Consider the following 56,647-nt stretch of genomic DNA (forward strand, 5'->3'; position numbering starts at 1 on the left):
GGCCGCCGGCCCCGCTTCGATCTGGGTGATATTCATCAGCTCGATCTGGCCGATCATCCTCAACACTGCCGCCGGCGTGGCCAGCGTGCCGCAGGACTACCTCAACGTGGCCCGCGTGCTCAAGCTGTCGGAGTTCAAGGTGCTGACGCGCATCCTGTTCCCCGCCGTGCTGCCGCACCTGATGACCGGCATCCGCCTGGCCATCGGCGTGGCCTGGCTGGTGATCGTCGCCGCGGAAATGCTCACCGGCGGCATCGGCCTGGGCTTCTGGGTGTGGGACGAGTGGAACAACCTCAACGTCGAACACATCCTCATCGCCATCATCATCGTCGGCCTGGTCGGCCTGGCCCTGGAGCAGGCGCTCCTGCTGCTGGCCAAGCGCTTCGACTACGCGAATTAAGGAGCCGTGCATGGACAAGTTCGTCGAGCTGACCGCCGTCAGCAAACACTTCGACACCAAGAAGGGGCGCTTCCAGGCCCTCAGTGACGTCAACCTGAGCATCGCCAAGGGCGAGTTCGTCTCGCTGATCGGCCACTCCGGCTGCGGCAAATCCACCGTGCTCAACCTGATCGCCGGCCTGCTGGAAGCCAGCGAGGGCGGGCTGATCTGCAACGGCCGCGAGATCGACGGCCCCGGCCCGGAGCGCGCCGTAGTGTTCCAGAACCACAGCCTGCTGCCCTGGATGACCTGCTTCGGTAACGTCCACTTGGCGGTAGAACGAGTATTCGGCGGCAAGGAAAGCAAGGCGCAGCTGAAGGAACGCACCCTGCAGGCGCTCAATATGGTGGGCCTGAGCCACGCTACTCACAAGCACCCCAACGAGATCTCCGGCGGCATGAAGCAGCGCGTCGGCATCGCCCGCGCGCTGGCCATGGAGCCCAAGGTGCTGCTGATGGACGAGCCCTTTGGCGCCCTCGATGCCCTGACCCGCGCCCACCTGCAGGACGAGCTGCTGCGCATCGTCGGCCAGACCCACAGCACCGTGGTGATGGTGACCCATGACGTGGACGAGGCAGTGCTGCTGTCGGATCGCATCGTGATGATGACCAACGGCCCGGCGGCGACCATCGGCGACATCGTCCGCGTCGAGCTGGCGCGCCCACGCGACCGCCTGGCCCTGGCCAACGACAGCCAGTACCACGAGTACCGCACGGCCGTGCTGGAGTTCCTCTACCAGCGCCAGCAACGCCCCGCGGCTTGAGCACGAAGGCATGATCAGCCCGGCCAGGTGCCGGGCTTTTTCTCGCCGCACGGCTATCAGGGCTGCGCCAAAGCCATCTCGCGCGGACTGCCTGTCGAGGTCGCCAGCCACTGACCGATGCAGTCGACCACAGACTGTGGGGCACGCAGCCAGGCGCTGTGCGGGTTCTCCTGCGGCGGGCGCGGCGAAGCCAGATAGAGCAGCTGCGGCTCGACCTGGATCAGTTCGGCCAGGCCCTGCGTGGAGGCGGGCGGGGCAAACTTGTCGCCCTCGATCTGGATGTACAGCGAGGCCACCCGGTTGCGCGCCGCCGGCGCCAGGGTCAGGTCCAGATGGCGATAATGACCAGTGAAAGCCACCCGCCCCCAGTCGCGCATCAGCGAGCGCGCCTCACGGCCACCAAAGCCAAGGCGCTGTCCGGGCAGATGACCGAGCAGGCTGGCGAGCAGCCCGAACAGCAGCGCCACACTCGGGGTCAGCAAGCGACTCGGCCCCTGCCAGTGGCGGTAGTGGATATTGCCGCAGGCCACACCGATCACCGCCACCGGGCTGTCCGGGTTGGCGGCAGCATAGAGGGTGGCGATATGGCCGCCGAGGCTGTGCCCCAGCAGCACGGGGACGGCCTGGGGAAAATGCCGTCGCGCCAGCTGCAACAGCTTGGGCAGGAATTCCTCGACCAGCTGGCGGTAGCCGTAATTGAAGCGCCAGCCAGGCCGCGGCAGACTCTCGCCCTGCCCCGGCCAGTCGGCTACCAGCACGTTGTGACCGGCCGCCACCAGGCGCTGGGCCAGGCCCGCATACTTGCGCGCCGTGACGCCCAGGGCCGGCAGGATCACCAGAGTTCTGCTCGCTTCGGGGTGCGCCGCATAAAGCGTGACCGGGCAATGGAACTTGCCACCGGCGAACTGTAGGGCATCGACCATGGCACTCACTCCTGTTGCTGTTGCGGCGAATCTAGGGCAAATGCTCTAGCAATTCCACCGCGCGCAGAGCGGACATCTCCGTCTGAAGTCCCCCGGAAAAGAGGCAAAAAAATGCCGCGATGTTCGCGGCGGGAGAGGTGAGCCAGAGTCGGCCTGTATCAACCGTGATGCTCCACTTCCTGTGTGACAGGAAGATGAACGGCCGGCACGGGCAGGTCATGCAGGGCATCCAGGCGTTGCTGCAGGCGCTCGACGAACCGCCCGGCGTCCGCCTGGCTGCGGAATGGCACAGCGCAGCCGTCCAGCCTGACGATCCAGCCACCCGGGGCCGCTTCGGTCACGCTAATGTCCATGATGTTCTCCCCTCTGGGTAATGGCCAAGGCCAGGCGAGCATAGGCCAGCGTCGTGGCCGCTCGAAAGTTCGATTTCGTCTAGGCCCATAACCGATCATGCTGAACCAGATGAAGGCATGCGCCGCTCTAAGTCGCACGTCCAGGGACCTTTTGCTGCGCCAGATTGAAGCAGCGCCAGGTTGCCGGGAGATGACAGCGGGCGCTATCGTGGGGCATTGACCTCAAAGGAGCGCCCCATGCCCTGGTATGCCTGGCTGATCATTACCCTGGCCCTCGGTTCGATCCTTGGCAGCCTGCTCCTGCTGCGCGACAGCGCGCGCCGGCTACCGCTCACGGAGGAGCAGCTCAAGCGCATCCGCGAGCGCAATGCCGAGGCGGACGCGCAGGACGCCAAGGACAGCTGAACCGCCCTGCCGCACAAGGACGCTGCATGCCGCCGCTGTACCTGCACCTGCTGCCCATGCCTGTGCTCGGCCTGGGGCTGTACCTCGGCTACATCGATGGGCTGGGAGCGGTATGCGCCTTCTGCTACCTGGCCTGGGTCTTTCTGGGTGAGGCCCTGCTGCCACGCTGGCTGTGGTGGAGTGGCGGTCTGCTCGGCGGTATTGCCCTCGCCGCCCACCTGCTGCCGGGCTTCCAGCCCATGCTGCTGTGGCCCGCCCGGCAGCTCAGCAGCGATGCCCCGCCCTTCACCCTGCGCCTGTCCTGGGACAAACTGCTGCTCGGTCTGATACTGCTGGCCTGGTGGCTGTCCCGAGCAAGGCCGCTGGCACGGCACGGGAGTCTGGCGGCGCTGATCGGCGTCGCCACCCTGCTGCTGGTGCCGCTGCTGGCCATGGCCCTGGGCGTGGTGGGCTGGCAGCCGAAATGGCCGCAGCAGCTGTGGCTATGGCTGGCAGTAAACCTGGGAGTGGCGGTGCTGGCAGAGGAACTGCTGTTCCGTGCCTGGCTGCAGCCCGTGATGGTGGCACGCCTGGGTGTGGCACCCGGGATAGCGCTGACCGCCCTGCTGTTCGGCGCTGCGCATCTGCCCTTCAGCCCACTGTTCGCCCTGGTGGCCGGCGTGGCCGGGCTGGGTTATGGCCTGGTATTCCATCTCCGCGGCCGGCTATGGCCGGCGCTGTTGCTGCATGCTGCGGTCAATCTGACGCACTTGCTGTTGCTGAGCTACCCGCTACGTTCGGCCTGACGTCGATGCCATAGGGCGCGAAAATACGCTTCATCTCGCCATTGTCGCGCAGCAGCTGCAGGGTATTGCGCAAGTCTTCGGCGCTGATCGGTGCCTGCGGGCTGAGGATGGCATAGTGGCGGTAGCGCTGGTCCTCCCAGTCCGACACCAGCAGCTGCTCGCGCAACTGAGGCTGCTCGCGCAGGCGCGCACCGAGCCAGGAGCGGGTGATCGGCGCCATGTCGACGCGCCCCAGCAGCACCAGCCTGAGGTTGCTCTCGTGGGAGTAGGTCAGCACCGCGTTGAAATTCTGTTCCAGCCACTTGGGATCGTTGTTGAAGCCGGCGAACCCATAGTGATAACCGTTGAACAGCGCCATGCGCTTGTTCATCAGGTTGTCGAAATAGTGCTGGTCGCGCCCCGGCTCACGACGAGCCACCAGCACTTCGGCATCTTCCAGCCCCATGTCGATACGGGTGCCGGCAATACCCTGCCAATTCCAGTCAGGATTCTCGAAGATGGCGACATGCACGCGCCCCTGGCGAAAATCATCGAAACGGCGGTTGAGCGAGGTGGCACGCAGGCCAAAGCGATGCTGGCTCTGCACCTTGTTGAGGGCAGCGACCAGCTCACCGAGCAGGCCGCGGTGCGCATCCTGCTCGGGTTTGATCACGTAAGGCGGGAAATGCACAGCGGCGATCAGAACCTCTTCCGCAGCACCAGCAGCCGTGCTGAACAGCGCTGCCAGCAGCAGAGCGCCAAGCATTCCCTGTCGACGCCGAGACATATTGACCTCGTGGACAACTGAGCTGAGCGAAGACTAGCCCAGCGATCTAGCGGCGTAAATGGACAAAGCAACGCCCTCAGCGCGGCATGGGGTCGGCATGCTCGGCTACGGCATCCCCCGCCGTCCTTAAATGATAACGACTCACCAGCTCACCGAGCCGGCCGCTGTGTTGCAGGTCCTGCAGCAAGCTGGCCAGTTGCGGGGCATTCAGCGGCCCTTGCGGGCGCAGCAGGGCATGGTGGTGGTAAACCTGATCGACACGTTCGGACACCAGCAGGCGCGCGCTCTGCTGCGGGTTTTCGCTCTGGTACAGGCGCAGGTAGGAACGGGTTACCACACTGATATCGGCCCGACCGTGCAGCAGCATCAACAGGTTGCTGTCGTGGGAATAGGTAAGTACCGCGTTGAACTGCCGCCCCAGGTACTCCTGGTCGGCATTGAAACCGGCGAAACCATAGTGATAGCCGCTGTACAGGGCCATGCGCTTGTTATCCAGGCGGTCGAAGTAATGCTGGTCACGCCCCTCTTCGGCGCGCGCGACATAGACTTCGGCGTCGGTGATCTGCAGATCGAGCTTTTGCAGGGGAATGTTCTGCCAGCCCCAGTCTGGCGACTCGAACAGGATCATGTCGTAGCGCGCCTGCTGCAGATCGCGGTAGCGGCGGGTCACCGACGTCGGCACCAGATCGAAACGGTAGTCCTGCTGGGACTGGTTGAGCGCTGCCAGCAGTTCCGGGAGCAGCCCGCCGGGCGCTGTGCTCTCGGGCTTCACCACGTAAGGCGGGAAATGGTAGGCGCCAACCCGCACCCGTTGCTCGGCATGGGCCAATGGCATGCACAACACGAAAGCCAACAGCAGCAGACAATGGGAGGGGCGCAATGCCGTGACCTCGATCGGGAAAGAGCCAGAAAATCCGGCACATCCCTGTAGCCAGCCCTGCCTGCAGCTTAGCCTATCCGTCAGCTTTCCTTGAAGACCAGGGCCAGGGCCTCCTCGGCCAGCTGATCAAGCGTCATCTTGCCGCCCGGGCGGAACCAGGTGGTGGTCCAGCTCAGTGCGCCGGTCAGGAAACGCCGCAGGACGAAAGGATCGGCCTTGAAGAAGCCGGCGGCACGCGCCTCGCCGAGCACGTCGAGCCAGATCTGCTCGTAGCTGTCACGCAGGCTGAGGATATAGGCCTGGCTCTCCTCGGAGAGCGAACGCCATTCGTACACCAGCACGCCCATGGCCTCGCCGGTGCCGCCCATGATCGACTGCAGCTCGCAGCGAATCAGCCCCAGCACGCGCTCGCGCGGGCCGCGAGCCTCGTCCAGGGCGGCGCGCATCAACGCAGTGTTATAGAGGATGGTCTCCTCCATCACCGCCTTGAGGATTTCGTCCTTGCTCTTGAAGTGGTGAAAGATGCTGCCGGACTGGATACCCACGGCGCTGGCCAGGTCGCGGACCGTGGTGCGCTCGTAGCCCTTGCTGCGGAACAGGTGGGCGGCGGTCTGCAGCAGCTTGCCGCGGGCGCTGTCCGGGTCGGTCAGCTCGCCATTGGCGACCAGCTTCTGCATCACTTTTCGGGCTTTCTGTTCGTCCAGGCTCATCGCTCCCCCAGGTTGCGCTCGCGTACAGCGCTGATTGTACGCGAGCTTCATGTATACCGAGCAAGCGCTTGGGTAAAAAGAAGCACATAAAGGCTTTTCAACCAAGCGCTTGCTTGGTAGCCTTCGCAACATCTGCTCCCGCACGGACCCACAACCATGACCAAGACCGTACGCATCGGCTGCGCCTCCGCCTTCTGGGGCGACACCTCCACCGCCGCCGCCCAGCTGGTTCGCGGCGCCGAACTGGACTACCTGGTGTTCGACTACCTGGCCGAGGTGACCATGTCGATCATGGCCGGCGCACGCATGAAGAAGCCGGACGAAGGCTATGCCACCGACTTCGTCGAGGTAATGGCGCCGCTGCTCGGCGAGATCGCGCAGAAGAAGATTCGCGTGGTGAGCAACGCCGGCGGGGTCAACCCGAGCGCCTGCGCCGCCGCCCTGGCCGCCGCCTGCGACAAGGCCGGGGTGAGCCTGAAGATCGCAGTGCTGCATGGCGACAACCTGCAACCCAAGCTGGGCGAACTGGCCAAGGCCGGAACCACCGAAATGTTCAGCGGCACCCCGCTGCCGCCGATGTGCGTGTCGGTCAACGCTTACCTGGGCGCGCCGGGCATCGTCGCGGCGCTTGAAGCGGGGGCGGATATCGTCATCACCGGCCGCGTGGTCGACAGTGCCGTGGTCAGCGCCGCCCTGGTGCACGAGTTCGGCTGGGCCTGGAGCGACTACGACAAGCTGGCTCAGGCCGCGCTGGCCGGCCACATCATCGAATGCGGCGCACAGTGCACCGGCGGCAACTTCACCGACTGGCGCGACGTGCCGGACTACGAACATATCGGCTTCCCGATCGTCGAGGTGCAGGCCGATGGCAGCTTCGTGGTCGCCAAGCCGGAAGGCACCGGCGGCCTGATCTCCACCCTGTCGGTCGGCGAGCAGATGCTCTACGAGATCGGCGATCCGCGTGCCTACTACCTGCCCGATGTGGTCTGCGATTTCACCCAGGTGCAGCTGCGCCAGGTCGGTGACAACCGCGTCGAGCTGAAAGGTGCACGTGGCCTGGCACCCACCGCGCAATACAAGGTCAGCGCCACCCACCCGGATGGCTTCCGCTGCACCGCCAGCTGCCTGCTGGCCGGTATCGACGCCGTGGCCAAGGCCGAGCGGGTCAGCCAGGCGATCATCGCCAAGACCGAGGAAATGTTCGCCGCGCGCGGCTGGGGCCCCTACAAGGAGGTGTGCATCGAGCTGCTCGGCTCGGAAGCCACCTATGGCCCGCACGGCCAGCGCCGTGATACCCGCGAAGTGGTGGTGAAGATCGGCGTGCGCCACGCGAAGAAAGAAGCCTTGATCCTGTTCTCCCGCGAGATCGCCCAGGCCGCGACCGGCATGGCGCCGGGCCTGACCGGCATCGTCGGCGGCCGCCCCACCGTGTACCCGGTGATCCGCCTGTTCAGCTTCCTGGTGGACAAGAGCGCCTGCCAGCTGGAAGTGGAATTGAACGGCGAGCGCCACCCGCTCGCCCTGCCCCAGCTGGACGCCTTCAGCACGACGCAAATTGCCGCCGACGTCGCCGTGCCGGCCGCCAGCGGCCAGGCCGATGCCAGCGTGCCGCTGATCAAGCTGGCCGTGGCCCGCTCCGGCGACAAGGGCAACCACAGCAACATCGGCGTGATGGCGAGAAAGCCCGAATATCTGGCGTGGATCGCCGCTGCGCTAAGCGAGGCTGCCGTGGCCGAATGGATGCAGCATGTACTCGACGGCCAGACCGGCAAGGTCAGCCGCTGGTACCTGCCCGGCAGCCACAGCCTCAACTTCCTGCTGGAGAACGCCCTGGGTGGCGGCGGCGTGGCCAGCCTGCGCATCGACCCGCAGGGCAAGGCCTTCGCCCAGCAGTTGCTGGAGTTCCCGGTACCGGTGCCCAAGGCCCTGGCCGAGCAGCTGTAACGCACAGATTTCCGGTGACAGCGGACAGGGGCCGCTGCCCACCCTACGACGAGGACGATAACAACAATGGCATACGACTCAGTCTTCAAACCCGGCCTGTTCGCCGGCCAGACCATTCTGGTCACCGGCGGCGGCAGCGGCATCGGCCGCTGCGTGGCGCATGAGCTGGCCTACCTGGGGGCCCATGTGGTGCTGGTCGGGCGCAAGCTGGAGAAGCTTGAAAGCACCTGCGCCGAGATTGTCGAGGACGGCGGCAGCGCCAGCTTCAAGGTCTGCGACATCCGCGAGGAAGATGCGGTCAAGGCGATGGTCGCCCAGGTGCTGGCCGAGCGCGAGCGCATCCACCACCTGGTCAACAACGCCGGCGGCCAGTTCCCGGCACCACTGATCAGCATCAACCAGAAAGGCTTCGAGACCGTCGTTCGCACCAACCTGGTGGGCGGCTTCCTGGTCGCTCGCGAAGTCTTCACCCAGAGCCTGTGCAAGCACGGCGGCAGCATCGTCAACATGCTCGCCGACATGTGGGGCGGCATGCCCGGCATGGGCCACTCCGGCGCCGCCCGCGCCGGCATGGAGAACTTCACCAAGACTGCGGCCTTCGAGTGGGGCCACTGCAACGTGCGGGTCAATGCGGTGGCACCGGGCTGGATCGCCTCCAGCGGCATGGACACCTACCCCGAGTCGATGAAGAGCCTGATCCGCAATCTCAAGGAGCACGTGCCGCTGCAGCGCATCGGCACCGAGTCGGAAGTGGCCGCGGCGATTGTCTTCCTGCTGTCGCCGGGTGCCAACTTCATCAACGGCAACACCATCCGCATCGACGGCGCCGCCAGCCTCGGCACCCGCGCCTGGCCGCTGGCCAAGGCGAAGAAGAGCGAGTCCTACAACGGCTTCCACCGGGCCTACATGCCCGACGTGTTCAAGGAGTAAGTCATGCCGGTCATCCAGAGCGACATCGACGTCCATGGCGACACCTTCGCGCAGAATCGTCAGGCCATGCTGACCGCCATCGCCAGCTTCCGCGACGTGGAACAGAAGGTGCTGGACAAGGCCGCCGAGGCCAAGCCCAAGTTCGTCAAGCGCGGCCAGCTGCTGCCGCGCGAGCGTATCAACCTGCTGCTCGACCCGGGCGCACCCTTCCTTGAGCTGTCCTCGCTGGCCGGCTACAAGCTGCACGACGACAAGGACGGTACCCAGGCCGGCGGCGGCATCATCGCCGGCATCGGCTACGTCGCTGGCGTGCGCTGCCTGGTGATCGCCAACAACAGCGCGATCAAGGGCGGCACCATCTCCCCCACCGGTCTGAAGAAATCCCTGCGCCTGCAGCAGATCGCCGTGGAGAACAAGCTGCCGGTGATCACCCTGGCCGAGAGCGGCGGCGCCAACCTCAACTACGCCGCCGACATCTTCGTCGAAGGCGCGCGCGGCTTCGCCAACCAGGCGCGCATGTCGGCCATGGGCCTGCCGCAGATCACCGTGGTACACGGCTCCAGCACCGCCGGCGGGGCCTACCAGCCGGGCCTGTCCGACTACGTGGTAGTGGTGCGCGGCAAGGCCAAGATGTTCCTCGCCGGCCCGCCCCTGCTGAAAGCCGCGACCGGCGAGATCGCCACCGACGAAGAGCTGGGCGGCGCCGAGATGCACGCCCAGGTCGCCGGTACCGCCGAATACCTGGCCGAGAACGATGCCGACGGCGTGCGCCTGGCCCGCGAGATCACCGGCCTGCTGCCGTGGAACCAACAACTGCCCGCTCGTGAGAAACGTACCTGGCGCGAGCCGCTGTACCCGGCCGAGGAGCTGCTGGGCATCGTCCCGGCGGACGCCAAGAAGCCCTACGACGTGCGCGAGATCATCGCCCGCATCGCCGACGGCTCGGAGTTCCTCGACTTCAAGAACGAGTTCGACAGCCAGACCGTTTGCGGCCACCTGGCCATCGAAGGCCAGCCCTGCGGCTTCATCGGCAACAACGGCCCGATCACCCCGCGCGGCGCGGCCAAGGCCGCCCAGTTCATCCAGCTGTGCGAGCAGAGCAACACGCCGATCCTGTTCTTCCACAACACCACCGGCTTCATGGTCGGCACCGAGTCGGAACAGAACGGCGTGATCAAGCACGGCTCCAAGCTGATCCAGGCCGTGGCCAACTGCAGCGTGCCGAAGCTGACCATCGTCGTCGGCGGCTCCTACGGCGCCGGCAACTACGCAATGTGCGGCCGCGGTCTCGATCCGCGCTTTATCTTCGCCTGGCCCAACAGCAAGACCGCCGTGATGGGCGGCGCCCAGGCCGGCAAGGTGCTGCGCATCGTCACCGAGGACAAGCACCGCAAGGAAGGCAAGGAGGCCGACCCGAAGATGCTCGACATGCTGGAAATGGCCACCGCGCAGAAGCTCGACAGCCAGTCCACCGCGCTGTACGGCACCGCCAGCCTGTGGGACGACGGCCTGATCGACCCGCGTGACACGCGCAAGCTGCTCGGCTTCCTGCTGGACATCTGCGCCGAAGCCGCCGTGCGCCCGCTCAAATCCAACACCTTCGGCGTGGCCCGGCTCTGAGCCGGTCGCCCACCTTTCATTCGAGATCCCAGGAGAACAACAACATGATCTTTACCCAGGAACACGAAGAACTCCGCCGCACCGTACGCAACTTTGTCGACAAGGAAATCAACCCGCACGTCGACGAGTGGGAAAAGGACGGTCGCTTCCCGATCCACGAAATCTTCAAGAAGGCCGGTGATCTGGGCCTGCTGGGCATCTCCAAGCCGGAGAAATTCGGCGGCATGGGCCTGGACTACAGCTACTCCATCGTCGCGGCCGAAGAGTTCGGCACCATCCGCTGCGGCGGCATCCCGATGTCCATCGGCGTGCAGACCGACATGTGCACCCCGGCCCTGGCCCGCTTCGGCTCCGATGAGCTGCGCGAACAGTTCCTCGCCCCGGCGATTGCCGGCGACATGGTCGGCTGCATCGGCGTCTCCGAAGTGGGTGCCGGTTCCGACGTGGCCGGTCTGAAGACCACCGCGCGCAAGGACGGCGACGACTACGTGATCAACGGCAGCAAGATGTGGATCACCAACTCGCCGTCGGCCGACTTCATCTGCCTGCTGGCCAACACCAGCGACGACAAGCCGCACGTGAACAAGTCGCTGATCGTGGTGCCGATGAAGACCCCGGGCATCACCGTCAGTCCGCACCTGGACAAGCTCGGCATGCGCAGCTCGGAAACCGCCCAGGTGTTCTTCGACAACGTGCGCGTGCCGCAGCGCTACCGCATCGGTCACGAAGGCGCCGGCTTCATGATGCAGATGCTGCAGTTCCAGGAAGAGCGCCTGTTCGGCGCGGCCAACATCATCAAGGGCCTGGAGTACTGCGTCGACTCCACCATCGACTACTGCAAGCAGCGCCACACCTTCGGCAACCCGCTGATCGACAACCAGGCCATCCACTTCCGCCTGGCCGAGCTGCAGACTGAGATCGAATGCCTGCGCGCCCTGGTCTACCAGGCCACCGAGCAGTACGTGAAAGGCCGCGACGTGACCAAGCTGGCCTCGATGGCCAAGCTCAAGGCCGGTCGCCTCGGTCGCGAAGTGTCCGACGCCTGCCTGCAGTACTGGGGCGGCATGGGCTTCATGTGGGACAACCCGGTTTCGCGTGCCTACCGCGACGTGCGTCTGGTCTCGATTGGCGGCGGCGCCGACGAAATCATGCTGGGCATCATCTGCAAGCTGATGGGCATCCTGCCCGGCAAAAAGAAGGGCTGAGGAAGCGACCATGGCCGAACTGCCGAACTGCCAAACCCTGCTGCTGGAACAGGTCGAGGGCGTGCTCTACGTCAGCCTCAACCGCCCGGAAAGCCGCAACGCCATGAGCCTGGCCATGGTCGAGGAGCTGCGCGCAGTGCTCGCGGCCGTGCGCAGCGACCGAGGCGTGCGCGCCCTGGTACTGCGCGGCACCGACGGCCACTTCTGCGCCGGCGGCGATATCAAGGACATGGCCGGGGCGCGAGCCAAGGGAGGTGACGCCTATCGCGACCTCAACCGCGCCTTCGGCCGCCTGCTGGAAGAAGCCCAGGAGGCGCCTCAGGTGCTGGTCGCGGTGCTGGAAGGTGCGGTGCTCGGCGGAGGTTTCGGCCTGGCCTGCGTCTCCGATATCGCCATCGCCCACCAGAACGCCAAGTTCGGCCTGCCGGAAACCAGCCTGGGGATTTTGCCAGCGCAGATTGCCCCCTTCGTGGCCAAGCGCATCGGTCTGACCCAGGCCCGGCGCCTGGCCCTGACCGCCGCCCGCTTCGACGGCGCCGATGCTCTGCGCCTGGGCCTGGTGCACTTCTGCGAAGGCGATGACCAGGCGCTGGTCGACCGCCTCGCCGAGTGCCTGCAGCAGGTACGCCAGTGCGCCCCCGACGCCAATGCGGCAACCAAGGCACTGCTGCTGGCCACCGAAACGGAGCACCTCGCCGGCCTGCTCGACCGTGCGGCTGGCCAGTTCGCCGAGGCCGTGCTGGGCAGCGAAGGCGTGGAAGGCACCATGGCTTTCGTGCAGAAGCGCAAGCCCAAGTGGGCGGAGTAACGCTCCCCTCTCCCCAACCCTCCCCCCTCGGGGAGAGGGAACAAATCGAAGTAGCCCGGATGCAATCCGGGAACCGACACCCCGGATTGCATCCGGGCTACGACTAGCAGGAGCACGACGATGCCCGCCTTCAACAAGATCCTGATCGCCAACCGCGGTGAAATCGCCTGCCGCGTCATGCGCACCGCCAAGGAACTCGGCTACCGCACCGTGGCGGTGTACTCCGAGGCCGATGCCGGCGCCCGCCATGTGCAGGTGGCCGACGAGGCCGTGTGCATCGGCCCGGCGCAGGTCAACCAGTCTTACCTGGTGATCGACAACATCATCAAAGCCGCGCAGAAGACTGGCGCCGACGCCATCCACCCGGGCTACGGCTTCCTCTCCGAGAACGCCGACTTTGCCCGCGCCTGTGAGGCCGCCGGTATCGTCTTCATCGGCCCGACCGTGGAAGCCATCCACCTGATGGGCAGCAAGCGCCTGTCGAAGATCGCTATGCTCGAAGCCGGCGTGCCCTGCATTCCCGGCTACGAAGGCGCCGCCCAGGACGACGAGACGCTGGTGCGTGAGGCCGAGCGCATCGGCTACCCGCTGATGATCAAGGCCAGCGCCGGCGGCGGCGGTCGCGGCATGCGTCTGGTGCATCAGGCCAGCGAGCTGCAGGAGCAGATCCGCACCGCACGCTCCGAGGCACAGAACGCCTTCGGTTCCGGCGAGCTGATTCTAGAACGCGCGGTGATCCGCCCGCGCCACGTCGAGATTCAGGTATTCGGCGACCAGCACGGCCACATCGTTTACCTCGGAGAGCGTGACTGCTCGGTGCAGCGTCGCCACCAGAAAGTGGTCGAGGAAGCCCCCTGCCCGGTGATGACGCCCGAGCTGCGCCGCGCCATGGGCGAAGCCGCGGTCAAGGCCGCCGCGCGGGTCAACTACGTGGGTGCCGGCACCGTGGAATTCCTGCTGGATGCCAGCGGCGAGTTCTTCTTCTTGGAAATGAATACCCGCCTGCAGGTGGAGCACCCGGTTACCGAACTGATCACCGGGCAGGACCTGGTGGCCTGGCAGATCCGCGTCGCCGAAGGCCAGGCACTGCCGCTCAAGCAGGACGAGATCACCCTCAGCGGCCACGCCATGGAAGTGCGCCTGTACGCCGAGGACTCAGCGCACAACTTCCTGCCGCAGACTGGCCGCGTGCTGCGCTGGGAGCCCGAGCTGCTCGAAGGCATCCGCATCGACCATGGCCTGGTCGAAGGTCAGGAAGTCACGCCCTTCTACGACCCGATGCTGGCCAAGGTCATCGCCTACGGCGCGACCCGTGAGGATGCCCGGCGCAAGCTGGTGCGTGCCCTGGAAAACTGCGTGCTGCTGGGGGTCAACGGCAACCAGCGCTTCCTCGCCAACCTGCTGGCCAACCCGGAGTTCGCCGCCAGCAACGCCACCACGGCCTTTATCGCCGAGCACTTTGCCAGCGACGAAAGCCTGGCCCCGCAGGCGCCGGCCGCCAGCGAGCTGGCCATTGCTGCCGCCCTGCTCTATCAGGAGTCGGCGGGCAGTCGTGCCCACCAGGCCGGCCTGGCTGGCTGGCGCAGTGCCGGCAGCGCGCCGTGGCGCTTCATCCTCAAACAGGGCGAACACAAGCACGAGATCGAGCTGGACGTGCTCGGCGATGGCGCCCAGCCGCATCTGCGCGCCCGCGTGGGCGACAGCCAGGTTGAACTGCACCTGCTGGCCAGCGACGGCCGCTGGCTGACCCTGGAGCAGGACGGCATCCGCCGTCGCCAGGCCTACCACCACGACGGCGACCGCCTGTGGCTGTTCGGCCACTTCGGCAACCTGGAACTCACCGACGTGACCCACGAGCCGGCCGGTGGGCAGAACGCCGCCAGCTCCGGCGCGGTAAAGGCCCCCATGGACGGTGCCATCGTCGACGTACTGGTCGAGGAAGGCGCGCGCGTCAGCAAGGGCCAGCTGCTGGTGGTGCTGGAAGCCATGAAGATGGAACACCCGCTCAAGGCCGGCGCCGACGGCGTGGTGCGCCGGGTCGGCGTGAGCCAGGGCGACCAGGTCAAGAACCGCCAGTTGCTGGTGGAAATCGAAGCCGACGAAGCCTGACCTCAATCCCAATGGCTGATACCAAGCCCCGCGCCAGGGAATCCTGGGCGGGGTTTGCCCATTTCTGTGCAAGCGCCGCTTTGGAGGCCTTATGTCACTTAACGGAAAGACCCTGTTCATCACCGGCGCCAGCCGCGGCATCGGCCGCGAGATCGCCCTCAAGGCCGCCGCCGACGGCGCCAATATCGTGGTCGCGGCCAAGAGCGCCGAGGCCCACCCGAAACTGCCGGGCACCATCTTCTCGGTGGCCGAGGAAATCATTGCCGCCGGTGGGAAGGCCCTGCCCCTGCAACTGGACGTGCGTGACGAAGAAGCAGTGAAGGTCGCCATGGCCCAGGCTGCCGAGCACTTCGGCGGCATCGATGCGCTGATCAACAATGCCGGCGCCATCCGCCTCAAGGGCGTCGAGCACCTGGAGCCCAAGCGCTACGACCTGATGTTCCAGATCAACACCCGCGCGGTGATGGTCTGCAGCCAGGCGGCGCTGCCCTACCTGAAGAAGACCCAGGGTCATATCCTCAGCCTGTCGCCGCCGCTCAACCTCGATCCCAAGTGGTTCGCCAGCTACGGGCCCTACACCACCACCAAGTACGGCATGAGCATGCTGACCCTGGGCATGCACGAGGAATTCAGGAAGTACAGCATCAGCGTCAACGCACTGTGGCCGAAGACGGTGATCGCCACCGCCGCCATCGAGTTCGAAGCGGGCGGCCCCGCCGTGATGAAGGCCGCGCGCCTGCCGGCGATCATGGCCGATGCCGCCTACGCCATCCTCAGCAGCAGCGGGCGCAGCATCAGCGGGCGCCTGCTGATCGACGAGGAGATCCTGCGCGAACAGGGCCAGACGGACTTCGAACAGTACCGCTATGACCCGGCCGGCAAGCTCATGACCGACCTGTTCGTCGACTGAGGCACGACTCGGCAGGCACCAGCCACCACGCCGGACTGGTGCCTGCCGGCGCCTCTCGGCGAGGCAAGAGCTGGCGCCACGACGCGCTAGTTGCGGAACTCGATCTGCAGCTCCGCCCCCTCCACCGAATCCCAATAGTCATCCACCCGGTCATTGGTAATAAGCCGGCCGTTGAGCTGATAGGGACCGGGCTCGGCCGGTTTCTCCACGAACAGCGGCGGCAACAGCGGCTCGCGCTCGGGCTGCTCCAGCGGAGCCCCCAGCTCCAGGCGCTCTACCAGTTCATCGGGCAGGCGCAGATCGAGCTTGTCCGCTGGCGGGGGCTCGACCTTGGGTGCGGGCTTCTGCGCGGCCTTGGGTAGTACGCGAGCCGCCTCTGGCGCCTTGTCCGGTGGCGCGGCACGTACTCGGGCTTCCTGCCGCGGTGGTGCGGGCGGTTGCTCCGGTTTGGCCTCGACGGTGCGCTCCACCTCGACGGGCTGAGCGGGCACCTTGGGTTGCTCCACGGCGGGAGCGGCGGGTTCTGGCGCCGGGGTCGGCTCGGGCGGCGCCGGCGCCTGGTCACAGGCCGCCAGCAGGGTGACGACCAAGCCCAGGGCCATCGGACGAATAAAGTTCATGATCAGCAGGTTTGCCTGAAGAATGCCTTCATGCTCGCCCCAGACCCGAGATCTGGCAAGCCGCAGGCTTTACCTCATGTTGCACCAGGCCTGCAGATGCCTGCGATCCAGGCCCTGCCACTGTTCGGCACGCGCCAGTTCCGCGGCCGGCAGCCAGAGCTCGCCAGAGGGCTGCAGCGGGGCCGCGGGCAGCGCCAACAGCGCCTCCAGCGGCTGGCGGCAAGCCTGCCATTCGGCGGCGGAATCTTCGTGCTCCCAGTCGGTGGGCAGGACCCGCCACTCGATACCGTGGGCGTCGAAACGCAGGAAATGCGGCATGCAGCCGAGGTGTTGCTCGCCCTGGCGCAACGTGCGTGCCTGCATATCGAGCAGCAGCAGGTACCAGAGGTCGGTGTCGGCACTCTCGGTAGCCTGCATACGAGGTACATGGCGGGTCAGCGCCAGGTAGCGGCCATCGGCCGACCAGATCAGCGCGGGGCCGACATCGGCCAGCCCTATCCTCGAAGCGGTGAGCAGACAGCCATCGCCACGCGGGTGGCGCTCACGCGGGTAGCCGTCACGATACTCGCTCTGCGCCCCGAACAACCAGGCGGCATCCCGCCCACCGGGCGCCGGCAGGATGAAGTCGCCGTCGGCATTGGCCACCTGCGGACGCTCCACCAGGCGCCAGCCCGGCAGCGCCTGCAGACCGTCCGCAGCGACGCGCAGCGCGAGGCGGCGCTGATACAGCCGCGAGTGCTCGTCTCGCTCGACGAAGCCGGCCGCCTGCTCGGCCGCCGGCGCTGCCTGGTCATAACGATGCAGGGCCGTGTCCCGCTCGTCGCGTCCCAGCCGGCCGACGATGCAGGCCAGGCTCAGCACGCCCGCACGGAAGTCCAGCAATCCGGCGATCAGCGGACGCTGCGCGAACTCCAGCAGGACACGCCGCTGCAGGTCCGCGACGCAGAGCCTGTGCGGTACTGCCGGCGCCTCGGCAAACGCGATCAAGGCCAGGAAGCGACCGCAGTCGGACACCCGATGATCGAGCAGCCACTCGCCCTCCAGCTGCCAGTCACCGATTCGACAGGCATAGGCGCCCAGGCGACCATCGCGGCTGTCGCGCCGCCACTCGAAGCGCGGCGACACGCCGCCCATCATCGCCTCGCCGAGCACAGCGCCCTCGCCACGCACGCCCTTGGCCTGCAGCGGCAAGACGCGGGTCAACCCGGCGCCCTGCTGTTCACCGAGCAGGAGGCGCCCTTCGGGGTCATGACCAATGACGGTTTCAACTTCACCGTAGTAATGCTGCAGCTGGTAACCGAAGCCCAGGTGGTCGAGCTGCGCCGTCGCCAGGCGCCCCCGCAGATGCAGCTCCGTCTGGCTCAGCGCGCAGGGCTCATCCCAGAGCAGCCCCGGTTCCGCCTCGGCGGCCATCCAGGGCTCGGGCAACTCGCGCCAGCCCTGCCCGGCCTGCCAGAGCCAGAGTGTCTTCGGCCAGGCGCGGCCGATACGGCAGACCAGGGCCTGGCCGTCGTCGCGCCACAGCGGCAGCTCGTCAGCCGCCAGCAGCAGATCGCTGGGTTCGCCATCGATCTCCAGACGCAACGCCGGGTAGCGCAGCGGCTGCAGCGGGTCCTCCAGCTCGCGCAGGGTTTCCGGCAGGTACGGTATGCCACGCAGGCTATGCGCCGCGGCCGGCGCGGGGAAATCGCGCCCGCCCAGCTCCACCGACCAGCCCGGCTCCAGCCACAGGTCACGCACCGCCACCAGGTCGACGCCCTCGCTCTGCGCCAGCAACTCGGCCAGCGGCATGCGATAACCCTGGTTGCCCACCAGCGGGCTGTGCCGGCCGCCGATGGCCTCGTCGCTGAACTCGTCGATTTCCCAGAATTCGCCGATCTCCGCATTGCGGTACACGCGCCGCTGCTGGCGGTCGAGAATCAACAGGCCCCAGCGCTCGCGGCTTGGCAGCGGCGCGGCGAAGTAGCGGCCGCTGGCGGAAAAGCGTACCGAAGCACCGAGGCCCTCCAGTAGCACGCCATCGGGAAACAGGTAGCTGCCATAGGTCGGCCCGCCCATGGCGATCTCGCCCCAGGCAAAGGTGCGGATGGTCTCGCCTTCCGGCGTCTGCAGATCACCACCGCCCCAGGCGCTGGAGCCGCTCGACGAGGCGATTTCGGCTATGTGCGGCTTGGCCTTGGCCAGGCCGAGACGCTTCTCGTAGCTGGCCACCAGCGCCAGCCCGAACAACAGCAGCAGCGCGCAAAGCGGCACCGCCCACCAGGCCGACAGCCAGGCGAACAAGGAAAAGCTCAGACCGATCACCGCAGCGGTCAGCAGCCAGCTCAGGACCGCAGCCACTCGGCGCCAGCCCAGCCGGGCGCACAGCCCGGTGAGCAGCGCGAACGTTGCCACCAGAGCCAGCGCCGCCCACGGCGCGAGCATGGCCACGGCGACAATGGGCAGCACCAGCTTGGCCAGCTCCCAGAGCAGCTTGATCACGAGCTTGCCCAGCGACTCTGCAGCTTCTTCCGGGGTTTCCATATTGGCCATGGTGCGGCTCCCTGCGCGGTTGAGGGCGGCATTCTACCGCCCTGCAGCATGCCTAGCGGGAACTGGCCGGCTTTTCTGCCTCGCGTTGCAGGCGCTTGAGTTCCGACTCCAGATCACGCTGCGGGAACTCCTGTTTCAGCGCGGCCAGCAGCCTGTCCGCCTCCGCCTGTTTACCCTCGCGCCGCAGCTGCAGCAGCGTGTGCAGACGCAGCTCCAGTGGCGGCGCCTCAGGCACGGAGGAATGCCCCAGAGTTTCGGCCAGCTGGTCCTCGTTAAGCGTCTCTTGCAGCACCTTGGGCGATGCCTCTGCCAGGGGCTTTTCTAGAGCCTCACTGCTTATGGCTGCGGCCTGGGCCTTCTGCTTGAGCATGGCAGTCGCCTGAGCCTGATCACGAGCCACATCGGTCTCGACCGGCGCTACGGAATCAGCCAACGCCCCAACCGGCGCTGCGGCCTGCGGCGCGGGCGGTGCTATTGGCCTTGGCGCGGCGTTGGCCGCCGGCGAGACGGCAAAAGAAGTCGAGCCTGCGCTCGAGCGCTGCGCCTGTTCGGCCTTCTTGTACTCAGGCTCCGCGCTCTGCTTGCGCGCTTCCATGACCGGAGCCATTTCCTGTAGTGCCGGGGCAGAGGCCGGCGCCGGCGCGTCGTAGGTTTGCGGCAACTGATCGCGGGTATGCAGCGCCAGGTTGAGACCGATACCGACGACGGCCAGACCCGCCACGGCCACCGACCAGCGGGTGCGGCTGCCGGCGCCGAACAACCAGGCATGTAGGCGCTGGACAGGATTCGGCCGGGGTGCCGGCGGGCTCACGGCCTGGCGCGCGGCATCGAGGATCAGCGCATCCACGGCGGCGGAAGGCTCGCCCTGGCTGTGCTGGCGGAAATGCTCCAGCAGCTCGCGCTCCTGCTGCAGATCGTGGGGTTGTTGGCTCATGCGGATACCTCCTCGGCCGAAGCCGGATCGGCCAGCAGCCGACGCAACTTGTTCAACGCATAACGCAGGCGGCTCTTCACGGTTTCCGCCGGGGTTCGGGTCAGTTCAGCGATCTCCGCCAGCTCCATGTCGCCATGGGCGCGCAGCAGGAACACCTCGCGCTGCTCCTCGGGCAGGTCGGCCAGTGCCGCCTGCAGGCGCTCCTGGTCGCGGCTGAGCAGCAGCTGCTGCTCAGGGCCGGGGCCCGGGTCGGCGCTGGCGTGCTGCGTCTCATCGTACTCAGCGAGCTTTCCCTGGTGGCGACCGCTCTTGCGCCAGTGGTCGATCAGGCGATTGCGCGCGATCTGGTACAGCCAGGTCTTGAACAGTACCGCCTCGCGCTGCTCGCTGGCGCTGCGGATCAGGCTCATCCAGGTGTCCTGGAATACCTCCTCGGCCAGCGCATGGTCGCCGCACAGGCCAAGGAGGAAACGGAACAGGCCGAGACGGTGGCGCTCGTAAAGCTGGGTGAACGCGGCCGCCTCGCCGTTGCGATAACGCCGCAGCAGCGCGGCGTCATCGTCTCTCATGGGTTGGTTCAATTAGTCGGCCCTGACTTGAACGTTTTGCGGAGTTTGCAGGCTCTGCGCCAGTTCGACCAGCTGCACGAACTCGCCGCGCAGGCCGAACGGGTCCTCGCCCTTGTCGCCGCGTGCCAGCCTGGCGCTGTCGGCCAGGGAGAAGTCGCCGGTGTACTTGGCATCCCCGAGCTGCTGGGCGAAGGCGGCTACCGCCGCGGCGAAGCGCAGGTCATCGCTGGCCTGGTTGATCGGCGTCGCCTGGCCCTTGCCGATCGGGCGCTCGACCAACTGGCTGGCGCCACCTTCTGGCGCCTTGTAGCGCAGGCGCAGCCAGGCGATCTCGCCGGCTTTGCCCGGCTTTTCATTGGCCTGGGCATAGCGCAGCGGCTCCAGCCAGCCCTTGGCGCCCACCGGCACCACTTCATAGAGGGCGGTGACGGTATGTCCGGCACCGATCTCGCCGGCGTCGACCTTGTCGTTGCTGAAGTCCTCGCGCTTCAGGGCGCGGTTCTCGTAGCCCAGCAGGCGGTATTCGCTGACTTCAGCCGGGTTGAACTCGACCTGGATCTTCACGTCCTTGGCCACCACGGCCAGGGTCGAGCTGAGCTGGTCGACCAGCACCTTGCGCGCCTCACGCAGGTTGTCGATGTAGGCGTAGTTGCCGTCACCGGCATCGGCCAGCTGCTCCATCAGCTGCTCGTTGTAGTTGTCGGTGCCGAAGCCAAGGGTGGTCAGCGAGACACCGGTCTTGCGCTTGTCGGCGGCCAGCTGCTTGAGCGTCTCGAAGTCGCTGATACCGACATTGAAGTCGCCATCGGTGGCCAGCAGGATGCGGTTGATGCCGCCCTTGAGCAGGCCCTTCTGCGCTTCCTGATAAGCCAGTTGGATACCCGACTCGCCGGCGGTGGAGCCGCCCGCAGTGAGCTGGTCGATGGCGCTGCGAATCTTGGCCTTCTCGCTGCCGGCGGTCGACTCCAGCACCACGCTGGCATTGCCGGCATAGGTGACCAGGGCCACGCGATCCTGCGGGCGCAGCTGATCGACCAGCAGCTTGAGCGTGCTCTGCACCATCGGCAGGCCCTCGCGGCGGTCCATGGAGCCGGACACGTCGACCAGGAACACCAGGTTGGCCGGAGGCAGCTCGGCAGAGCTCAGCTCAGTGGCCTTGATCGCCACGCGCAGCAGGCGGGTCTCGGGGTTCCACGGCGTGGTCGCCAGCTCGGTGGCGACGCTGAACGGCACGTCGCCATCGGGCTTGGGATAGGCGTAGGGGAAGTAGTTGACCAGCTCCTCCAGGCGCACCGCGTCCTTGGGCGGCAGGCTGCCGTCGTTGAGGAAGCGCCGCACGTTGGCGTAGGCGCCAGTATCGACATCGATGCTGAAGGTCGATACCGGCTGCTGGGCCACGGCCTGCACCGGGCTGCTCTCGATCTTCTGGTACTGCTCGCGGTAGACGTCCTGGTAGCCGAAGGCAGCGCTGTCGGCCAGCGGCGCCGCCGGGGCGATCATCGGCATAAGCTGTGGCACCGCCTTGCGGGCTTCCATCGATTCCGCCGCGACCGAGGGTTGCGGGGCGTAGGAAGCGTTGCCATCCGCTGCTTCGTGCAGCACTTCCTGCTTCAGCTTGGGCGGCGCGACGACGCTGGCGGCAGGCTCATCGTTGGAGGCGCTGCAGGCCGCCAGGCCCAGCAGCAGAGTGGCGCCGAAGCCGGCGAGCAGAGGTTGGGGGGCGATGCTGGACATGGTGGGGTCTCCTCGGGCGAAAAATCCATTCGCCCGGGTAGACGACACCGGCATCCGATTCGGGTTAAGCCGCCGAATTTTCCTGGCAGAGCTGCCTGGCCAGGGTGCCGAGCGTGATGATCGCCCGCTCGGACTCGCGGTTCCACGGCACGCCACAGGTCAGCCGCAGACAGTTGTTGAACTGCTCGGTGTTACTGAAGATCAGCCCCGGGGCAATGCTGATGCCCTGCTGCAGCGCACGCACATGCAGCTCCTGGGCGCTGACCTTGCCTGGCAGACTGACCCAGAGGATGAAGCCGCCGTGGGGCCGGGTCATCTGCGTGCCTTCCGGGAAGTGCTGCTGCACCGCCAGCTGATAGGCGGTCATGTTCTTGCGGTACTCCTGGCGGATATGGCGCAGGTGGCGGTCGTAGCCGCCATTCTCCAGGTAGGCGGCCACGCCCATCTGGGTCACGCTGCAGGCCGAATGGGTGCTGAAGGTCTGCAGCCGCTCCACCTCCTCCTGGTAGCGCCCGGCGATGATCCAGCCAATGCGCACGCCCGGCGACAGGGTCTTGGAGAAGCTCGAGCAGTAAACCACCTGGTCGTCGCGATCATAGGCCTTGAGCGCCTTACTGCGGCCCGGCTCGAACAGCAGCTCGCCGTAGATGTCGTCCTCGATCACGCGGATGCCGTGGTCGGCAGTCAGGCGCAGCAGCTGCTTCTGGCGCTCCTCGGGAATGCTGCCACCGAGCGGATTGGACAGCCGCGCGGTGAGCACCAGTGCCTTGATCGGCCACTGGTTGGCAGCCAGCTGCAGGGCCTCCAGGCTCAGCCCGGTGGTCGGGTCACTGGGAATCTCGATGACTTTCAGCCCGAGCACCTCGGCCAGTTGCAGCAGGCCGTAGTAGGTCGGCGACTCGGCGGCGATCAGGTCGCCCGGCTGGGTCATCACCCGCAGGGCCATGTGAATGGCATCCACGCAGCCGTGGGTGATCACCACCTCGGACGGATCGACCACCACGCCGGCATCGCGCATGCGGATCGCCACCTGGCGCCGCAGCGGCTCGTAGCCGGGGCTGAACATGTAGCTGAAGGCGCGCGGGCTCTGGAAGCGGGTGACCTTGGCCAGCTGCTGGTGCAGCGAGCGCACTGGCAGGTAGTCGACATGCGGCACGGCGGCGCCGAGGGGGAACACCCCTTCCTGGCGCGACTCGGTGAGCACCTGGCTGATAATGCTGCTGCGGGTGACCATGGAGGGCCGCTCGACCCTTGCGATATCCGGGGTCGGCGCGGTCAGACCGGCGGTCTGGTGCACGTAGAAGCCGGACTGCGGGCGGGCGCGGATCAGGCCCATGTCTTCGAGGTTGGCATAGGCCTGCAGCACGGTGGCGTGGCTGACGCTGAGCTGCGAGCTCATCTTGCGCACCGAGGGCACGCGCTCGCCCGGCTGGTAGACACCGCGACGGATATCCTCGGCCAGCTGCTGGGCGATGCGCTGGTAAAGCAACAAACTGGTCATGAGGAGGCTCCTTTCACTACTGAACCGCAACAGTAGCCAAATACAGTTGAAACTTGGCGGTACAGTCGGATTTTATGCCAGCAGTACAGTTGCAGCTGTTACAGCTTAGGTGAGCCGCTGCGCAGGCCTCATTAGACTTTGGTCGAACAAAAAACCCCGGGCCAGGGCACCGGGGTTTGTAAGGACGCCTAGGTTCTCAGCGGTAGTCGCCGAGCTTGCCCTGTTCGTCGGAGATGAGGATCTCGACCCGACGGTTCTGCGCACGGCCCTTGGCCGAAGCATTCTCCGCCAGCGGATGGGCCTCGCCATAACCTTTGACCTGCATGCGCCGGGCATCGATACCGAGGTCGACCAGCACGTCAGCCACGGCCTGGGCACGGGCGCGCGACAGCTCCAGATTCTCCGCCGATACGCCGCGGTTGTCGGTATAGCCCTCGATGCGGATGTTGCGCCGGGGGTTGATCTGGAGGAACTGCACCAGCTTGAGAATAGTGCGGTTGGCCGAAGCCTTGAGCTCGGTACGGCCGGCATCGAACAGCACATCACCCAGCGTCATCACCAGGCCACGGTCGGTTTCGCTGGCGGCCAGGTTGACCACCTGCTCTTCCAGCCACTGCCCCTGCTGCTGGGCACCGAGCAGCTTGGCCTCGCGCAGGGCCAGTTGCAGGCGCTCGCGCTCCAGTTCGAGCCTGGCCAGGCGCTCCTGATTGAGCACGAGGTCGGCGTGCTGGCGGGCAATCTGGCTGTAGCGCTGACTGAGGTAGGCATAGTGCACCACATCGTCGGCGCTGCCCCAGTAGCTGGACAAGCGCTCGGCGCGGGCCAGCGATTCGCCAGCACGGATCACGTCCTTGGGCGCGCTGCGCAGCACATTCGGATCTTCCTTGACCTGCTGGAAGCTCGCCTCGGCCTCACCCAGCACCTGCTGGCTGTGCTGGCTGGCGCAACCGGCAAGCAGTGCCAGAGACAGCAGCAGCCCACTGTTCAGGATCATCTTCGACATTACGGCAGCTCCCCCAGTTGCTTGCGCAAGCGGGTGATGCGCGCATTCAGTTCGTCGAGCTGCTTCTGGCTCTTCTGATTGAGCACCCTGGCCTCGGCCAGGCGCGCGTCCAGCTCGGCCTGCTCGGCGAAGACCCGGGCGCGCTTGTAGTCTTCCTCGCCCATGTTCTTCTCGGCACGGGCGAGCTTCTTCTCGGCCAGCTGCATTTCCTCGATCTGCGCGTCCGCGCCGACGGCACGAGCCTGCTCGACGGCCTGGGTAGTCAGGCGCATCTGCTCGCGCGGCGCCGGGTCGTTGGCGCAGCCGGCCAGGGCCAGCACAGCCAGGCCAAGGGGTAGAAGTCGGTTCACTGAGACTGTTCCTGCTTTTGCGGGGGTACGTCGGCGGCCTGCAGCTGCTGCGCCTTCCAGCGCTCCAGGTTGCGCTGCAGAAGGGTTTCCGGCAGGCCGGCGGCGGTCAATTCTGTCATTTTTTTCGCCAGCTGTCCGCGCAGCCAGGGATCATTACAGGCCGAGTCGTGCGCCAGGGTCAGGTACAAGCCCTCGCTGGAAATCGGCGGCTCCAGTGTCTCCAGGCTCTCCAGCATGCCCTGGGTGTTGGCCAGTGCCACACCCGGGTAGCGCTCGTAGAGCACATAGTCGGTGCGCCCCAGCAGCAGCTTCTGGAAGGCCTGGATCAGGCTGGGTACCTCCTCGACGTTGAGATTGGCCTTGGCGAAGGCGTCGAACTGCTGACCGAAGCTGTTGTGCACCAGCGTGCCGCCGGTGCGCCCGCGCAGGTCTTCCCAGCCGCTGTAGGGGAAGCCCTGCCCCTTGCGCACCCAGACCACGCTGGGGGTGTTGAAGAAAGCCGGATGCACATAGTCCATGTATTCCAGGCGCGGCAGAGTGAGGAAGGCGCCGGCCAGCAGATCGACCCGACCGGTGCGCACCTCGTCCTGGGCGCGGGACCAGGGGCCGGTATAGAGCATCTCGATCTTCACGCCCAATTGCTCGCCGATCAGCGCCAGCAGGTCGGCATTGGCGCCGATCAGGTGCTGCGGGCTCTGCGGGTCGCGCCACAGGTAAGGCGGATATTCCGGATTGCCGGTGGCCACCAGGCGCTCGCACTTGCCGGCGGCAAACAGCGGCCCGCTGAGCAGGACTGCCGCCAGCAGGCAAAGGGTTTTCAACACTCGCATTTCACGCATCGGTAGCCCCGGTTCGATCTGGGTGCGGACATCGGCCTCACCGGCCAACCCCGCTTCATGCTAGCGTAACTGACACGCCTAATAATAATTAGCGATAAGGATTCCGCGATGAAAAAGCTCGTCCTTGGCCTTGTGGTGCTGCTGGCCTGTGTCGCCGGCACCCTCTACCTCTCCCCCACCGCGCTGCTCGCCAGCGTGCAGCTGGTCGAGCGCCAGCTTGCCGGGCTCACCCCGCGCACGGTCAACGTGGATGGCCTGACTCTACATTACTACGAAGGTGGCCCGGCCGACGCCCCAACCCTGCTGATGATCCATGGATTCGGCGCCAACCGCGACAATTGGCTGCGTTTCGCCCGCCACTTCAAGGACTACCGGGTGATCGCGCTGGACCTGCCGGGATTCGGCGAAAGCAGCAAGCCGGACATCGACTATGACGTCGCCAGCCAGACCGAGCGCGTACATGCCTTCGCCAAGACACTGGGCCTCACCCGCCTGCACCTGGTCGGCAACTCGATGGGCGGCCACATCGCCGCGCTCTATGCCGTGCGCCATCCCGAACAGGTCCTGAGCGTCGCCCTGCTGGACAATGCCGGCGTCACCTCGCCACGCAAGAGCGAGATGTTCGCCATGATCGAACGCGGCGAGCCGAATCCGCTGGTGGTGCGCCGGGCCGAGGACTTCGATGCGCTGATGCGCTTCGTCTTCGTCAACCCGCCACCCCTGCCGGAGTCGCTCAAGCGCCACTTCGCCGAGCAATCGATGGCCAACCAGGCGATCTACGACAAGATATTCAGCCAGTTACGCGAGCGCTATGTGCCGCTGGAACCGGAGCTGCCGAAGATCCAGGTACCGACGCTGCTGCTGTGGGGCGAGCAGGACCGCGTGCTGGATGTTTCCAGCATCGAGGTGATGAAGCCACTGCTGAAGCAGCCGAGCGTGGTGATCATGCCGGACTGCGGCCATGCGCCGATGATCGAGCGCCCCGAGGACACGGCCCGGCACTACCAGGCGTTCCTCGACAGCCTGAAATAGCCAACCCCGGAAAGCAAAAAACCCGCTCATCGAGCGGGTTTTTTGTTGGTTCGGGAAACCGGATCAGACCAGTTTCTCGAGCTCCGGTACGGCTTCGAACAGGTCAGCGACCAGGCCGTAGTCAGCCACCTGGAAGATCGGGGCTTCTTCGTCCTTGTTGATCGCGACGATCACTTTGGAGTCCTTCATACCGGCCAGGTGCTGGATGGCACCGGAGATGCCGACCGCGATGTACAGCTGCGGCGCGACGATCTTGCCAGTCTGGCCGACCTGCATGTCGTTCGGCACGAAGCCGGCGTCGACGGCAGCGCGGGAAGCGCCGACGGCAGCGCCCAGCTTGTCGGCCAGGGCGTACAGGTGCTTGAAGTTGTCACCGTTGCCCATGCCACGGCCGCCGGATACGACGATCTTGGCAGCGGTCAGTTCCGGACGGTCGGACTTGGCCAGCTCTTCGCCGACGAAGGACGACTTGCCGGCGTCGCCGCCAGCAGCCACGGCTTCGATGGCAGCGGAGCCGCCTTCGGCAGCAGCGGCATCGAAGCCGGTGCCACGTACGGTGATCACTTTCACGGCGGCCGAGGATTGCACGGTAGCGATGGCGTTACCGGCATAGATCGGGCGCTTGAAGGTGTCGGCGCTTTCAACGGCGATGATCTCGGAGATCTGGTCAACATCCAGGGCAGCGGCGACGCGCGGCAGGATGTTCTTACCGTTGCTGGTGGCGGCAGCCAGGATGTGGCTGTAGCCCTTACCCAGTTCGGCAACCAGCGGAGCGACGTTTTCCGGCAGCTGGTTGGCGAAGGCGGCGTTATCGGCGACCAGTACCTTGCTCACGCCAGCGATTTTGGCAGCGGCTTCGGCAGCGGCACCGGCGTTGGCGCCAGCGACCAGAACGTGAATGTCACCACCGATTTTCTGAGCGGCGGCCACGGTGTTCAGGGTGGCAGCGGCCAGAGCGGCGTTAGTGTGTTCAGCAACAACCAAGATAGTCATTTAGATTACCTTCGCCTCGTTCTTCAGTTTCTCGACCAGTTCAGCCACGGACTTGACCTTGATGCCGGCGCTGCGGGCAGCAGGCGCTTCGACTTTCAGGGTCTTGACGGTGGAGGTGGTGGAAACGCCCAGGGCGTCCGGGGTAACCACGTCCAGCGGCTTCTTCTTGGCTTTCATGATGTTCGGCAGCGACGCGTAGCGCGGCTCGTTCAGACGCAGGTCGGTGGTGACGATCGCCGGCAGGGCCAGGGCGACGGTCTGCAGGCCGCCGTCGATTTCGCGAGTCACGTTGACCTTGTCGCCAGCCACTTCGACCTTGGAGGCGAAGGTGCCCTGGGCGAAGCCGGTCAGGGCGCCCAGCATCTGGCCGGTCTGGTTGTTGTCGCTGTCGATGGCTTGCTTGCCCATGATGACCAGTTGCGGCTGCTCCTTGTCGACCACGGCTTTCAGCAGCTTGGCCACGGCCAGGGAGTTCAGCTCTTCGTTGGTCTCGACCAGGATGGAACGGTCAGCGCCCAGGGCCAGGGCGGTGCGCAGTTGTTCCTGAGCGGCGTTCGGGCCGATGGTGACGACGACGATCTCGCTAGCGACGCCCTTCTCTTTCAGGCGAACGGCCTCTTCGACGGCAATTTCGCAGAAGGGGTTCATCGACATCTTGACGTTGGCGAGGTCGACGCCGGAGTTGTCCGCTTTGACGCGGACTTTGACGTTGTAGTCGACCACTCGTTTGACAGCTACAAGAACCTTCATGGATTCCTCGTTACTCTCCGGTGAATAAGAATGTCGCCAAGGCGAGCCTGGCCGGTGATGCTAGTCGGCCGGAACCGACGGTCAGCCCATACGGCGAACGCAAAACCGACCGTATCTTGACCGGAACGCCTTTTTCGGTCAACACGAAAAACCGCCCTTTTATCTGGCGCCAGCCCTTGCGCTATCAGGCTTTGAGAAAATTCAAACAAACGTTTGTATTGGACGCCGAAGGGTCTGTATATATAATGCCCAGCGCGCAGGCCAGAGAAAGCCTAGCCAAGCCAGATCAACAACACCGAAGAAGCCTTGAGTAGGAGATTCTCTGTGGAACGCGAATTTATGGAATTCGACGTCGTCATCGTCGGCGCCGGCCCTTCCGGCCTGTCCGCCGCCTGCCGACTGAAGCAGAAGGCCGCTGAAGCCGGCAAAGAAATCAGCGTCTGCGTGGTCGAGAAGGGTTCCGAAGTCGGCGCTCACATCCTCTCCGGTGCGGTCTTCGAGCCGCGCGCCCTGAACGAACTGTTCCCCAACTGGAAGGAACTGGGCGCCCCGCTGAACACTGAAGTCAAGCGCGACGACATCTACCTGCTGAAGAGCGCCGACAAGGCTGCCAAGGTACCGAACTTCTTTGTGCCCAAGACCATGCACAACGAAGGCAACTACATCATCTCCCTGGGCAACCTGTGCCGCTGGCTGGCCCAGCAGGCCGAAGCCCTGGGCGTCGAGATCTACCCGGGCTTCGCTGCCCAGGAAGCGCTGATCGACGAGAACGGCGTGGTGCGCGGCATCATCACCGGCGACCTCGGTGTGGACCGCGAAGGCCATCCGAAGGAAGGCTACTACACCCCCGGCATGGAACTGCGCGGCAAGTACACCCTGTTCGCCGAAGGCTGCCGTGGCCATATCGGCAAGCAGCTGATCAAGAAGTTCAACCTCGACTCCGAAGCCGACGCCCAGCATTACGGCATCGGCATCAAGGAAATCTGGGACATCGACCCGGCCAAACACGAGCAGGGCCTGGTGGTGCACACCGCCGGCTGGCCGCTGTCCGACGAAAACCCGGGCGGCTCCTTCCTCTATCACCTGGAAAACAACCAGGTAGTGGTCGGTCTGATCGTCGACCTGTCCTACTCCAACCCCTTCCTGTCGCCGTTCGACGAATTCCAGCGCTACAAGCATCACCCGGTGATTGCCCAGTACCTGGAAGGCGGCAAGCGCGTGGCCTACGGTGCTCGCGCCATCTGCAAGGGCGGCCTGAACTCGCTGCCGAAGATGGTCTTCCCGGGCGGCGCCCTGATCGGTTGCGACCTCGGCACCCTGAACTTCGCCAAGATCAAGGGCAGCCACACCGCCATGAAGTCCGGCATGCTGGCCGCCGAGGCCGTGGCCGAGGTGCTGCTGGCCGACGGCCAGGGCGGCGACCTGCTCAATGGCTATGTCGACGGCTTCAAGGCCAGCTGGCTGTACGACGAGCTGTTCCGCAGCCGCAACTTCGGTGCAGCCATCCACAAGTTCGGCGCCATCGCCGGCGGTGCGTTCAACTTCATCGACCAGAACATCTTCGGCGGCAAGATTCCGGTCACCCTGCACGATAACAAGCCGGACTACGCCTGCCTGAAGCCGGCGGCCGAGTGCCAGCGCATCGAATATCCGAAGCCGGACGGCAAGCTGAGCTTCGACAAACTCTCCTCGGTGTTCCTCTCCAACACCAACCACGAGGAAGAGCAGCCCTGCCACCTGAAGCTGACCGACGCCAGCATTCCGCTGTCCGTCAACCTGCCGAAGTTCGACGAACCGGCACAGCGCTACTGCCCGGCCGGCGTGTACGAGGTGGTGACTCAGGAAGACGGCGAGAAGCGCTTCCAGATCAACGCGCAGAACTGCGTACACTGCAAGACCTGCGACATCAAGGACCCGTCCCAGAACATCACCTGGGTGGCTCCGGAAGGCACCGGCGGCCCGAACTACCCCAACATGTAATTCGAGCCTCGACGAAGAAGCCGCCGCAAGGCGGCTTTTTCATGCCTGCGGTTCGCCGACGATGGCCCGTTGCAGGGTGGCGATATCCAGCTTCTTCATCTGCAGCATGGCCTGGGTCGCCCGCTGTACCGCTGCCTACCCCTCGGACAACAGTATCTCCAGAGCACCACCTGCAGCAGTGGCCATAGCAATCTGCTGACCCTGCGGTGCCCCGCCTTCACCCAGTCGTGCCCAGCAGTGATCGACCTCCGCTTGATCACTCCATAGCACCTGCCGGGAAACGGCCTCGTTGAAGTGGGATACAATTCCGCCATTGGGCGCCGCATGCAATTCGAAAACGCCTCGCCGTAGCGAACCACCCGCCTGATGCGCGGGTCCGGAGAGATTTCGCTGCAGAAGGCAGCGCCCCCTCGGCCTGCTCGTCAAACCAGAGGCACGGCACGATCTTCTGCTGCAGTCACATGCCTCACTCTTCGGCCGGCAGGCAACAAAGCCCCCAGCCCAGCGGTCGGCAGGCAATGAAAAAGGGCTCCCGAGGGAGCCCTTGTACTAGCCGTGATAGCGATCAGTGGGCGAACAGCGAACCGCCCTGCTTGCCAGCCAGTTTCTCCGGCTTGATCAGGAAACGGGCCAGGGCCGGCAGCAGCCACAGCGCACCGAACATGTTCCACAGCAGCATGAAGGTCAGCATCAGACCCATGTCGGCCTGGAACTTGATCGCCGAGAAGATCCAGGTGACCACGCCGATGGCCAGGCACAGGCCGGTGAACAGCACAGCCTTACCGGTGGAGCGCAGGGTCTGGTAGTAAGCCTCCTGCAGCGTCATGCCGGCACGCAGGAAGCTTTCCAGGCGGCTGTAGATGTAGATGCCGTAGTCCACGCCGATGCCCACGCCCAGCGCGATTACCGGCAGGGTCGCCACCTTCACGCCGATACCCAGCCAGGCCATCAGGGCGTTGCCGAGGATGGAGGTGAGGATCAGCGGCAGGATGATGCACAGCATCGCGCCGAAGGAACGGAAGGTGATCAGGCACATCAGCGCCACGCAGATGTACACCAGCACCAGGATCTTCAGCTCGGACGTGGCGATCACCTCGTTGGTGGCCGCCTCGATACCGGCATTACCAGCCGCCAGGATGAACTCCAGGCCTTCCTTGTTGTTCTCCGCGGCGAACTCCTGCACCACCCCGACAGCGCGCTTGAGGGTCGCGGCCTTGTGGTCATTGAGGAACACCAATACCGGCGCCAGCGAGCAATCGGCGTTGTACAGGCCATCGGCACGGGCGATGGAGTTGTTGAGGATGTCCGGGTTGCGCGACAGGGTCTCCCACTTGAGGCTGCCCTCGTTCATCCCCTTGATCACCTGCTTGGACACGCTGACCATGGAGATGGCCGACTGCACGCCCTCGGTGTTCTCCAGGCGCCACATCAGCTGGTCCATCGGCGCCAGGGTCTCGTGGGTCGAGCACCCCTCGTTCGGCGTCTTGACCATCACCACCAGCACGTCGGAGCTGGTCGAGTAGTTGCTGATAATGAAGTTGTTGTCCTGGTTGTAGCGCGAGTCCGGACGCAGTTCCGGCGCGCCCTGGTCGAGGTCGCCGACCTGCAGGTTGGCCTTCTGGTACCAGAACGCGGCCACGCCGGCGGACAGTGCGATGACTACCGAAATCGGCGCCACCACCGGGTGAGCGAAGTTGGACAGCAGGCGCCAGAACGGCTGCTCGCGACCGGCTTCGCGCTTACTGCGGTCGACCGCCTTCTTGCTGATGCCGATGTAGGAAATCGCTACCGGCAGCAGGATCAGGTTGGTGAACACGATCACCGCCACGCCGATGGAGGCGCCAATGGCCAGCTCGCGGATCACGCCGATGTCGATCACCAGCAGGGTGATGAAGCCGACGGCGTCCACCAGGATGGCGATCATGCCCGGCAGGAACAGCTGGCGGAACGTCCGCCGCGCGGCCGTCAGGGCGTTGTCGGCATCGCTCGACTGCAGGGCGATACCGTTGATCTTCTGCACCCCGTGGGAGATGCCGATGGCGAAGATCAGGAACGGCACCAGCATCGAATACGGATCGAGACCGAAGCCGGCGAGGTTCATCAGGCCCAGCTGCCAGACCACCGCGATCAGGGTGGTGGAAACCACCGAGATGGTCGAACGGATGCACCAGCTGAACCAGTAGAGCAGCACCAGGGTGATGCCCAGGGCGATGCCGAAGAAGGCCACCACCATGATCAGGCCATCGATCAGGTCACCGACCTTCTTGGCGAAACCGACAATGTGGATCTGCACATTGGGGTTCTGCGCCTGGTACTTCTCGCGGACCTTCTCCTCCAGCTCATGGGAGAACTGGCGATAGTCCAGCTTGACCAGCTTGCTCTGGTCATTCGGGTCCGGGTACTGCTCGAGCAGCGGTACGTCGACGATGCTCGACTTGAAGTTGTTGGCCACCAGACGGCCGACCTGGCCGGACTTGAGGACGTTGTTGCGCAGCTCCTGCAGGCTCTCGGCAGAGCCGTCGTAGGTCTGCGGAATCACCTCGCCACCGTCGAAGCCCTCTTCGGTCACTTCAGTCCAGCGCACGGCCGGGCTCCACAGCGACTTCAGGCCCGAACGGTCGACGCCGGCGATATAGAACACTTCGTCATGGATCTGGCGCAGGGTCTCCATGTACTCCTTGGAGAAGATGTCGCCATCCTTCGCCTCCACGGAAATACGCACGGTGTTACCCAGGTTGGCCAGATCGTTGCGGTGCTCGAGCATCTTCTGGATGAAGGGGTGCTCCAGCGGAATCATCTTCTCGAAGCTGGTCGAGGGGCGAATGTGCGAGGCCTGCCACAGCAGCAGCATGGTGACCAGCGCGCACAGTGCGATGACGACCGGGCGGTTGTTGAAGATCAGGCGCTCAAGAAAAGTCGCCTTGTCCTGATGATGGTTCATGGAACTCATATGCTGATTCGCCCCGGCTTATTGTTTTTTGCCTGGCTCGACGCCAGTCGGAGTAGCGAGGTGCACGCCACCCTGGCCCACCAGGACCAGGTTGCCCGCCGCATCATCGGTGGCGCCGGCCAGCGAGGCGCGGTCGGCACGGTTGACGACGGTGAAGGCACGCCCGGCGTCCTTGCTGGTCAGCACGCTGCCGCCATGACCGACGATGACCAGGGTGCCGTCCTTGAGCAGGCTGCCATTGGCCAGGCCGAACTCCAGCGGACCGCTCTCGGAGAGCAACTTGATCTGCTGCCAGCTCTTGCCGAAATCGGTGGAGCGGAACAGGTTGCCGCGCAGGCCATAAGCTACCAGGGTATTGGCGCTGGCAGTGCCGAGCGCGCCGAACAGGGTACCCTCGTAGGGGCCCTGGACTTTCTCCCAGGTCTGTCCCCAATCGGCGGAACGGAACATGCTGCCCGCCTCGCCCACCACGAACAGGCCGGCATCCTTCACCGCGGTAATGCCGTTGAGGTGATAACCGTCCTCGTTGTCCAGACGGTCGCTGACATCATTCCAGGTCTTGCCGCCGTCGCTGGTTTCCAGCAGCGCACCGTAGGCGCCGACGGCGTAACCGGTGCTGGTATCACGGAACCAGATATCCAGCAGCGGCGCTTCGCGCTCCAGGTCCTCGTGCTGCAGTTCCCAGTTGGCACCGCCGTCGTCGCTGGCGAGGATCTGTGCGTCGTGACCGACCGCCCAGCCATGCTTGTCATCGACGAAGTACACGGCAGTCAGCAGCTGGCGGCTGGGCACGCGGGCCTGCACCCAGTTGCGACCGGCGTCTTCGGAGAACAGGATGTGGCCGCGATCGCCGACGGCGACCAGGCGCTTGCCGGCATGGGCGATGTCCAGCAGCAGGCTGGTCACGGCCTTGGGCGATTCGATGGAGGTAATGGTGGCTGCGTCCGCGGCCTGCAGCGGCAGAGGCGCGGCAAAGGCCAGAACGGAACATACGCTGAGCAGAGACAGCGCTTTCGCCAGCGGCGATGGGTGACGGGCCGGGGCCTGGAAACTCAGGGCGCCGGAGCGGGTGCGCCGCATGACGGGCTCACGCATATATTTCCCCCTTTATTCTTATAGGTGGGTTCATGCCTTCTATCAGGCGGGCTCATGCTATACGGCTTTGGAAAAACCTGACAATCGGCGTGACGTTATGTTTTGTTAAGCGCCGGTTACGCTCGGACAGCGTCATGTCAAAGGCCGCCGGCTTTGCCGGCGGCCTTTCAGCTTACGCTCAGCGCGTACCGACCCGGCGCAGGGTCGCCACCGAGAAGTGGTTGGCGTCCGGTAGCGGCTGGCCGAAGTCGCTGGTGCCGTTCTCCTCGTTGTCGAGGTTCTGCACGTAGTAGCGACCGGACTGCAGATCGTGGAACACGTCCAGCGCCGACCAGGTGGTGGGTAGCTCGTAGTAGTTCTTCAGGTAGGCGACCGAGACGCGCCACAGCTCGCCACGGCTGTCGTACTGATCGGCCAGGGCCACCTGCCAGCTGTCCTCGTCGAGATACAGGGTGCGCTTGCCGTAGATGTGCCGTGCGCCCGGCTTGAGCGTGCCCTCCACCACCCAGACGCGGTGCAGTTCGTGACGGGTGAACTGCGGATCGAGGTGGCCGGGCTTGATCAGCTGGTCGTAGCTGACGTCCGGACTGGAGAGCTGGTAGTTGTTGTAGGGAATATAGATCTCCCGCTTGCCCAGCAGCTTCCAGTCGTAACGGTCCGGCGAGCCGTTGAACATGTCCTTGTCGTCGGCCGTCATCAGGTTGTCGGCGGTGCCCAGCGGCGTGTCGTAGGCCACGCTGGGGGAGCGCCGCACGCGGCGCTGCCCGGCGGCATAGGCCCAGGCCTGGCGCGCCTCCTGCACCTGATCGAGGGTCTCGTGAACCAGCAGCGCACCGCCGGCCAGGCGCGCCGGCGCCTTGGTCACGGCCATGTAGTAGAACAGCATGTTGTCCAGCTGCTCGGCCGAACCGCCTTGGCGGTAGTAGCTGAACAGCGCTTCCTGCTGGGTGGTGATCAGCGCATAGCTGCCGTTGCGCTGCACGCTGGCGTCCGAGGACTGGCGCACGGCGTAGGTGCCGCGATAGCGGGCGACGTGGTTCCACACCGCCTCGACGCCGCTTTGCGGAATCGGGAAGGGAATGCCGCCATAGGCCTCGGCGAAACCATTGCCGCCTTCCAGCAGACGCGCCTTCTCGGCATTGCGCCGGGTGTTGTCGTACACCCACTGCGGTGCCGAGGCACTGCGCCGGGTCTGGTAGACCGGCATCTGGAAGCTGTCCGGATAGGTGCGGAACAGCGCCAGCTGGCCGGGCGTCAGGTGGTCCTGATACTGCTCCAGGTTGGCCTTGCTGATGGTGAACAGCGGTTTATCGCCGGCAAACGGATCGACATGGTGATGGCCCGGCCCGGCATAGCCGGCCGGGGCCTGGGTGATGCCACCGCTCCAGGCGGGAATGGTGCCCGCGGCGTTGGCCGCCTTGTCGCCGCCCAACGGGGTCAGGCTGCTACCCAGCTTGGCCGCTTCCTCGGCGCTTACCGCCGCCAGCGCGGCATTCGACAGGCACAGCAGCAGCCCCGTCGCAAACAGTCCTTTCAACATTCTTGTTGTGCTCCACTCGTTCGGGCCAGGCATGGCTGGCCAGCTGTACGCACCACCACCAGGGTGTGCCGGAAGCCCGCATCCTTTCCGGGAGGCCTGCAGCAATGCCCGGCGCGCGGACTGCCGGCGCGCGTGGATCGGGGCATTGCGGGTGATGACCCATGACCGGGATGGCAAGATGCCAGCCCGAGCGCGCGGCAGTTAAGCAGATTGTGCCAGGCAAAAGCGCCAAGCAGCGCACGTGCGGAGACAGCGACCCAGAGGTCCGCAAGCGGCTTATCGGTCAGGCAAAAAAATATCGACCCGGTCACGGGACCGGGTCGATAGAGGGCCGCTCAAACGAGCGGCTGGAGTAGCCGATGCCTTAGCGGGTGCCGCGGCGGCGCAGTGCGGAAGGGGTGAACTCGCTGTCCTCGGGAACCGCCTTGGCGAAGTTGACGGTGCCCGGCTCCTCGGTATCGAGGTTCTGCACGTAGTAGCGGCGGCTCTGCAGATCGTGGAAGGCCTCCATGGCCGACCAGGTGGTGGGCAGGTCGTAGTAGTTCTTCAGATAGGCGATGGACACGCGCCACAGTTCGCCACGGGTGTCGTACTGGTCGACCACGGCGGCCTGCCAGCTGTCCTCGTCGAGGAACAGGGTGCGCTTGCCATACACGTGGCGCGCGCCCGGCTTGAGCGTGCCTTCCACCACCCAGACGCGGTGCAGTTCGTTGCGGGTCAGCGTCGGGTTGACGTGGCCGATCTTCAGCACATCCTCGTACTTCACCCCCGCCGCGGAGACGCGGTAGTTGTTGTAGGGGATGTACAGCTCCTTCTTGCCCAGCAGCTTCCACTCGTAGCGATCCGGCGATCCATTGAACATGTCGGTATCGTCGGCGGTACGCAGGCCTTCGGAGGCGGCGATCGGCGTGTCGTAGGCCAGGTTCGGCGCGCGCCGTACGCGGCGTTGCCCGGCCGCATAGGCCCAAGCCTGACGCGGCTCCTTCACCTGATCCAGGGTCTCGTGCACCAGCGCCGCACCGCCGGCCAGGCGCGCCGGGCTCTTGGTGAAGTTCAGGTAGTAGAACAGGATGTTGTTGAGGTCGGCGTAGCTGCCCTTCGGATCGTAGTAACGGAACAGCGCCTCGACCTCGGATACCACCGGCGAATAGGCGCCGCTGCGCTGCACGGCCGCCTCCACCGAGCGACGGGTGATGTAGGTGCCGCGATAACGCACGATGTGGTTCCACAGCGCTTCCAGACCGCTCTGCGGAATCGGAAACGGAATGCCGCCATAGGCGTCGGCGAAACCGTTGCCGCCTTCGACCAGCTTGGCGCTGGTGGCGTTCTTGATGCTGTTGTCATACACCCACTGCGGTGCCGAGCCGGAGCGACGGCTCTGGTACACCGGCATCTGGAAGCTCTCCGGATAGGCATTGAACAGGGCGATCTGCCCCGCGCTCAGCTTGTCCTTGTACTGTTCCAGGTTGGCCTTGGTGATGGTGAACAGCGGCTTGTCGTCCGGGAACGGATCGATATGGTGCTGGCCGCTGCCCTTGTAGCCGGCCGGCGCCTGGGTGATGCCTCCGGTCCAGGCTGGGATACTGCCGTCGGCATTGCCGGCCTTTTCCGCGCCGAAGGGGGTCAGCGTACTGCCGAGCTTGGCCGCATCCGCGGCGGAAACGGCGGCCTGGGCGCCGGTGGCGGAAAGCGCGAGAGCGATAGCCGCGCTCATCAGCCTGTGTTTCATCAACATGGTGCTTCTCCGTACTGGCGGGGCGAGCGACGTGACCGCCCGCCCCTGAAAAGGATGGTCAGAAGGAATACTTGAGGTTGACGCCGACGTTGTCGCGGTCGCGGCCGCTGTTGTTCTGCCCGGCACCGTAGTACTCGGTGTACTGCACCTCGGCCTCCAGGCTGTTCAGGTAGCTGGCGCGCAGGCCCACCGAATAGGCCATGGCGCCCTCGACGAAGTTGCCGGTCTGGTGCGAGTTGCCCTGGAAGTTGTGCTTGAACACGGCGAAGGGCGACAGGTTGACCCCGGCATACACATCGTTCCAGGTACCGGACAGGGCCAGGGTGTAGCCATAGGAGTCGGGATCTATCTGGTCGCCACCGTCATAACCGGACACATAAGAGCCATTCGGTCGACCGGTGAAACCACGCTTGCTGCCGTCATAGGCGGTATAGCTGAGGCTGCTGCCGCGGTAGTGCTCGGAGGCAATTTCCGCGACGCCCAGCAGCGAGTCGAAACTGATTGCCGGGCCAAAGTTGTAGATGGTCCCCAGAGACAGGTTGAACGCCTCGACCCGCTCATGGTTGTAGAACATCTCACTGCGGCACAGCTGCTTGCCGGAGATCTCGGCACAGGCCTGATCATTGGGCACTGCACCGTCACCCAGGTTGGTACGACCGAAGAAGGCCTGACCGAGCAGATCGCCGAGCAGGTCGTTGGTAGCGCTGATGGCCACCGGCAGATTCGGCCGGTAAGCGATCTCACCGAACACCGAGGCCTCGCCGATATTGGTATTGAAGCTCAGGCCATACATACGAATGTCTTCGACATAGTTGCGCCGCCCAACGGCGTTGCTGGCCAGGTCGAGAGTGGTGACCGCCGGCGCCAGCAGCGATCCGGCCGGGCCGTAGAGCGCCTCCAGTGCAGCCATGTCCACGCCTTCATAGTGGGTCAGGTCAACCGCCAGTTGCGGCTCCTTGGCGTGGTAGTTGACGAAGTAGAAACCAAACTCGGTGAGATTCAGCTCCTCGGCCACGTAGCGCAGGGCGATACCGTACTGACCATCGTTCTTGGCGTTAAGGTCGCTGCCGACGTTGGCCACCTTGAACACGTTGAACTCGCGATCCAGGTAGGCGTTGGGGCCAAACGGACCGTTGCCCAGCAGATCGGCCGCGACGCCGGTATCGTAGGCATCCATAACTATCGGCAGCAGCGAGTTGTCGTAGGCGGTGTAGGCGGTACGCCCACCTTCTGCGAACAGGTCGGTCTCGGCGAAATAGGTACCGGCTGGGTCGATGGCCGACTCCTTCCAGTTCCACTGGTAGAACGCTTCCAGCGACAGGTTGTCGGTCAGGCCGATGTTGAAGTTGAAGGCCTCCACCGGCACCAGCACCTCCTTCAGCTCCGAGCCCGGCAGGCGGAACTTGGCGGCGTCGATCGGGTTGGTGGTGTTGATACCGCCACGATAGAAGATGCCTTCGCCCCAGTTGAATACCTGGCGGCCGACCTTCACGGTCAGCGGCATTTCGAACAGGTCCCAGTTGCCGTAGACGTAGGCGTCGAGGATCTCGGCACTGCGCCCAGCCTTCTCGCGGGTGCGGTCTGAAAAATGATTGTTGTTCGGATAGCCCTGGCTCGGACGGTAGTCGTCGTTGTCGTTGCGCTTGTCCATGATCTGGGTGTCATAGAAGGCGGTGCCGCGCACAAACAGGCCGTAGTTCTGGTAGTTGGCCTCCAGGTCCGAGGTGACCTTGAACACCTCGGAAACCAGGCCGGTGTCGAAATTGCGATTGCCGTCGTTGCCGTTGGTATCGTCATTGGTCTTGTCCTGGCCCTGCACCCGGTACAGCTGGCCGTAGGACAGCGTGGTATCCAGCGAGCCGGTCACTTCGCCGTCGACGAAGCTGAACTCCACCGCACCCGCCGGCAGCGCCAGCACCAGCGGAATGAGGCCGGCTAAGGCAAAACCCGCCTTGGCAGGGGCGAGACAAAGCGGTGACTTGCGCAAGGGGATGGCCATCGGCAACTCCATGGATCGATTGTTCTTGTTATGGGTTCTGAGCCACTGGCGCGATGTACCGGTCTATGCCGGCTTCGCGAGCGAACCCAAACTATTCAAGATCGATACCAAGAAGGCCCTGACGAACAGCAATTTCGTCTTTCGGGCACGTCAGTCCCAAAAATGGCCAATCAACCCCGAGGATGTCCCAATTTGTCTGCTGCCTGGCGCAGTTTAACCTTGAGAATCGACCGCTTCGGAAGGGGAAAAAGCGTCTGGCACGCGGCCTGGAGCGCAGCAGGAAAGCTGATCAGGCAGAAAGGAAACACCGCGTAACAGCAGGCGTTACCGAGCGCTTGCTTGGTAACGCCTGCACGGGGTCAGGCCAGGCTCTTGCTGACCACCTCGAACACGTCGCTGGACAGCTCGCCGCTGGCCAGGATGCGTTCCAGCTCGGCGCGCATCAGCGCCTGGCGCGAAGCGTCGTACTTGCGCCAGCGGGTCAGCGGGCCGAGCTGGCGCGAGGCGATCTGCGGGTTGGTGGCGTTCAGGCTGATCACCTGGTCGGCCAGGAAGCGGTAGCCGCTGCCGTCGGCCGCATGGAAGTTGACCAGGTTCTGCCCGGCGAAGGCGCCGATCAACGCGCGCACCTTGTTCGGGTTCTTCATCGTGAAGGCCGGATGCTGCATCAGCGCCTGCACACGGGCCAGGCCGCCCGGCAGGGTGCAGGCGGCCTGCACGCTGAACCACTGGTCCATGACCAGCGCATTGTCCTTGAAGTGCTCGGCAAAGGCCTTGAGCGCCTCGGCCTTCTCCGCCTCGAACGGTGAGTTGACCAGCACGGCCAGCGCGGTGAGGCGCTCGGTCATGTTGTCGCAGGCCTCGTACTGTTCCAGAGCTGCGGCCAGCACCTGCGGCTTGCCGGTCAGCATCAGGTAGGACAGCGCGATGTTCTGCAGGCTGCGGCGGGCGAAATGGGCCGACTCGGCCACATAGGGCGTATTGCGCGACACCTCGCGGTTGGCCTGGTAGCGCGCCCACAGCGGCTCGAACAGCGCTTCGGCCAGCTGCGCACGGGCGAACTCGCGGGCCGCGTGAATGGCATCAACGTCGGCCACGTCGCTGATCTCGGTCAGGTAGCCCTCGCCCGGCAGCGACAGCATCTCGGCAACCATGGCCTGATCCAGACTGTCGTTCTCCAGCACGCTGCGCAGGGCGGCGACCAAGCGTGGATCGAGCACCAGCAGCTCGCCACGCTGATGCTGGCCGATCAGCTCCTGCAGCACCTGCACGGCCAGCTGCTGGCCGGCCTCCCAGCGGTTGAAGCCGTCGGAATCGTGCTGCATAAGGAACATCAGCTGGTCGCGGCTATAGGGGAAGCTCAGCTTGACCGGCGCGCTGAAGCCGCGCAGCAGCGAAGGCAGCGGCTGCTCGGCGATATTGACGAAGGTGAAGGCCTGCTCGGCCTGGGTCACCTGCAGTACGCGGCTGGTGCCGACCGGCTTGTCTTCGCCGACCAGCTGCAGCGGCAGTTCGCGGCCCTGGGCGTCGAGCAGGGCCAACTCCAGCGGGATGACGAAGGGCAGCTTCTCGGCCTGGCCAGGGGTGGCCGGGCAGCTCTGGCGCAGCTGCAGGCGGTAGGTGTTGGCCGCCGCGTCGTAGCTCTCGCTGACCTCCAGGCGCGGCGTGCCGGCCTGGCTGTACCAGCGCTTGAACTGGGTCAGGTCGACGCCACTGGCATCCTCCATGGCCTTGATGAAGTCATCGCAGGTCACCGCCTGGCCGTCGTGGCGGGCGAAGTACAGGTCCGACCCCTTACGGAACAGCTGCGGCCCGAGCAGGGTGTGGATCATGCGCAGCACTTCCGAGCCCTTCTCGTAGACGGTCAGGGTGTAGAAGTTGGAAATCTCCATGAAGCTGTCCGGGCGCACCGGGTGGGCCATCGGGCCGGCATCCTCGGCGAACTGGTGGGTACGCAGGTAGGCCACGTCCTCGATGCGCTTGACCGTGCGCGAGTTCATGTCGGCACTGAACTCGGCATCGCGGAACACGGTGAAGCCTTCTTTCAGCGACAGCTGGAACCAGTCGCGGCAGGTCACCCGGTTGCCCGACCAGTTATGGAAGTACTCGTGGGCCACCACCGCCTCGACGCGCTGGTGGGCGGCGTCGGTGGCGGTCTCGGCCTTGGCCAGCACGCAGCTGGAGTTGAAGATGTTGAGGCCCTTGTTCTCCATGGCGCCCATGTTGAAGTCGTTGACCGCGACGATCATGAAGATGTCCAGGTCGTACTCGCGCCCGTACACCTCCTCGTCCCACTTCATCGACTTCTTCAGGCTGTCCATGGCGTGCTGCACCTTGTCGATGTTCTCCGGTTCGACGTAGATGCGCAGGGTGACTTCGCGCGCGCTCATGGTGGTGAAGCGGTCTTCCACGCACCAGAGGTCGCCGGCGACCAGGGCGAACAGGTAGGCCGGCTTCTTGAACGGGTCTTCCCAGGTCGCCCAATGGCGGCCGCCCTCCTCGCTGCCGCTGGCAATCGGGTTGCCGTTGGACAGCAGCACCGGATAGCGATGCTGCTCGGCGCTGAGCGTGGTGGTGAAGGTGCTCATCACGTCCGGGCGGTCGAGGTAGTAGGTGATCTTGCGGAAGCCCTCGGCCTCGCACTGGGTGCAGAACATGCCGCTGGACTTGTACAGGCCCTCCAGCGCGGTGTTGCTTTCCGGGTGGATGCGCACGCTGCTGTCGATGACGAACTGTTCCTGCGTCGGCTGCAGGGTCAGGTGGCTGTCGGTCAGCTGGTAGTCGGCAGCACCGAGCACCCGGTCGTCCAGCTTCAGCTCCAGCAGTTCCAGCTGCTGGCCGTCCAGCACCAGCGCCGGAAGGCCGGCGCCGGCATCGGGGTTACGGCGCATCACCAGCTGGGCGTGCACCAGGGTGTGGTCCTCGAACAGCTCGAAGGTCAGGTGGGTCTCGTCGATCAGGTAGTCGGGAACCTGGTAGTCCTTGAGGTAGATCATCTTCGGCTGTTCGGTACGCATGGCTTGTGGCCTCTTATTCGGTGAGTACGGCGACCTGGTAGGCCGTGTATTTGCGCAGGTTGATCACGCCCGTGTCGAGGATCAGGTACTGGCCCTTGATGCCCCGGAGGATGCCCTCCACCACTGGCGTCTTCTCGAGGTCGTGGCTGGCCACCTTGGTCGGGTAGGCCTCCACCGGGTAACGGATTTCCAGCACCTCGGCATCGCCGACCGGCTGGATCGCCTGCAGGCCAAAGCGCTGCTGCAACCCAGCAATGCCCTCGGCGCAGCTTTCCAGCAGTTGGTCGCGGATGGCCGGCAAATCGAGTGGTACGGCATCGCCCTTGAGCAGCGCGCGCCAGTTGGTCTTGTCCGCCACCTGGGTGCGCAGCAGGTCTTCGACCAGCCCGGACTGCTGGCGGGTGGCGACACGGAAGATCGGCAGCGCCTGGCTGGCGCCCTGATCCAGCCAGCGGGTGGGAATCTGGCTGGCGCGGGTGATACCGACCTTCACCCCGGAGGAGTTGGCCAGGTACACCACATGGTCGGTCATGCAGAAACGCTCGCCCCACTCCGGCTCGCGGCACGTGCCGGCGTCGAAGTGACACTTCTCCGGACTGACGATGCAGCTGTCGCACTGCGCCAGCTTGGTGAAGCAGGGGTAGCAGTAGCCCTGGGAGAAACTCTTCTTGGTCTTGCGCCCGCAGTGGGTGCAGTGGATGGCGCCGAGATACTCCAGGCGCACGCGCTTGCCCAGCAGCGGGTTGACCGGCACTTCCTGCTCGTCCAGGCGAAAGGCGTACTGCGCCGTTTCCCCCAGGCGCACGGCCATCTTGCTCAGACTGCCGCGGCCGAGCTCGTTCATCGTGGTCATCAGTGCAGGGTGTCGTTGGACTTGAACAGCAGGTTCGGGATCGGCTCGGCGTGCGACTGGCACTCCTGCGGGCCCATGTAGCCGGTGCGTTCTTCCTCGGGCAGGTTCTGCACCTCCCAGGCGATCATGGCCTGCAGCGACAGCTCCTTCTGCTCCTGGGTGAGCTTGCGGCCGTCCGGCCACTTGCCGATCTCCACCGCCAGCTTGAGGCTCTGGTAGATCTCAGGGGTGATGTTCTCGATCATTTCGGCAAAGGACGACATCGCGGACTCCAACAGGGAAAGCCAAACAGGGCGCCAAGTTTACCGGCGCAGACGCGCCAGCGCACCGCCGATCAGGCCAGCGGCGCAACCGGCGACCAGGCCGCCGACATGGGCAGCGTTGGCGATGGCACCAAGGCCCAGGGTGTCGATCACCCCGGACAGGCACACCAGCAGCCAGATCAGCATCATCGCCAGCACGCCCCGCGGCAACTGGTAGGCCGGTGTCGGTGCCAGCAGCTGAAAAATCCAGCAATAACCGAGCAGGCCGTAGAGCACACCAGAGAGACCGCCGAACAGAGAGGGACCGCCAAACCAGAACTGGGCAAAATTGGAAAGCAGGCCGAACAGCAGGGTCAGCCCGAGCAGGGCCAGGCCACCGTGGCGGTACTCGATGCGGCGACCCAGCTCCCAGTACCACAAGGCATTCATGGCCAGGTGCAGGATGCCGAAGTGGATCAGCATGGGCGACAGCAGGCGCCACCATTGCCCTGCCGCCAGGCTAGCCGTCCAGGGTTGGAAATAGAGATATTCGCCCTGAATCTGGAAGTCCTGGAAGGTCAGCCAGCGCAGGGCGGCAAAGTTGTCACCGAGCAAAGTCACGCCGGCGACGACCAGGGTCAGCAACAGCACCAGCGCGGTCATCCCGCTGGCCCGCAGCTGCGCGACCAGGCCCGGTCGCGACGGCCGCGCCGGCGTCGGTATCTGCTCCTCGGCCGCCCCTTGCGGATAGCTCAGATACAGCGCGCGCACCTGCTCGGCCAGCGGCTGGCTGGGCACCCAGAGCACCTGGGCACCGCGCTCCTCGCTGACCCGGTGCGGCACCTGCAGGCGCCGCAGCAGGCCGACGAAACCGCTGAGGTCCTCCTGCAGCGGCCGGCGCAGCGCTTCCACCGGGCTCATTGCGGTGCCTCCGGACGTTCCACCTCGACCCAGACGAACTTGTTCGGGTCGATCTGCGTCTCCTCGTCCAGACGGTAGGCCACCAGCTTGCCGTACATCACCGCGCTGTAGTCCAGGCAGGCCAGGTTGGGGCGGATCGGCGTCGGCCGGCCGCGGCGCCAGTAGTGGCCGACGAACAGCATCGGCTCGTCGACGCCGTATTGCAGCAGGCGGCCCTTGTCGGTCGGGCTCAACGGCAGGCTGGCCACGCTCTCGGGCAAGGCATCGGGCTGGAACACCACATCACCGTAGGTCTGCGGGTCGTCCTCCCAGAATTTGGTGCGGAAGTAGGCGCGGGTGAAGCCTTCCTCGCTGGTCAGGGTCAGGCCCTGTGGCAGGCGCAAGTCGGTGCCGCGCAGCAGGCGCTCGAACACCCGGTTGGCGAAGCTGCCAGGCACCGCCGAGGCGCTGACGAAGGCACGGTCGATGCGGCCATCGGCAAAGCGCTGGCGCAGCTGACCGATCAGTTCGCCATCCCAGCAGGCGTGCACCAGGCGGAAGCGCCCGGCGTCGATGAACAGCGGCAGCTGCTGGAACCAGTCGAGGAAGTCGTGCCAGTCCGCCGGGTGTTCCTCGAACTGGCGGAAGGTCTGCTGCAGCAGGCGCTCGTGGCGCGGCGTGTGCTCACGCACATGGCGCCGCTCGCTGTTGGCCGGCGCCTCGGTGTACCAGCCGAGGGCGTTGTACTCGTGGTTGCCCATGATGCACAGCGCCTGACCGGCCTCGACCATGTCGTGCACCAGGTGCAGGGCCTCGCGAATGCGCGGGCCGCGGTCGATGATGTCGCCGAGGAACAGCACCATGCGCCGCGGGTGGCGCCACACGCTGCCATGCCGGCTGTAGCCCATCTGTTCGAGCAGGCGCTCCAGGCTGCGTCCACAGCCGTGCACGTCGCCGATCAGATCATAGCCACGCCCGCTGTCCAGCAGCATGTCAGTCGTGGCTCCACTGGCGGCCGCCCCAGCCGAGCTTGGTGCGGCAGGCCTCGTAGTAGTTGTGGTCGAGCGGGTGGATCAGGCGCAGCTTCTGCGGCTTCTTGGCCACCGTGATGGTGTCGCCGGGCGCGCAGGTAAAGTGGTTCTGGCCGTCGCAGGACACCAGCGGATAGATCGGCAGGTCGTCGGCCACGACGATCTTCAGTTCGCTGTTGCCGTCCACCACAATGGGGCGGCTGGACAGGGTGTGCGGGTACATCGGCACGATGACCATGGCATCCAGCTTGGGGTGCATGATCGGCCCGCCGGCGGACAGCGAGTAGGCGGTGGAGCCGGTCGGCGTGGCGATGATCAGGCCGTCGGCCTTCTGACTGCAGACGAAGTGGCCGTCGATGAACAGCTCGAACTCGATCATCTTGGTCGACTTGCCCGGGTGCAGCACCACATCGTTGAGCGCATCGCCCTGGCCGATGGCCTCGCCGTGGCGGCGCACCTCGGCCTCCAGGAGGAAGCGGCTTTCCTCGAGGAAACGCCCTTCCAGCACCTCGGCGACCTTGACCTCCAGCTCGTCCGGCTTGATGTCGGTGAGAAAGCCCAGGCTGCCGCGGTTGATGCCCAGCACCGGGATCTTGTGGCGGGCCAGGGCACGGGCGGCGCCGAGCATGCTGCCGTCGCCGCCGACCACCACGACCAGGTCGCAGACCTCGCCGAGGATTTTCCGCGAACAGGTCTGCAGACCGTGGCCGGGCAGCACTTCGGCGATGGTGTCCTCGAGGATCACGTGCAGGTGACGCTCGAGCAGGAACTTCTTCAGGCGGCGGATGGTGTCGAGCACCTGGGCGCTGCCCAGGCGGCCGATGATGCCGATATTGCGAAACTGCTCCATGGGGCGCTCTGCAACGGGGAGAATTGCCCGGATTATGGGCGAAAGCCCTTCGCAGCGGCAAACCAGGCGCTATGCTCGGCCGATGACGACGACCCTCGACGACCTCCTGCAGCACCTGCGCCAGCCGCAGGTGCGTGACCTGGCCTGGACCCTGCTCTCCCCCGCCCTGCTCGACGGGCGCACGCTGCCGCTGCGCGATCCGCTGGCCGCGAGCATCTGGCGGGCCGAGCCACCACGGCTGGTCGACTGGCTGCTGCACCAGGAAGCCGAGCCGACCACCCTGCTCGCCTATCTGGCCGGCGGATCCAGCCGCCTGGGCCGCTACTACGAGCGGCTCTGGCAATTCGCCTTGCAGGCGGCACCGGATGTCCAGCTATTGGTCGCCGGCCTGCCGGTACGCCAGGCCGGACAGACCCTGGGCGAGCTGGATCTACTGCTGCGCGATGACCAGGGCACACACCACCTGGAGCTGGCGATCAAGCTGTACCTCGGCCCGGAGCAGGCCGCCGGAGATGACGCCGACAACTGGCTGGGACCGGCCAGAGAGGATCGCCTGGGCCTCAAGCTGGAGCATCTGCGCCGGCACCAGCTGCCGCTCGCCAGCACGCCGGCCGGCCGCCAGGCACTGGCGGCATTGACCGAAGAAGCACCGCGCTCGGCGGCCTGGCTGGCAGGCTATCTGTTCTATCCCAGGGCACAGGCCTGCGCGGCCCCGGTGGGCAGCGCCCAGGGCCATCTGCGCGGGCGCTGGCTGCATCGTCGTGACTGGCCGCATGCGGCCGAAGCCGATCGACACTGGCAAATGCTGCCCCGCCAGCACTGGCTAGCGCCGGCACGGCTGGAGCAGGCCGAAGTGTGGGACGAAGCAACTCTGGAGAACTGGCTGACTCAACTAGCAGCCGATGCGCCGGCGCAGTTGCTGGTACGCCTGGAACAGTGCGGGGAAAATGACTGGCAAGAGCGTGAGCGACTGTTTCTGGTCAGCGATGACTGGCCGGGGCCCTGAGCGCTCAGAGGGCGATCTCGACCTCATCGATCTTCCAGCCATCCTCCCAGACCAGAATCACCTTGTGTTTCTCAGGCTCGGCCGCGGCCTTGCCACAACTGTCGGTCTGCGCGTACAGGAGTTCGGCTCGTTGTTCCTGCACCTGCTGCGATTGCAGCTGCAGGGTCTTGCAGCGCGCGACTTCACGAGAAAACTGCAGATAGCTGGCGATCATCTGCTCCCGTCCTGACTCTCCCGCCGGCAGAGCTGCCAGGCGTGCCTCGACCTGAGCACGCTTGCGCGCGGAGAAGTGGGCGGCGTCATCGGTAAACGAGATGCCGTCGATCACCCGCTGGTTATAACGCTCATAGAACTGGCTGGGTGACTCGGGCTCGGCACAGCCAACCAGCAACAGCGCAATCCAGATCCATTGGAATTTCATCGTTCAGCTCCTCAGTGGCTGCGCTCGGTGCGTCCACCGGAACGCGCCAGATAGCCCGGACCGCTCTCGCACAGCAGTCCCGCGCGCTGCACCGCCGGCAGCGCGTCGAGACCGTCGCGCAGGGCGTAGGCGGAAAAGCCCAGTTGCGACAACAGGAACACCGCGCTGGCGCTGCGCTTGCCGCTGTCGCAGTAGCACAGGTAGGTCTTGCTCTTGTCCAGCAGGCGCACTTTCAGGCGCAGCAGGTGCAGTGGCATGTTCAGCGCCTGCTGGGCATGCGCCTGCTCGTACTCGGCCTGCAGGCGCACATCCAGCCACTGGGCACCGCTCGACAGCAGACGAGCCGCCTCGCCGAAGGACACCTCGTCGACCACCGGCGCCTTGAGCAGAGCGAAGAAGTCCTGGCGATCCAGGCGCAGTACCACGCCGGGTTCGATCAGGGTGACGGTGGCGTTGCGCGGCTGATCGGACAACAGGGCCTCTTCACCGAAGCAGGCCCCGACCTCCAGCTCGGCCAGGACCTGGCGACCGGCGTCGCCGCCGCGGAATACCTCGGCGCGGCCACTCTTGAGGAAATAGCAGCAGTCGCCCGCCTCACCTTCGACCAGCACACGGCTGCCGGCCGGCAGGTCGATCGGCCGCAGGCGATCGAGCATGGCGCGCACATTGGCCGGAGGTACCTTGGTGAACAGCGGGTTCTCCAGCAGGCGCTCCAGCCATTCGACATCGTCGCCGTTGCTGCCCAGATCGAGCAGCAGGTCGTGGTAGGCCAGGCGCCAGGTGAGCAGACGACTGAGGTTGGCCGAATCGAGCATCAGCACGCTGGCATCGCTCAGCGCACGCACCTCGTGCTGGCGCGGCAGGCTCGGCGACAACGGATGGCAGCTGGCCTCGCTGCCGGCCTGCAGACGCTCCTCGCCGCCGGCGGCATCGCGCAGCATCAACTCGCCGGACAGCAGGTAATAGGTGGTCCGGGCCTGATCGCCCTGGCGGAACAGCAGCTGGCCGGCCAGCAGGTGCTGCGGCACCAGTTGTGGACGCAGCTCGCGCCACTGCTGCTCGGAAAGCACGTTGAGCGGAGTAAAGCTGCGCAGCTGTTCGGGATTCAGCGGCTCGGTCATCGACACCTGTCCTTCATTATTCTCGGCGCACTGCGGCCAGTTCTTCCAGGCGTTGGGCCATGGCCCGGCGCCCCTGCAGGCCTCCGGTGTGGAGCAAGAGCAGGCGCGTACCCGGAGCAAAGTAACCGGCCTCCACCTCGTCGCGCAATGCCAGCAGCGCCTTGCCGGTATAGAGAGGCTCCAGCGGCAAGCCGGCGCTACGCTCGCCATCGTCGATGAGCTGCGCCAGGCGCGCATCCACCTTGCCGAAACCGCCCAGGCTGGCGTCCAGCAAACGATAGCCGCGATCAGCCAGACCGGCCTCGCCCAGCATGGCCGGCACGGCCTGCTCCACCCCATGCCCGGGCGGCACGGCCATAGCGACATGCACCATCCGTGCGCCCTGCTCGCCCATCACCAGGCCGGCGGCCGTGGTGCCGGTGCCGGCGGCCAGCCACCAGCCGTGGTAGTCGGCCCAGCCCAGCGCACCCAGTTGCTGCCTGGCCATCTCGACGATCGCCGCGCAGGACCTTGCCGCCAGCAGCCCGCCTCCGCCCTCGTCGACGGGCAACAACTGCGGGTAGCGCTCGCGCCAGGGCTGCCAGAAGTCAGGGCTGTGGCGCCGGCGATAGCCGCCATAACCGAGCCAGTGCAGCTGCATGCCGAAGGCCTGCAGGTCGCGCACCGTTGGCGTGTCCTGCGCCTCGCCGCGCAGCAGGCCGACGGTGGCGAAGCCGAAGCGCTGGCCGGCCGCGGCCAGGGCATGCAGGTGATTGGAGTGGGCACCGCCCAGGCTGATCAGCCCGTCGGCACCAGCTGCGGAGGCAGCCTCGATGTGCGGCCTGAGCTTGAACCATTTGTTGCCGGACAGCAGCGGGTCAAGCAGATCGAGGCGCAATACAGCCAGCTCGACGCCGGCCCGTACCGACCAGTCGAATGAAAGTGCTTGCAGGGGCGCAGCAGGAATCCAGTGCGGAGCGGTGAAGGGCATGCGGATGAATCCGGTCGGAGTCAGGCGCCGCAGTGGCGGCGCCTGTGATGATAACCGGATGCGGCGCCTCAGCTGACGGTGCGCAGCCGCGCGCCGGCCTTGTGCCGGGCGCAGCAGTTGGATTCGCCGACCACAAAGCGACTGGGCGTCTCGACCCGGTCGATCGGCATGGCGCAGCGCTCGCCGGACGGCAGGCTGGCCTCGCAGGTCGGCTGCTGGTAGTGCGCCAGCCACTGGCGGTATTGCTCCTCGGAAACGAAGCACTTGGCCGCCGCGTAGCTCATGGGGTTGTTCTGGTAGCGGGCGATGTCCTGCAGCGGGATGGTCAGGTGGCCGGCACCCGGGTGGTAGACGACGAAGACCACGCCGAGCTTGGCCAGGCGCTCGAGAATCTGCTCGCCGCCCTGGCTGGCCAGCTCGTCACGCTCACGCTTGAGACGTTCCAGCTCCTGTTGCAGCTGCGTCTCCTGCTCGGCACGGTAGGCCAGCTCGACGTCGCGGATCGCCACCTGCTCGCGGGCCTCGGCCAAGGCAGCGGCAACTCGCGCCTGCAGCTCGGAGTCGAACTGGGAGCGCAGGATATCGGCCTCGGTGCGGCCATGGCGTTCCAGATCGCGCAGCTGTTTGGCCAACTCTTCGCGGGTCTGCTGCATGCTGTCGGCCTGGGCCCCGAGCTGCGCCTTGAGGTTGTTGTTCAGTTCCTCCTGCTGCCGCAGCGCCTGGTGCAGGTTGTGGATCTCGGCCTGCAACGCCCGCTGGCGCTCCTCGCCAGCCAGCTTGAGGCGCGCCAGCTCCTCCTCGTACTGCTTGCCCAGGGTACTGATGCGCAGACGCTGCTGCTTGATCAGCTGGGCAGTCTTCAGGCGATGCTCCTGCTCCTTCTGCTCGGCCCGCTTGTCGGCCTCCTCGCGCGCGGGATCGGGTGCCTGCCACTTGTCTTCGGCAGCCACCTGCAGGCGCTCGGCCAGCACCACCGGGGCGTCCTCCTCCACCAGCAGGCCGAGGGCGTTGCGCTTGGCGGCATCGCGCACCAGCACCAGGTCGTTCTTGCCGGGCGCCAGGCTCGGGTCCCACAGGTGCATCTGGTGCCAGGACACCGGGCACTGGCTGCGGCAGGCCAGGCGGATCGGGCCTGCGCCCAGGTCCGGGCCACGCCCGGCATTGTCGGCCAGGTGGCGCAGCGGCAGGTTCCAGCCCTTGTCGGCGGCGCCGTGCTCGTCGAAATCCAGGTAGAAGAACACCACGGCGCGCACCAGCAGGCGCGGATTGATCAGTACATAGGCCAGGCGCATCTGCTGATCGGCGAACTCGGGCATGTTCACCACGTTGTCGAGCAGCGCCTCGAATTCGGGAAACAGCATTTCCTTGCAGACGCCGCGGTCATTGAAGAACAGCACCGCTTCGACCATCTGCGCTTTGTTCTGCATGCTCATGGATTTCCCTCAAGGCCATCAGGATCACGATCGGCGTACTACGGATCTGACCGTGCACGTGCATAACCTGCGAAGCAGGCGCAATCCCTTGTTTCGGGCAAGTCTAGGGGAAAAAGTAACGCGGGCAATGTGACTAGGTTGGCAGGCACCCGGCCACTATCCGGCTAGGGAGCAGTGGCAGGACGAAAGTGTGACGGGTTGGGCGTTCAGGCCGGCTTGGCCGCCAGGTACGGAGCCAGACGGCGCCCCATCTCCTCGCCGAGGGCCGCCAGACCGCTCATCGGACGCACCATCACTTCGAACTCGACGATCTTGCCGGCTTCGTCGAAGCGGATCATGTCGATGCCCTTGAGCTCGCGCCCGCCGACCTTGGCGGAAAACTCCAGAACCACATTGAGGCCATCGGCGCTGACCAGCTCACGGTGATAGGCGAAGTCCTCGAACACCTGCAGCACGGTATTGAGAATCAGGTTGACCACCGGCGCGCCCGGATAGGGGTTGTGCGCCATGGGCGAGCGGAACACCGCCTGCGGGTGCAGCAGCTCCGGCAGCGGGCTCAGGTCCTGGGCGGCGACGAACTGGTGCCAGCGCTGCAGGCTGGCGGCTGCGGCGGGTTGCAATTGAAGATCGGTGGACATCGGCTTCTCCTTATTGTTGTGAGCCACAAAGAAAACGCCCCGCACTGGGCGGGGCGTCTGTCGATCAGAGTTCGGCGGCGAGGCGCGAGCCCTGGTTGATCGCGCGCTTGGCGTCCAGCTCGGCGGCCACATCGGCACCGCCGATCAGGTGCACCTTCTGCCCGGCGGCCTCCAGGCCTTCCTGCAGCTCACGCAGCGGGTCCTGTCCGGCGCAGACGATCACGGTGTCCACCGGCAGCAGCTGCGACTCGCCCTCGCCGATGCGGATGTGCAGGCCGGCGTCGTCGACCTTGAGGTACTCGACCGAGTTGAGCATCTGCACGTTCTTGTTCTTCAGACCGGTACGGTGGATCCAGCCGGTGGTCTTGCCCAGGCCGTCGCCGACCTTGGACTTCTTGCGCTGCAGCAGGAACACCTCGCGCGCCGCCGGATGCACCTCGGCCTTGATCCCGGCGATGCCGCCACGGGCGTCCAGCGCGGTGTCGATGCCCCACTCTTTCCAGAAGGCTTCGCGGTTGAGGCTGGTCGCCTCGCCGGCATGGGTGATGAACTCGGACACGTCGAAACCGATACCACCGGCGCCGATCACCGCGACCTTCTGGCCAACCGGCTTGCGCTGCAGGATGGCGTCCAGGTAGCTGATCACCTTGGCATTGTCGATGCCCGGGATGGCCGGGGTGCGCGGCACGATGCCGGTGGCCAGGATGATCTCGTCGAAGCCACCCTTGACCAGGTCGTCGACCGAGACGCGGGTGTTCAGGCGCAGGTCGACACCGGTGGTTTCCAGCTTCTTCTTGAAGTAACGCAGGGTCTCGTAGAACTCTTCCTTGCCCGGCACGCACTTGGCCACGTTGAACTGGCCGCCGATCTCGCCGGCCGCGTCGAACAGGGTCACGCTATGGCCACGCTCGGCGGCCACGGTGGCGGCGGACAGGCCGGCCGGGCCGGCGCCGACCACGGCGATCTTCTTCACCGTGGTGGTGGGGATGTAGTTCAGCTCGGTCTCGTGGCAGGCACGCGGGTTGACCAGGCAGCTGGTCAGCTTGCCGCCGAAGGTGTGGTCCAGGCAGGCCTGGTTGCAGCCGATGCAGGTGTTGATCTCGTCGGCACGGCCGGCGGCCGCCTTGTTGACGAAGTCCGGGTCGGCGAGGAACGGGCGGGCCATGGACACCATGTCGGCGTCACCTTCGGCCAGTACCTGCTCGGCGACTTCCGGCGTATTGATACGGTTGGTGGTGCACAGCGGGATGCTGACTTCGCCCTTGAGCTTGGCGGTGACCTTGGTGAAGGCCGCGCGCGGGACCTTGGTGGCGATGGTCGGGATGCGCGCCTCGTGCCAGCCGATACCGGTGTTGATAATAGTGGCGCCGGCCTTCTCGATGGCCTTGGCCAGGGTCACGATCTCGTCCCAGGTGCTGCCGCCCTCGACCAGGTCGAGCATGGACAGGCGGTAGATGATGATGAAGTTCGGGCCCACGGCCTCGCGAATGCGGCTGACGATCTCCACCGGCAGGCGCATGCGGTTCTCGTAGCTGCCACCCCAGCGGTCGGTACGGTGGTTGGTGTGGGCGACCAGGAACTGGTTGATGAAGTAGCCTTCCGAACCCATCACCTCGACGCCGTCATACTCGGCCTGCTGGGCCAGCTTGGCGCAGTTGACGAAGTCGTTGATCTGCTTCTGGATGCCGTCCTCGTCCAGCTCGTTGGGCTTGAACGGGTTGATCGGCGCCTGGATGGCGCTGGGCGCGACCAGCTTCGGGCTGTAGGCGTAGCGGCCGGCATGCAGAATCTGCATGGCAATCTTGCCGCCGGCCTCGTGCACCGCGCGGGTGACGATCTTGTGCTTCTCGGCCTCTTCCGGGGTGGTCAGCTTGGCCGCACCGGCGTAGACACCGCCTTCCTCGTTCGGGCCGATGCCGCCGGTGACCATCAGGCCGACGCCGCCACGGGCGCGCTCGGCGAAGTAAGCCGCCATGCGCTCGAAACCATTGGGCTTCTCTTCCAGGCCGGTGTGCATGGAGCCCATCAGGGTACGGTTCTTCAGGGTGGTGAAACCCAGGTCCAGCGGGGCCAGCAGGTTCGGGTAGGCGTTGCTCATGGTCATCTCCACAGCGTCGGGCTTGTCACGGGCTGCCACGCACTGATGCGCGCGTGGTCGTTGTTGCGGCAGACGATAAAGAGCCGTCGTCAGGCGCTCAATGATCTAAATGCACAACTTATTGATCATAAATGACAGCACGACTAGGCAAGGCCGTCGCCTTGGCCTAGTCTGGCACCGTCTCTCGCACCAGGTTTACCCATGCTCACCCTGCTCCGCCGCAGCCTGCTCGTGCTGCTCGCCTTGGCCCTGATCGCCTACGCCACCTGGATCCAGTGGCGCCCGACCAGTTTCTTCCTCAGCGACCTGCGCAGCTCGCTGGCCTTCAGCCAGGGCCAGGACAGCGGCCGTGGCAACCTGCTGGGCATTCAGCCGGAACTGCAGGGCGCCGACTACCGCAGCGCGCTGCACCTGCACCGCAAGCTGTCCGCCTACCTGGACCAGGCCAGGCAGCAGGGCCTGCTCAACCCGAAGACGGTGGTGGTGCTGCCCGAGCATATCGGCACCTGGCTGGTGGCCGTCGGCGAGAAGCGCGAAGTGTTCGCTGCCCGCGACCTGGCCGAGGCACGCATCTGGCTGGGTCTCAGCCACCCACTGGAGCTGCTGCGGGCACTGTTCGCCAACCAGGGCACGGCGCGCTTCAGTGATGCCCTGCTACGGATGAAGGCCCGGCAAATGGCCGACGACTACCAGAGCCTGTTCGGCGGCCTGGCCGAAACCTATGGCGTGAGCATAGTCGCCGGCTCCATCGTGCTGCCCGAGCCCAGCGTGGTCGACGGCGTGCTGCAGGTCGGTGATGGCCCGCTGTACAACGTCAGCCTGGTGTTCGGCAGCGATGGCCTGCCGCTCGGCCAGCCGCAGCGCAAGGTACTGCCGCACCGCGAGGAGGACAGCTTCACCGCCGCAGCCTCCGACCAGGCCCTGCAGGTGGTGACCACTCCGGCCGGACGCCTAGGCGTATTGATCGGTACCGACAGCTGGCGCGCGGAGAGCTATGCGCCGCTGATCGCCCAGCAGGTCGAACTGCTCGCCGTGCCGGCCTACCTGCCCGGCAACGGCCACTGGAATGAAGTCTGGAGTGGCACCCCCAGCGACCTGCGCAGCCGCGCCAATCCGCTCAGCGAGGGCCAGGCCTGGCTGCATCACTCGCTGCCCATGCAGCTGGCGCCGAGTGGCGCGCGTGCCGGCATGGCGGTTTTCCTGCGCGGCCAGCTGTGGAACCTCGGCAGCGACGGGCGCAGCCTGGCGGTGACGCCAGCAGGCACGCAGCTGGTGGAAGAAGCCCCAGGCGCGCGCCTGTTCAACCTGTGGCTGTGACGTGAAACCGGCCCGCGTGCGCCTCGGCGACCTCTCCGTCGCCTTCGTCCATGGACTGGTGGATGCCCTGGCAGAAAAGGGCATCGCCGCCGACGAGCTGCTGCGTCAATTCCGCCTGGACGATGCGCGCCTGGCCCTGCCGCGCGAGCGCCTGTCGATCCCGCGCTACATGCGCCTGGGCCACAGTGCCATCCAGCTGTGCGGCGATGCCGCGCTGGGTCTGGAGATGGGTCGCCACAGCCGCATCGGCCAGGCCGGCCTGGCGGGCGTCACCGCCGCCCAGGCGCCGACCCTGCGCGAGGCCGCGCGCACGCTGATCCGCTTCGAGCCGCTGTACGCCCACAACTACCGCGGCCAGTCGAGCTTTGTCGAGGACGCCAGCGGTGCCTGGCTGAGCTTCTACTCGATCAGCCCGTACAACGCCTTCAATCGCTTCGTGGTGGATTCGGTGCTGTCCAGCTGGCACCACCAGCTGGGCGCCCTGCTCGGCGGAACGCTGGCACTGGAACGCGTGGAAATCGAATTTCCCGCGCCGGACTATGCCGAGCGCTATGAACGCTGCTTCGGTTGCCCGGTGGAGTTCGGCGCCGGGCACAACCGCCTGCGCCTGGGCCTGGGCAGCCTCAACCAGGCACTGTCGCAACACTGCCCGAGCACCTGGCAGCAGATGCTGGAGCTGGCCGAGCGCGAGCTGGAACAGCTGACCCGCACCCGCAGCCTGCGCGAGCGCATCATCCACCTGCTGGGCCCGATGCTGCACGGCCGCGAGCCGGAACTGGAAGAAGTGGCGAGCAAGCTGCAGCTGCCGAGCTGGACGCTGCGGCGCAAACTGGCCGAGGAAGGCACGCAGTTCCGCACCCTGCTCAATGAAACGCGGCGCGACCTGGCAATGGCCTATATCCGCGATACCGAACTGGCGTTCGGCGAAATCGCCTACCTGCTCGGATTCGCCTCGGCCGAGGCCTTCCAGCGCGCCTTCAAGCGCTGGAGCGGGCAGACGCCCGGAGAGTTTCGCCGCGGCCAGCGCCTGCAGCCGAGCTAGAC

At 65.7% G+C, this 56,647-nt stretch carries 51 protein-coding genes (1 of these 51 cut by a window edge); 17 read left to right on the forward strand and 34 right to left on the reverse strand.

Annotated elements, in window-relative coordinates; genetic code table 11:
• A protein-coding gene (gene ntrB / locus PA6_RS04310) for a nitrate ABC transporter permease (protein WP_021699657.1) crosses the window boundary here: on the forward strand, positions 1 to 400 show its end. Its footprint begins 458 nt before the window's first position; the window shows 400 of its 858 coding nt (coding positions 459-858); its start codon lies beyond the left edge, outside the window; the stop codon is at positions 398 to 400.
• 10 nt (positions 401 to 410) lie between these two features.
• Positions 411 to 1,202, forward strand: a complete 792-nt coding sequence (locus PA6_RS04315; protein ID WP_021699658.1) for an ABC transporter ATP-binding protein — start codon at positions 411 to 413, stop codon at positions 1,200 to 1,202.
• 56 nt (positions 1,203 to 1,258) lie between these two features.
• Here the strand turns inward: PA6_RS04315 and PA6_RS04320 are convergent, their stop codons facing one another.
• Positions 1,259 to 2,125: an alpha/beta fold hydrolase gene (locus tag PA6_RS04320; RefSeq protein ID WP_021699659.1), complete on the reverse strand. Its 867-nt coding sequence runs from the start codon at positions 2,123 to 2,125 to the stop codon at positions 1,259 to 1,261.
• A 158-nt stretch (positions 2,126 to 2,283) separates the two neighbouring features.
• Positions 2,284 to 2,478 carry a hypothetical protein gene (locus tag PA6_RS23305; RefSeq protein WP_021699660.1) on the reverse strand — a complete coding sequence of 65 codons (195 nt, stop codon included), beginning with the start codon at positions 2,476 to 2,478 and terminating at the stop codon, positions 2,284 to 2,286.
• A gap of 237 nt (positions 2,479 to 2,715) precedes the next feature.
• On the opposite strand from PA6_RS23305, the gene PA6_RS22650 reads away from it, so the two are divergent.
• Entirely contained in the window at positions 2,716 to 2,883 is a 168-nt protein-coding gene (locus PA6_RS22650) for a DUF2897 family protein (RefSeq protein ID WP_021699661.1), read from the forward strand.
• A 26-nt stretch (positions 2,884 to 2,909) separates the two neighbouring features.
• Complete coding sequence (locus tag PA6_RS04330; RefSeq protein WP_021699662.1) at positions 2,910 to 3,668, forward strand: CPBP family intramembrane glutamic endopeptidase; 759 nt, start codon at positions 2,910 to 2,912, stop codon at positions 3,666 to 3,668.
• Here PA6_RS04330 and PA6_RS04335 read toward each other — a convergent pair.
• From PA6_RS04335 to PA6_RS04345, 3 genes are all read right to left on the reverse strand, one after another.
• The gene (locus tag PA6_RS04335) at positions 3,619 to 4,434 is read right to left on the reverse strand and encodes a substrate-binding domain-containing protein (RefSeq protein WP_021699663.1); all 816 of its coding nucleotides are present in this window, start codon (positions 4,432 to 4,434) and stop codon (positions 3,619 to 3,621) included. The two genes, PA6_RS04330 and PA6_RS04335, sit on opposite strands and share 50 nt — an antisense overlap.
• 76 nt (positions 4,435 to 4,510) lie before the next feature.
• Entirely contained in the window at positions 4,511 to 5,269 is a 759-nt protein-coding gene (locus tag PA6_RS04340) for a substrate-binding periplasmic protein (RefSeq protein WP_052520107.1), read from the reverse strand.
• Positions 5,270 to 5,394: 125 nt separating this feature from the next.
• Positions 5,395 to 6,018, reverse strand: a complete 624-nt coding sequence (locus PA6_RS04345) for a TetR/AcrR family transcriptional regulator (RefSeq protein WP_203792480.1) — start codon at positions 6,016 to 6,018, stop codon at positions 5,395 to 5,397.
• Positions 6,019 to 6,180: 162 nt separating this feature from the next.
• On the opposite strand from PA6_RS04345, the gene PA6_RS04350 reads away from it, so the two are divergent.
• The 7 genes from PA6_RS04350 to PA6_RS04380 all read left to right on the forward strand — a co-directional run bounded on the left by PA6_RS04350 (position 6,181) and on the right by PA6_RS04380 (position 15,550).
• Entirely contained in the window at positions 6,181 to 7,968 is a 1,788-nt protein-coding gene (locus tag PA6_RS04350) for an acyclic terpene utilization AtuA family protein (RefSeq protein WP_021699666.1), read from the forward strand.
• Between the two features lie 66 nt (positions 7,969 to 8,034).
• Entirely contained in the window at positions 8,035 to 8,898 is an 864-nt protein-coding gene (locus tag PA6_RS04355; RefSeq protein WP_021699667.1) for an SDR family oxidoreductase, read from the forward strand.
• Positions 8,899 to 8,901: 3 nt separating this feature from the next.
• A complete protein-coding gene (atuC, locus tag PA6_RS04360) occupies positions 8,902 to 10,518 on the forward strand; it encodes a geranyl-CoA carboxylase subunit beta (RefSeq protein WP_021699668.1) in 1,617 nt (538 codons plus the stop codon).
• A gap of 44 nt (positions 10,519 to 10,562) precedes the next feature.
• Entirely contained in the window at positions 10,563 to 11,723 is a 1,161-nt protein-coding gene (atuD, locus tag PA6_RS04365; RefSeq protein ID WP_021699669.1) for a citronellyl-CoA dehydrogenase, read from the forward strand.
• Between the two features lie 10 nt (positions 11,724 to 11,733).
• Positions 11,734 to 12,531 carry an enoyl-CoA hydratase/isomerase family protein gene (locus PA6_RS04370; protein WP_021699670.1) on the forward strand — a complete coding sequence of 266 codons (798 nt, stop codon included), beginning with the start codon at positions 11,734 to 11,736 and terminating at the stop codon, positions 12,529 to 12,531.
• A 120-nt stretch (positions 12,532 to 12,651) separates the two neighbouring features.
• Entirely contained in the window at positions 12,652 to 14,640 is a 1,989-nt protein-coding gene (locus tag PA6_RS04375; protein WP_021699671.1) for an acetyl/propionyl/methylcrotonyl-CoA carboxylase subunit alpha, read from the forward strand.
• Positions 14,641 to 14,731: 91 nt separating this feature from the next.
• The gene (locus PA6_RS04380; RefSeq protein WP_021699672.1) at positions 14,732 to 15,550 is read left to right on the forward strand and encodes an SDR family oxidoreductase; all 819 of its coding nucleotides are present in this window, start codon (positions 14,732 to 14,734) and stop codon (positions 15,548 to 15,550) included.
• Between the two features lie 86 nt (positions 15,551 to 15,636).
• Here the strand turns inward: PA6_RS04380 and PA6_RS04385 are convergent, their stop codons facing one another.
• The 9 genes from PA6_RS04385 to PA6_RS04425 form a co-directional block, all read right to left on the reverse strand.
• Complete coding sequence (locus PA6_RS04385) at positions 15,637 to 16,170, reverse strand: hypothetical protein (protein WP_021699673.1); 534 nt, start codon at positions 16,168 to 16,170, stop codon at positions 15,637 to 15,639.
• A 69-nt stretch (positions 16,171 to 16,239) separates the two neighbouring features.
• On the reverse strand, positions 16,240 to 18,702 hold the full coding sequence (locus PA6_RS04390; RefSeq protein ID WP_021699674.1) for a hypothetical protein: 2,463 nt from the start codon (positions 18,700 to 18,702) through the stop codon (positions 16,240 to 16,242).
• Between the two features lie 52 nt (positions 18,703 to 18,754).
• Positions 18,755 to 19,636 carry a hypothetical protein gene (locus PA6_RS22410; protein ID WP_021699675.1) on the reverse strand — a complete coding sequence of 294 codons (882 nt, stop codon included), beginning with the start codon at positions 19,634 to 19,636 and terminating at the stop codon, positions 18,755 to 18,757.
• Positions 19,633 to 20,217, reverse strand: a complete 585-nt coding sequence (locus PA6_RS04400) for an RNA polymerase sigma factor (RefSeq protein WP_043216248.1) — start codon at positions 20,215 to 20,217, stop codon at positions 19,633 to 19,635. The genes PA6_RS22410 and PA6_RS04400 overlap by 4 nt, the downstream gene beginning before the upstream one ends.
• Positions 20,218 to 21,939 carry a vWA domain-containing protein gene (locus tag PA6_RS04405; RefSeq protein ID WP_021699677.1) on the reverse strand — a complete coding sequence of 574 codons (1,722 nt, stop codon included), beginning with the start codon at positions 21,937 to 21,939 and terminating at the stop codon, positions 20,218 to 20,220.
• A gap of 64 nt (positions 21,940 to 22,003) precedes the next feature.
• Positions 22,004 to 23,440 (reverse strand): aminotransferase-like domain-containing protein, encoded by a 1,437-nt coding sequence (locus PA6_RS04410; protein WP_021699678.1) that lies wholly within the window; start codon positions 23,438 to 23,440, stop codon positions 22,004 to 22,006.
• Between the two features lie 196 nt (positions 23,441 to 23,636).
• Positions 23,637 to 24,434 (reverse strand): OmpA family protein, encoded by a 798-nt coding sequence (locus tag PA6_RS04415; RefSeq protein WP_081693936.1) that lies wholly within the window; start codon positions 24,432 to 24,434, stop codon positions 23,637 to 23,639.
• Positions 24,435 to 24,442: 8 nt separating this feature from the next.
• Positions 24,443 to 24,769, reverse strand: coding sequence for a DUF4398 domain-containing protein (locus PA6_RS04420; RefSeq protein ID WP_043216280.1), 327 nt, complete (start codon positions 24,767 to 24,769; stop codon positions 24,443 to 24,445).
• A gap of 20 nt (positions 24,770 to 24,789) precedes the next feature.
• On the reverse strand, positions 24,790 to 25,632 hold the full coding sequence (locus PA6_RS04425) for a substrate-binding periplasmic protein (protein ID WP_043216282.1): 843 nt from the start codon (positions 25,630 to 25,632) through the stop codon (positions 24,790 to 24,792).
• A gap of 108 nt (positions 25,633 to 25,740) precedes the next feature.
• Here PA6_RS04425 and PA6_RS04430 point away from each other — a divergent pair, with 108 nt between their 5' ends.
• Positions 25,741 to 26,664, forward strand: a complete 924-nt coding sequence (locus PA6_RS04430; RefSeq protein ID WP_021699682.1) for an alpha/beta fold hydrolase — start codon at positions 25,741 to 25,743, stop codon at positions 26,662 to 26,664.
• A 63-nt stretch (positions 26,665 to 26,727) separates the two neighbouring features.
• On the opposite strand, the gene PA6_RS04435 is transcribed toward PA6_RS04430, so the two are convergent.
• On the reverse strand, positions 26,728 to 27,657 hold the full coding sequence (locus tag PA6_RS04435; RefSeq protein ID WP_021699683.1) for an electron transfer flavoprotein subunit alpha/FixB family protein: 930 nt from the start codon (positions 27,655 to 27,657) through the stop codon (positions 26,728 to 26,730).
• Entirely contained in the window at positions 27,658 to 28,407 is a 750-nt protein-coding gene (locus PA6_RS04440) for an electron transfer flavoprotein subunit beta/FixA family protein (RefSeq protein ID WP_021699684.1), read from the reverse strand.
• Positions 28,408 to 28,427: 20 nt separating this feature from the next.
• Here PA6_RS04440 and PA6_RS23310 point away from each other — a divergent pair, with 20 nt between their 5' ends.
• Positions 28,428 to 28,721, forward strand: a complete 294-nt coding sequence (locus tag PA6_RS23310; protein ID WP_147289526.1) for a hypothetical protein — start codon at positions 28,428 to 28,430, stop codon at positions 28,719 to 28,721.
• A gap of 10 nt (positions 28,722 to 28,731) precedes the next feature.
• Complete coding sequence (locus PA6_RS04445; RefSeq protein WP_021699685.1) at positions 28,732 to 30,387, forward strand: electron transfer flavoprotein-ubiquinone oxidoreductase; 1,656 nt, start codon at positions 28,732 to 28,734, stop codon at positions 30,385 to 30,387.
• A gap of 135 nt (positions 30,388 to 30,522) precedes the next feature.
• Here PA6_RS04445 and PA6_RS24530 read toward each other — a convergent pair whose 3' ends face one another.
• The 12 genes from PA6_RS24530 to PA6_RS04505 form a co-directional block, all read right to left on the reverse strand.
• The gene (locus PA6_RS24530; RefSeq protein ID WP_370453130.1) at positions 30,523 to 30,657 is read right to left on the reverse strand and encodes a hypothetical protein; all 135 of its coding nucleotides are present in this window, start codon (positions 30,655 to 30,657) and stop codon (positions 30,523 to 30,525) included.
• A gap of 295 nt (positions 30,658 to 30,952) precedes the next feature.
• The gene (locus PA6_RS04450) at positions 30,953 to 33,328 is read right to left on the reverse strand and encodes an efflux RND transporter permease subunit (RefSeq protein WP_021699686.1); all 2,376 of its coding nucleotides are present in this window, start codon (positions 33,326 to 33,328) and stop codon (positions 30,953 to 30,955) included.
• A 27-nt stretch (positions 33,329 to 33,355) separates the two neighbouring features.
• Positions 33,356 to 34,432 (reverse strand): WD40/YVTN/BNR-like repeat-containing protein, encoded by a 1,077-nt coding sequence (locus PA6_RS04455; protein ID WP_021699687.1) that lies wholly within the window; start codon positions 34,430 to 34,432, stop codon positions 33,356 to 33,358.
• A gap of 178 nt (positions 34,433 to 34,610) precedes the next feature.
• Positions 34,611 to 35,972, reverse strand: coding sequence for a DUF1329 domain-containing protein (locus PA6_RS04460; RefSeq protein WP_021699688.1), 1,362 nt, complete (start codon positions 35,970 to 35,972; stop codon positions 34,611 to 34,613).
• A 364-nt stretch (positions 35,973 to 36,336) separates the two neighbouring features.
• Positions 36,337 to 37,707, reverse strand: coding sequence for a DUF1329 domain-containing protein (locus tag PA6_RS04465; RefSeq protein WP_021699689.1), 1,371 nt, complete (start codon positions 37,705 to 37,707; stop codon positions 36,337 to 36,339).
• Between the two features lie 58 nt (positions 37,708 to 37,765).
• Positions 37,766 to 39,706 carry a DUF1302 domain-containing protein gene (locus PA6_RS04470; RefSeq protein ID WP_021699690.1) on the reverse strand — a complete coding sequence of 647 codons (1,941 nt, stop codon included), beginning with the start codon at positions 39,704 to 39,706 and terminating at the stop codon, positions 37,766 to 37,768.
• A 359-nt stretch (positions 39,707 to 40,065) separates the two neighbouring features.
• Positions 40,066 to 42,723: an aminopeptidase N gene (pepN, locus tag PA6_RS04480; protein ID WP_021699691.1), complete on the reverse strand. Its 2,658-nt coding sequence runs from the start codon at positions 42,721 to 42,723 to the stop codon at positions 40,066 to 40,068.
• 13 nt (positions 42,724 to 42,736) lie between these two features.
• Positions 42,737 to 43,567, reverse strand: a complete 831-nt coding sequence (locus PA6_RS04485) for a DUF2797 domain-containing protein (RefSeq protein ID WP_021699692.1) — start codon at positions 43,565 to 43,567, stop codon at positions 42,737 to 42,739.
• An 8-nt stretch (positions 43,568 to 43,575) separates the two neighbouring features.
• Positions 43,576 to 43,839: a YeaC family protein gene (locus tag PA6_RS04490; protein ID WP_021699693.1), complete on the reverse strand. Its 264-nt coding sequence runs from the start codon at positions 43,837 to 43,839 to the stop codon at positions 43,576 to 43,578.
• Positions 43,840 to 43,878: 39 nt separating this feature from the next.
• Positions 43,879 to 44,739, reverse strand: a complete 861-nt coding sequence (locus PA6_RS04495) for a rhomboid family intramembrane serine protease (RefSeq protein ID WP_021699694.1) — start codon at positions 44,737 to 44,739, stop codon at positions 43,879 to 43,881.
• A complete protein-coding gene (locus PA6_RS04500; protein ID WP_043216286.1) occupies positions 44,736 to 45,707 on the reverse strand; it encodes a metallophosphoesterase in 972 nt (323 codons plus the stop codon). Before PA6_RS04500 ends, PA6_RS04495 begins: the two co-directional genes overlap by 4 nt.
• 4 nt (positions 45,708 to 45,711) lie before the next feature.
• Entirely contained in the window at positions 45,712 to 46,599 is an 888-nt protein-coding gene (locus tag PA6_RS04505; protein WP_021699696.1) for an NAD(+) kinase, read from the reverse strand.
• Between the two features lie 34 nt (positions 46,600 to 46,633).
• Between PA6_RS04505 and PA6_RS04510 the strand changes: the two genes are divergently transcribed.
• Complete coding sequence (locus PA6_RS04510; RefSeq protein WP_169728640.1) at positions 46,634 to 47,605, forward strand: DUF1853 family protein; 972 nt, start codon at positions 46,634 to 46,636, stop codon at positions 47,603 to 47,605.
• Positions 47,606 to 47,609: 4 nt separating this feature from the next.
• Here the strand turns inward: PA6_RS04510 and PA6_RS04515 are convergent, their stop codons facing one another.
• The 6 genes from PA6_RS04515 to PA6_RS04540 all read right to left on the reverse strand — a co-directional run bounded on the left by PA6_RS04515 (position 47,610) and on the right by PA6_RS04540 (position 54,286).
• Positions 47,610 to 48,026, reverse strand: a complete 417-nt coding sequence (locus tag PA6_RS04515; RefSeq protein ID WP_021699698.1) for a hypothetical protein — start codon at positions 48,024 to 48,026, stop codon at positions 47,610 to 47,612.
• An 11-nt stretch (positions 48,027 to 48,037) separates the two neighbouring features.
• On the reverse strand, positions 48,038 to 49,147 hold the full coding sequence (locus tag PA6_RS04520; RefSeq protein WP_021699699.1) for a cyclic nucleotide-binding domain-containing protein: 1,110 nt from the start codon (positions 49,145 to 49,147) through the stop codon (positions 48,038 to 48,040).
• Between the two features lie 16 nt (positions 49,148 to 49,163).
• Positions 49,164 to 50,117, reverse strand: coding sequence for a 1-aminocyclopropane-1-carboxylate deaminase/D-cysteine desulfhydrase (locus PA6_RS04525; RefSeq protein ID WP_021699700.1), 954 nt, complete (start codon positions 50,115 to 50,117; stop codon positions 49,164 to 49,166).
• A 68-nt stretch (positions 50,118 to 50,185) separates the two neighbouring features.
• Entirely contained in the window at positions 50,186 to 51,550 is a 1,365-nt protein-coding gene (locus PA6_RS04530) for a hypothetical protein (RefSeq protein ID WP_021699701.1), read from the reverse strand.
• 206 nt (positions 51,551 to 51,756) lie between these two features.
• On the reverse strand, positions 51,757 to 52,188 hold the full coding sequence (locus PA6_RS04535) for a nuclear transport factor 2 family protein (protein WP_021699702.1): 432 nt from the start codon (positions 52,186 to 52,188) through the stop codon (positions 51,757 to 51,759).
• A 64-nt stretch (positions 52,189 to 52,252) separates the two neighbouring features.
• The gene (locus PA6_RS04540) at positions 52,253 to 54,286 is read right to left on the reverse strand and encodes an NADPH-dependent 2,4-dienoyl-CoA reductase (RefSeq protein WP_021699703.1); all 2,034 of its coding nucleotides are present in this window, start codon (positions 54,284 to 54,286) and stop codon (positions 52,253 to 52,255) included.
• 201 nt (positions 54,287 to 54,487) lie between these two features.
• Here PA6_RS04540 and PA6_RS04545 point away from each other — a divergent pair, with 201 nt between their 5' ends.
• Together PA6_RS04545 and PA6_RS04550 are read left to right on the forward strand one after the other, a co-directional pair.
• Positions 54,488 to 55,603 (forward strand): carbon-nitrogen hydrolase family protein, encoded by a 1,116-nt coding sequence (locus tag PA6_RS04545; protein WP_021699704.1) that lies wholly within the window; start codon positions 54,488 to 54,490, stop codon positions 55,601 to 55,603.
• 1 nt (position 55,604) lies between these two features.
• A complete protein-coding gene (locus PA6_RS04550) occupies positions 55,605 to 56,645 on the forward strand; it encodes an AraC family transcriptional regulator (protein ID WP_021699705.1) in 1,041 nt (346 codons plus the stop codon).
• The last annotated feature ends 2 nt before the right edge of the window (positions 56,646 to 56,647 follow it).

Origin of the sequence: Aquipseudomonas alcaligenes NBRC 14159 (assembly GCF_000467105.1) — a bacterium.
Taxonomy (GTDB): domain Bacteria; phylum Pseudomonadota; class Gammaproteobacteria; order Pseudomonadales; family Pseudomonadaceae; genus Aquipseudomonas; species Aquipseudomonas alcaligenes.

What these genes read in the sequence shown, in the direction of transcription:
- PA6_RS04315 (WP_021699658.1), top strand. Translation starts at nt 411, where the DNA reads ATGGACAAGTTCGTCGAGCTGACCGCCGTCAGCAAACACTTCGACACC.
- PA6_RS04430 (WP_021699682.1), top strand. Translation starts at nt 25,741, where the DNA reads ATGAAAAAGCTCGTCCTTGGCCTTGTGGTGCTGCTGGCCTGTGTCGCC.
- PA6_RS04455 (WP_021699687.1), bottom strand. Translation starts at nt 34,432, where the DNA reads ATGCGTGAGCCCGTCATGCGGCGCACCCGCTCCGGCGCCCTGAGTTTC.
- PA6_RS04530 (WP_021699701.1), bottom strand. Translation starts at nt 51,550, where the DNA reads ATGAGCATGCAGAACAAAGCGCAGATGGTCGAAGCGGTGCTGTTCTTC.
- PA6_RS04485 (WP_021699692.1), bottom strand. Translation starts at nt 43,567, where the DNA reads ATGAACGAGCTCGGCCGCGGCAGTCTGAGCAAGATGGCCGTGCGCCTG.
- PA6_RS04465 (WP_021699689.1), bottom strand. Translation starts at nt 37,707, where the DNA reads ATGTTGATGAAACACAGGCTGATGAGCGCGGCTATCGCTCTCGCGCTT.
- PA6_RS04350 (WP_021699666.1), top strand. Translation starts at nt 6,181, where the DNA reads ATGACCAAGACCGTACGCATCGGCTGCGCCTCCGCCTTCTGGGGCGAC.
- PA6_RS04380 (WP_021699672.1), top strand. Translation starts at nt 14,732, where the DNA reads ATGTCACTTAACGGAAAGACCCTGTTCATCACCGGCGCCAGCCGCGGC.
- PA6_RS04435 (WP_021699683.1), bottom strand. Translation starts at nt 27,657, where the DNA reads ATGACTATCTTGGTTGTTGCTGAACACACTAACGCCGCTCTGGCCGCT.
- PA6_RS04545 (WP_021699704.1), top strand. Translation starts at nt 54,488, where the DNA reads ATGCTCACCCTGCTCCGCCGCAGCCTGCTCGTGCTGCTCGCCTTGGCC.
- PA6_RS04415 (WP_081693936.1), bottom strand. Translation starts at nt 24,434, where the DNA reads ATGATCCTGAACAGTGGGCTGCTGCTGTCTCTGGCACTGCTTGCCGGT.
- PA6_RS04525 (WP_021699700.1), bottom strand. Translation starts at nt 50,117, where the DNA reads ATGCCCTTCACCGCTCCGCACTGGATTCCTGCTGCGCCCCTGCAAGCA.
- PA6_RS04490 (WP_021699693.1), bottom strand. Translation starts at nt 43,839, where the DNA reads ATGTCGTCCTTTGCCGAAATGATCGAGAACATCACCCCTGAGATCTAC.
- PA6_RS04340 (WP_052520107.1), bottom strand. Translation starts at nt 5,269, where the DNA reads ATGCCATTGGCCCATGCCGAGCAACGGGTGCGGGTTGGCGCCTACCAT.
- PA6_RS04505 (WP_021699696.1), bottom strand. Translation starts at nt 46,599, where the DNA reads ATGGAGCAGTTTCGCAATATCGGCATCATCGGCCGCCTGGGCAGCGCC.
- PA6_RS04510 (WP_169728640.1), top strand. Translation starts at nt 46,634, where the DNA reads ATGGGCGAAAGCCCTTCGCAGCGGCAAACCAGGCGCTATGCTCGGCCG.
- PA6_RS04355 (WP_021699667.1), top strand. Translation starts at nt 8,035, where the DNA reads ATGGCATACGACTCAGTCTTCAAACCCGGCCTGTTCGCCGGCCAGACC.
- PA6_RS04375 (WP_021699671.1), top strand. Translation starts at nt 12,652, where the DNA reads ATGCCCGCCTTCAACAAGATCCTGATCGCCAACCGCGGTGAAATCGCC.
- PA6_RS22650 (WP_021699661.1), top strand. Translation starts at nt 2,716, where the DNA reads ATGCCCTGGTATGCCTGGCTGATCATTACCCTGGCCCTCGGTTCGATC.
- PA6_RS04330 (WP_021699662.1), top strand. Translation starts at nt 2,910, where the DNA reads ATGCCGCCGCTGTACCTGCACCTGCTGCCCATGCCTGTGCTCGGCCTG.
- PA6_RS04410 (WP_021699678.1), bottom strand. Translation starts at nt 23,440, where the DNA reads ATGACCAGTTTGTTGCTTTACCAGCGCATCGCCCAGCAGCTGGCCGAG.
- PA6_RS04540 (WP_021699703.1), bottom strand. Translation starts at nt 54,286, where the DNA reads ATGAGCAACGCCTACCCGAACCTGCTGGCCCCGCTGGACCTGGGTTTC.
- PA6_RS04335 (WP_021699663.1), bottom strand. Translation starts at nt 4,434, where the DNA reads ATGTCTCGGCGTCGACAGGGAATGCTTGGCGCTCTGCTGCTGGCAGCG.
- PA6_RS04385 (WP_021699673.1), bottom strand. Translation starts at nt 16,170, where the DNA reads ATGAACTTTATTCGTCCGATGGCCCTGGGCTTGGTCGTCACCCTGCTG.
- PA6_RS04515 (WP_021699698.1), bottom strand. Translation starts at nt 48,026, where the DNA reads ATGAAATTCCAATGGATCTGGATTGCGCTGTTGCTGGTTGGCTGTGCC.
- PA6_RS04495 (WP_021699694.1), bottom strand. Translation starts at nt 44,739, where the DNA reads ATGAGCCCGGTGGAAGCGCTGCGCCGGCCGCTGCAGGAGGACCTCAGC.
- PA6_RS04425 (WP_043216282.1), bottom strand. Translation starts at nt 25,632, where the DNA reads ATGCGTGAAATGCGAGTGTTGAAAACCCTTTGCCTGCTGGCGGCAGTC.
- PA6_RS04440 (WP_021699684.1), bottom strand. Translation starts at nt 28,407, where the DNA reads ATGAAGGTTCTTGTAGCTGTCAAACGAGTGGTCGACTACAACGTCAAA.
- PA6_RS04460 (WP_021699688.1), bottom strand. Translation starts at nt 35,972, where the DNA reads ATGTTGAAAGGACTGTTTGCGACGGGGCTGCTGCTGTGCCTGTCGAAT.
- PA6_RS04450 (WP_021699686.1), bottom strand. Translation starts at nt 33,328, where the DNA reads ATGAACCATCATCAGGACAAGGCGACTTTTCTTGAGCGCCTGATCTTC.
- PA6_RS04470 (WP_021699690.1), bottom strand. Translation starts at nt 39,706, where the DNA reads ATGGCCATCCCCTTGCGCAAGTCACCGCTTTGTCTCGCCCCTGCCAAG.
- PA6_RS04320 (WP_021699659.1), bottom strand. Translation starts at nt 2,125, where the DNA reads ATGGTCGATGCCCTACAGTTCGCCGGTGGCAAGTTCCATTGCCCGGTC.
- PA6_RS04390 (WP_021699674.1), bottom strand. Translation starts at nt 18,702, where the DNA reads ATGGCCAATATGGAAACCCCGGAAGAAGCTGCAGAGTCGCTGGGCAAG.
- atuC (WP_021699668.1), top strand. Translation starts at nt 8,902, where the DNA reads ATGCCGGTCATCCAGAGCGACATCGACGTCCATGGCGACACCTTCGCG.
- PA6_RS23305 (WP_021699660.1), bottom strand. Translation starts at nt 2,478, where the DNA reads ATGGACATTAGCGTGACCGAAGCGGCCCCGGGTGGCTGGATCGTCAGG.
- PA6_RS22410 (WP_021699675.1), bottom strand. Translation starts at nt 19,636, where the DNA reads ATGAGCCAACAACCCCACGATCTGCAGCAGGAGCGCGAGCTGCTGGAG.
- pepN (WP_021699691.1), bottom strand. Translation starts at nt 42,723, where the DNA reads ATGCGTACCGAACAGCCGAAGATGATCTACCTCAAGGACTACCAGGTT.
- PA6_RS04405 (WP_021699677.1), bottom strand. Translation starts at nt 21,939, where the DNA reads ATGTCCAGCATCGCCCCCCAACCTCTGCTCGCCGGCTTCGGCGCCACT.
- PA6_RS04535 (WP_021699702.1), bottom strand. Translation starts at nt 52,188, where the DNA reads ATGTCCACCGATCTTCAATTGCAACCCGCCGCAGCCGCCAGCCTGCAG.
- PA6_RS04370 (WP_021699670.1), top strand. Translation starts at nt 11,734, where the DNA reads ATGGCCGAACTGCCGAACTGCCAAACCCTGCTGCTGGAACAGGTCGAG.
- atuD (WP_021699669.1), top strand. Translation starts at nt 10,563, where the DNA reads ATGATCTTTACCCAGGAACACGAAGAACTCCGCCGCACCGTACGCAAC.
- PA6_RS04520 (WP_021699699.1), bottom strand. Translation starts at nt 49,147, where the DNA reads ATGACCGAGCCGCTGAATCCCGAACAGCTGCGCAGCTTTACTCCGCTC.